This window comes from Rickettsiales bacterium, assembly GCA_025210695.1.
Lineage (GTDB): Bacteria > Pseudomonadota > Alphaproteobacteria > Rickettsiales > CANDYO01 > CANDYO01.
Map to the genome: position 1 here is coordinate 57,672 of JAOARE010000020.1, position 57,671 is coordinate 115,342.

General features: G+C 31.0%; 21 protein-coding genes (2 of these 21 cut by a window edge). 10 read left to right on the plus strand and 11 right to left on the minus strand.

What is annotated here, in order from left to right; genetic code table 11:
- Together N4A31_03515 and N4A31_03520 are read left to right on the plus strand one after the other, a co-directional pair.
- Positions 1-924, plus strand: partial view of an ATP-binding protein gene (locus N4A31_03515; protein MCT4635302.1) — the 3' portion only. 285 nt of this gene lie to the left of the window's left edge; only the last 924 of its 1,209 coding nucleotides appear in the window; its start codon lies beyond the left edge, outside the window; the stop codon is at positions 922-924.
- Between the two features lie 715 nt (positions 925-1,639).
- Positions 1,640-10,573 carry a tetratricopeptide repeat protein gene (locus N4A31_03520; GenBank protein ID MCT4635303.1) on the plus strand — a complete coding sequence of 2,978 codons (8,934 nt, stop codon included), beginning with the start codon at positions 1,640-1,642 and terminating at the stop codon, positions 10,571-10,573.
- A gap of 202 nt (positions 10,574-10,775) precedes the next feature.
- On the opposite strand, the gene N4A31_03525 is transcribed toward N4A31_03520, so the two are convergent.
- Positions 10,776-11,771: an ankyrin repeat domain-containing protein gene (locus tag N4A31_03525; GenBank protein ID MCT4635304.1), complete on the minus strand. Its 996-nt coding sequence runs from the start codon at positions 11,769-11,771 to the stop codon at positions 10,776-10,778.
- 172 nt (positions 11,772-11,943) lie between these two features.
- Between N4A31_03525 and N4A31_03530 the strand changes: the two genes are divergently transcribed.
- Positions 11,944-13,263 carry a nucleic acid/nucleotide deaminase domain-containing protein gene (locus tag N4A31_03530; GenBank protein MCT4635305.1) on the plus strand — a complete coding sequence of 440 codons (1,320 nt, stop codon included), beginning with the start codon at positions 11,944-11,946 and terminating at the stop codon, positions 13,261-13,263.
- A gap of 48 nt (positions 13,264-13,311) precedes the next feature.
- Here N4A31_03530 and N4A31_03535 read toward each other — a convergent pair whose 3' ends face one another.
- Both N4A31_03535 and N4A31_03540 read right to left on the minus strand, forming a co-directional pair.
- Positions 13,312-13,533 (minus strand): hypothetical protein, encoded by a 222-nt coding sequence (locus N4A31_03535; protein MCT4635306.1) that lies wholly within the window; start codon positions 13,531-13,533, stop codon positions 13,312-13,314.
- Between the two features lie 755 nt (positions 13,534-14,288).
- On the minus strand, positions 14,289-15,344 hold the full coding sequence (locus N4A31_03540) for a hypothetical protein (protein ID MCT4635307.1): 1,056 nt from the start codon (positions 15,342-15,344) through the stop codon (positions 14,289-14,291).
- A gap of 195 nt (positions 15,345-15,539) precedes the next feature.
- Between N4A31_03540 and N4A31_03545 the strand changes: the two genes are divergently transcribed.
- A complete protein-coding gene (locus N4A31_03545) occupies positions 15,540-17,813 on the plus strand; it encodes a hypothetical protein (protein MCT4635308.1) in 2,274 nt (757 codons plus the stop codon).
- Between the two features lie 137 nt (positions 17,814-17,950).
- Here the strand turns inward: N4A31_03545 and N4A31_03550 are convergent, their stop codons facing one another.
- The gene (locus tag N4A31_03550) at positions 17,951-18,331 is read right to left on the minus strand and encodes a hypothetical protein (protein ID MCT4635309.1); all 381 of its coding nucleotides are present in this window, start codon (positions 18,329-18,331) and stop codon (positions 17,951-17,953) included.
- Between the two features lie 109 nt (positions 18,332-18,440).
- Complete coding sequence (locus tag N4A31_03555; protein MCT4635310.1) at positions 18,441-18,683, minus strand: hypothetical protein; 243 nt, start codon at positions 18,681-18,683, stop codon at positions 18,441-18,443.
- Positions 18,684-19,461: 778 nt separating this feature from the next.
- On the opposite strand from N4A31_03555, the gene N4A31_03560 reads away from it, so the two are divergent.
- The 4 genes from N4A31_03560 to N4A31_03575 all read left to right on the plus strand — a co-directional run bounded on the left by N4A31_03560 (position 19,462) and on the right by N4A31_03575 (position 41,589).
- Positions 19,462-33,111 carry a tetratricopeptide repeat protein gene (locus tag N4A31_03560; protein MCT4635311.1) on the plus strand — a complete coding sequence of 4,550 codons (13,650 nt, stop codon included), beginning with the start codon at positions 19,462-19,464 and terminating at the stop codon, positions 33,109-33,111.
- 53 nt (positions 33,112-33,164) lie between these two features.
- Positions 33,165-37,340, plus strand: coding sequence for a tetratricopeptide repeat protein (locus tag N4A31_03565; GenBank protein ID MCT4635312.1), 4,176 nt, complete (start codon positions 33,165-33,167; stop codon positions 37,338-37,340).
- Positions 37,341-37,369: 29 nt separating this feature from the next.
- A complete protein-coding gene (locus N4A31_03570) occupies positions 37,370-40,327 on the plus strand; it encodes an AAA family ATPase (GenBank protein ID MCT4635313.1) in 2,958 nt (985 codons plus the stop codon).
- Between the two features lie 917 nt (positions 40,328-41,244).
- The gene (locus tag N4A31_03575) at positions 41,245-41,589 is read left to right on the plus strand and encodes a hypothetical protein (GenBank protein ID MCT4635314.1); all 345 of its coding nucleotides are present in this window, start codon (positions 41,245-41,247) and stop codon (positions 41,587-41,589) included.
- Between the two features lie 443 nt (positions 41,590-42,032).
- On the opposite strand, the gene N4A31_03580 is transcribed toward N4A31_03575, so the two are convergent.
- Entirely contained in the window at positions 42,033-47,369 is a 5,337-nt protein-coding gene (locus tag N4A31_03580; GenBank protein ID MCT4635315.1) for an ATP-binding protein, read from the minus strand.
- 711 nt (positions 47,370-48,080) lie between these two features.
- Here N4A31_03580 and N4A31_03585 point away from each other — a divergent pair.
- Complete coding sequence (locus tag N4A31_03585) at positions 48,081-48,494, plus strand: hypothetical protein (GenBank protein MCT4635316.1); 414 nt, start codon at positions 48,081-48,083, stop codon at positions 48,492-48,494.
- On the plus strand, positions 48,458-48,796 hold the full coding sequence (locus tag N4A31_03590; protein MCT4635317.1) for an IS1 family transposase: 339 nt from the start codon (positions 48,458-48,460) through the stop codon (positions 48,794-48,796). Before N4A31_03585 ends, N4A31_03590 begins: the two co-directional genes overlap by 37 nt.
- Here N4A31_03590 and N4A31_03595 read toward each other — a convergent pair.
- From N4A31_03595 to N4A31_03615, 5 genes are all read right to left on the minus strand, one after another.
- Positions 48,779-48,943 (minus strand): hypothetical protein, encoded by a 165-nt coding sequence (locus N4A31_03595; GenBank protein MCT4635318.1) that lies wholly within the window; start codon positions 48,941-48,943, stop codon positions 48,779-48,781. The two genes, N4A31_03590 and N4A31_03595, sit on opposite strands and share 18 nt — an antisense overlap.
- Positions 48,944-48,995: 52 nt before the next feature.
- Positions 48,996-52,520 (minus strand): integrin alpha, encoded by a 3,525-nt coding sequence (locus N4A31_03600; protein MCT4635319.1) that lies wholly within the window; start codon positions 52,518-52,520, stop codon positions 48,996-48,998.
- A 156-nt stretch (positions 52,521-52,676) separates the two neighbouring features.
- On the minus strand, positions 52,677-53,168 hold the full coding sequence (secB, locus tag N4A31_03605; GenBank protein ID MCT4635320.1) for a protein-export chaperone SecB: 492 nt from the start codon (positions 53,166-53,168) through the stop codon (positions 52,677-52,679).
- A gap of 785 nt (positions 53,169-53,953) precedes the next feature.
- Positions 53,954-55,165, minus strand: a complete 1,212-nt coding sequence (locus tag N4A31_03610; protein ID MCT4635321.1) for an AAA family ATPase — start codon at positions 55,163-55,165, stop codon at positions 53,954-53,956.
- A 142-nt stretch (positions 55,166-55,307) separates the two neighbouring features.
- Positions 55,308-57,671, minus strand: the 3' end of a protein-coding gene (locus N4A31_03615) for a MobA/MobL family protein (GenBank protein ID MCT4635322.1). 3,444 nt of this gene lie beyond the right edge of the window; 2,364 of the gene's 5,808 nt are visible here — the last part of the coding sequence; the start codon falls outside the window, past its right edge; its stop codon occupies positions 55,308-55,310.

The following is a 57,671-nucleotide window of genomic DNA, read 5'->3' on the forward strand; positions in this document are numbered from 1 at the left end:
CTAAAAGGATTTGTGGATGAGTATAAATTAACTTCACATATTATTGTAACGGGGAGCGCCAAACTTGACGTATATAGGAAGGGAGGAGATAGCTTGATGGGAAGATATTTTCTATATAGAGTTTGTCCTTTATCTGTTGCGGAGATTGTAAGAGGATATTATGCAGAAGATGTTATTTCATCACCTTCTGAAGTTGAGAATGACTTAATATCTAGTTTACTAGAATTTGGCGGGTTTCCTGAAAGTTTTCTTAAACAAGATAAAAGATTTCATAATAGATGGCAAAATATGAGATTTCAGCAGTTGATGAGAGAAGATATAATGGATTTAGCTAAAATCCAGGAACTTGCTCAACTAGAAGTGTTGGCAGACTTACTGAAATATCAAACTGGTCAAATGATATCTTATACAAACCTATCTAATAAAGTAAGAGTGAATGATACCACTATTAGAAGGTGGATAAGCACTTTAGAGTCTTTTTATTATTGCTTTCGCTTAAGGCCTTGGAGTAGTAATGTTTCCAGAAGTTTACTGAAAGAGCCAAAGTTGTACCTCATGGATTGGTCCGTTATTGAAGATAAAGGAGCAAGAATAGAAAACTTTGTTGCCTGTCATTTATATAAGGCAGTGAATTTTTGGAATGATGCGGGTTTCGGAAAATATGACTTGTTCTTTTTAAGAGATAAAGAAAAGCGTGAAGTAGACTTTTTAATCACAGCTAACAATAAACCTTGGATAATGATTGAGGTTAAAAGCTCTAATAATTGCTCACTTAATAAAAACTTATTACATTTTCAAAAGCAGATTAATGCTGAACATGTATTGCAACTCAGTAGAGACTTACCTTATATAGAGCAAGATTTTAGAGAATCAAAATCTCCTCAAATATTTCCTATGAGTACGTTTTTATCTCAAATGGTATAACTAAAAGAAACTAATAATAAAACTTATTTATATGCAAAAGTTATCGGAAACAAACTGTGGTATTTTTTTTTGAAATAAACTTTATATGATTAAGTTAATAAAAACTATGAAGGCTTAGAAAATATAGAATTCTATAATTGGTTATTGAGTGTCCAAAATAGTGGAGGAGAAGGGTAACTTCCTGAAAGATATCTACCGGATGCACACTAAAAAATAATACTATCTTTTCAAAAAAAAACTTGCATAATGGTTAAGGTTATTTAATACTAAAATCTTAGCATATTTTAATGGATATTAAATTATGACAAGTAAAGGTGACATAATAAGCTATAGTAATGAATGTAGTCTCCTCCGGACAAAACAGATTCTGCTGCTATGGAGGCTGGGAGAGCTAGAATAATGTCTTCTGAGAATGTTCCTTCCTCAAAAAACTGCTACATATTTCAAAAATTAAAATTTAATCTACTATATTCCTCAAATACATTCAATTTTCTAAGCTATCTAACTATAAATCAATATCTAAAACATCCTAATTATAAATTTCAGAAAAATTATTTAATACTTAATATTTTAGGTAGTAGGCAAAAAAAACAACTCACTCAAGCCTACTTATATTATTCTAGATTGCCTTTCTTCGTAAAATTCACTTCTTTTATTGCTTTTTTAAAATATCCATTTTTTAACATTTGTTTAAAGTTACAGGAGATTTAATATCATGAATCCAGAACATTCTTTTAATCAATTAGCTGATGATCAACCAACAACTGAAGCAATTCAAGAAAAGAAAGCATTATTTGCCGAGTATTTTCAAAGCTTTATGAAAGATAAGATAAAGAAATACACTGCATTATTAACTAGTAAAACTAGCAATATTGATGTTTTAGATGCAGGGTTAGGAATTGGAGAAATCCATATTGGTAAAAAGTGCCAGAGGGCTATAGCTACAATTGATTGGCTAGCCGATTTACCTGGCTTAGATCAAGTGCCTGGTAATAGGTTTTTTGGTAATACTTTAAAAGCAGGAATTAGATTAGGTTATGTGAATCGTCGCCAAAAGCAACTCAATACTTATGAGGGTAAATTAGAGGTTGAGGACAATTTAATTAACGCTGTACTTAAGGAAGTAAGTTTAGAAGTAGTAAGAATATTTGAGTTTCAAATTGCAGCGTTAAAAAAAGATGACCTAGAAAAGGTTGCCAAACATGCAATGAAACGAATAATGAAGGGTTTAGGACAAGAAGGTATATCGTTTGATCGTAACGATATGTTAGGAGCTTTAGTTTCAGTTAGTAAAATAAGCCAAAGTGAGGAGGTTGATACTATTTTAATGGATGATCAAGGAGATCCAATAAAATGGAATATTGATAGTATATTTAGAAAACCTGGTCTTAGATATGAAGTAGTAAGAGATAACGACCAACAACCAACATATGAATTTTATAAATTGCAAGAATCAGAGGATATAAAGCCAGATAAATACGGTTATCGTAATCGAATAATGTCTTACTCAGAAGATATTAAAGAATTTATAGAGCATCGAGTTGATGAGGCTTTAAAAGGAGCTCTAAATAGTCAAAAAGTAACAGGTAATTTTTGTTATTATCAACCAATGACAAGAATTATTGGTTTTAGTGAAATACAGGAATATCTGATTATATCAGATGATCAACAAAAATCTTTAAACCAAATTATTACTGAAAAATATACTTTTGACAATAGAGCTCCAGTACAAACTGTATATCGTGATATTCCTATAGGAACAGCATTAATAAATATTGGTATAGAAAGAATAGAGAGTTCTAATTTTATTGGAGTAGATTTCGTTCGTGCAGATTTTACAGGTATTAAGTATATCAATGCGGATTTTACTCAGAGCTTATTACTGTTTGCTAATTTTAGGTTAGCTAATTTAGGTCGTAGTGTAATTATTGGTGCTGATTTGACTTTTGCTAATTTACAAAGGGTAAATCTAGAGGAGGTAGCTATGAAAGGAGCTAATTTAGATTTTAGTGATCTTAGTTCGGCGACAATAGGAGATAATGAAGATTTCTTAAATGCTCAAACAGATAATGCTGTTATAGGAGAAATAGGTGATGATAAAACAATTATTAATCCTATTTTAGTGGCTAATACTTTTAAAGCGTTACAGAGTCAGATTTTAAATGGTAACTTGCAAATAGAAGAGTTAAGAGTTAAGTATGATCAGCTTGAAATAATGTATAAAGCATTAGCTCAGATAGAGCGTAGATGTAACTTTGATCAACCTGATAGACTTTATCAGCGAGGTTTTGGTTTAGTGGAACTAGTCTTAAATAAGCTTGAGTTAGGGAAGGTGGCCTTAACTGGTATATTTGGTTCTGGTAAATCATATTTGGCGCAAAGTAGTTTACGTAGTTATTTAGATAACAATCCTGATAGTTTGGTTTGGAAGTTAGATGCGTCTTCAGAAATGACTATAGAAGAGGGTTATAGAGAATTAGCTCATAATATCGGTATGGAATGGAAAAGAAATACTAAATTCAATGGTTTAATAAATGAAATAGCAACAAAGTTAGCTAGTAATAATCAGATACAAAAAGTGATATTATTTTATGATAATGCTATAAATAATAAATTCTTAGCTAGTTATACTCTTGGTGGTTTAGATAAAACTAGAATTATTGTTACCTCTCAACAAAGAGAATTTTTTGCTGAAGAAGAGTACAACATAAGGGAAGAGCAGATTAAATTCACTCCACAAGAGGCAATAGGATTTCTAACTAATAATAAGGCAATAGAAGAAATAAGTTTAGAAGATCAAACAAAATATCAAGATTTAGCTGAAAGCTTTAATTATTTGCCAATAGGCCTGGCAATAGCTAGAGACTATATGCACGATACAAGAACTACAATTTTAGATTATTGTAATCTAATTAGTGATCAAGATGTTGAGCAATATATTGCTTTATCTCCTGAATTTAAGCCTTTATATATTCCTTTATATAATGCTTTACGCTTATCATTGGCTCGTTTAACTCCAAAGAGTAAAGCTGTACTTTATCAAACAGCATTTTTAAGTGGGCAAGCTATACCTTTGTTGTTATTGCCTGATACACAGGGAGTTCATAGGAACATTGATGCTGGAGCATTTGCCTCTAACATTCAAGACTCATCTTTAGCGCAGATTGATGGAGAAGATAATAGCAGAACAGTTTTTATACATGAGTTTGTACAAAAGAACATAAAAATACTAATGACTTCTGAAGAAAAACTGAGAACCTCTGAACTCTTGCTCAATAAATTAACTAAATACTTTGTAAAAGATACAAGGTTTAGATGCGAAGAAGCAGAATTATTTACTAAAAGTTTTGCTAATCAACAGTCCATCTTGTCTAGCTTTGATTTAAACCAATTATTACTACCTCACGTAGAAAATTTACTACAAATTATTGATAAAGAAAACCTTGAGCTATCGTTGGTTGGTCAGTTAAATCAGATAAAATTATTTAATGTTTTAGGTTATTTTTATACTCAGATTGGAGGGGGACGTGCCCAAGAGTCTGAATACTGGTTAATGCAAGCAAAGGATAAATTTGAGCAAGTTACGGGCTTAAAAAAAGATATAATAGAGCAAGATCTTCCTGTATTGAGTGAACAAATTTATAATCATTTACAAAACTTCGCTTTAACTAATAGAGATGAATTAGAAAGCTTCTACCCAAATTTAGGAGTTGAAGGGAAAGAGTGGGTAGGATTGAAAACTCTGCAGAGTTATTATTTTACAGAGCTCTATGTATCAATTCTTTATTCTTTAGGTAGAACTTATTTTTATGATAAAAAAACTTATATATCACGTATAGAAATATTTAAGGGTCATCTACAATTAGCAAATGAATTAAGCCATATAATAGAGAAGAAAACAGATATAAAAATAATTCATCAATATCTTACAGAAACAAACGGATTATTGTATTTTGATTTAGAAGATAAAAGTAATAAAGATATAATATCAAATGTTGTAAGTAGATATAATAGTTTAGCAGAAGATAAGAACTACTATTATGAAGAAGGTAAGTTAAAGAAGCAGCCTGAGGATATAAATGCAATATATAGTAAAATAACATGTTATAAACAAATCGTGTTAGCTTGCGATCTTTTAAAGAAGTCAAACGAAGCTAGGCAGTATTTAGATAAACTAGAGTTGCAGTTTCAAGCTTTAGAGCAAAAAGGGCGTAAATCTGAAAGAATAGCCGGTTTCTATAACCTCAGAGGCAATAACTTTTTAGAAGATATAAGTAGTGGAAATTTAAAATTAGCAAGAGAATCTTTCTTAAGGGCATATAATGAAGAGAAATCAAAAACACAAAATATAGGAAAAACAGACTACCCCTTGTTTGACGCATGTATAGGTTTAGGAAGAGTAGAGTTAAAACGTAATAATCATGAGAGTGCCCAATTATATTTTAATGAAGCAAAAGCTATTGCAGATATATTATACCCAAATGGTAATACAAAATTAGAAGAATTAAGACTTGAAAAAGATAACCATTTGCAAATAAATTCTTTAGGAAACGTGTTTGTTGTTTTTGATCATGATAGTTATAGACAAGCACGCTCTATTAATGATGTGTCAACTCAACTTAGACTAATGCAAGAATTAGCTTTAGCATATAGAACGAAAGCAATTGAAAATAGTGATGAATTGGCCTATGCAAAAGCTGGTGGTCTAATTAACTACTGTATTAATTTATGCAAAGATAAAGATGGATTGATAAATGAGGAGTTTAGAACAGATGTAATATTATTTGATAAGCAATTAATAGAAATAGAACAAGAATATCTACTAACGATCTCGAAACAAAAAAAGGAATATAATGCAGTTAATGATGCAACTTTAAGATATAAGGCTAAATTAAAAGAAATTAGAGATATTGCTAAAGCAGAGTTACATAGGATTGGTCAAGAGTATAAAGTGCATTATGTAGAATCTGGAGAACTTAGTGAAAGTGATAAAGTTGTAGAATATGAAAAAAGTGAACAAATAAAATCTCTATTTGGTGATATTACAGAAAAAATGAAATCTTTGATAGAGAGTATGATAATTGATTGCCAAGTAGTTTTAGGAGATGCTCCTTGTGAATATGCAATTATAGCATTTGGTTCAATGGCAAGAAAAGAAATGACTCCATTTTCTGATTTTGAGTGGGGTATTTTATTAGAAGATACAATAAATGCAGTGGATGATGCCTCTAGGAGAGCAAAAAGAGAAGAGGTAGAAAAGTACTTCACTGATTTAAGTAAGTATCTGCTAATTAAAATAATAAATCTAGGTGAAACAATATTGCCTTCTTTGGCTATTGCGGAACTTAATGACTATGATAATAGTAAAATAGATGGCTCTAGATTCTATGATGATAATACCCCTAGAGGATTTAGTATGGACGGATTAATGCCTAGCGCAAGCAAATGGCCATTAGGTAATGTGCATGTGAATAGTATTGGACCTGAACAAAGATTCAAATTAATTGGGACAGCTTCAGAATTGGCGAAACTGCATGATAAAGAACACTATTCAATAGACAAACACTTTACAACGGTACTTAGCACAGTGTCGTTAGTACATGGTAGCATTAATGCTGAAGAATTAGTTGATGTATTTAGAGCAGCTACAATGGAAGAATTAAACAAACCAAGTGATCAACCTGATAAAACAATACAGGAAAAAAGAGCTCTACAGCTTCTTACTGAAGCTTTAGAGCAACATGGCTATAATGGTGGAAAATTTGGTGAAGAGGGTCATTATTTTGATGTTAAGCAATTATATCGTATTCCTAATCTATTTATTGAACATTTAAGTTTATATTTTGCAATTGAAGGTAATAGTGTATGGGAAAAGTTAGAATCGTTACAGCTTAAAGTTATAAACAGAGATTCTGATCAAACTATATTTAGTCCAGTTGGAGCAAATAATTTAAAAATTGCTTCTTCTATGGTGCTCTCTTGGAGACTAGATGCATATTTAGAACGAGGAGAGCAGAAAGATGACATAATATCCTTAGATGAGGGTGGATTAGCAGAAGGAAGATTAAATGAAGTTTTAAGAATAAACAGGGCAGAATTATTTAGAATATACTATAGTTTTACTTTGTTTACTGATCATTTAAGGAACTTCGTAAATAATGGAGGGCGGAAAATTATCGTAAAAGAAGATTATTATGATAATAGTGATTTTGCAAGAGGCGGTATATACAATAATTTTCTAGAATTAGATAAAGCATTGGAGTGCTATAAAAAAGACGAAGAAATAGTTCTAGCTGAATATGGAGAAGCTTCTCTTGAATTTGCTAATAATCTTATAAACAGGGGAGCTGTATATATAAACAAAGGAGAATATGGCACTGCGCAAAACTGTTTTGAAAATGCGCTAGCAATAAAGCGAATTAAAGAAAATGTTCCTGCGGAAATGGCCATACTTTATGGTAGTTTAGGAAGTGTATGTAATAGTCAAGGTAAGTCTGACGCAGCATTAGAATATTATACTCTAGCCTTAGAGAAGGCACGCAACATAAGCCCATCTAACCCTTTGGTAGCAAAAGTTTTATTAATGATAGGTAATATATATTATAGCCGAAATAACGATAATGAAGCATTGGTATATTTTAGAGATGCGCTAACAATTCAGCGAGAAATAAATCATCCTGATGTTTCAGTAACTCTTGATAATATTGGTTCTATACTTAGAGAAAGAAAAGAATATATAGAGGCAATGAGATGTTTTAGTGAGTCATTATCCGTGCAGGAACGTAAATTAGGAAAAGATCATCCAAATATTGCAATTACTCTTAACAATATTGGAGTCTGGCACAGGGTACAAAATAACTATATTGCTGCTGCAAAATTTTATGAAAATGCATTAAAAATTCAAAAACATAGATTGCCCCTTGATCATCCAGATATTGCTAATACGTATAATAATATAGGAAATCTACATGCTTGCCAAAAACAGCATCAAAAAGCGTTATCATTCTTCGATGATGCTCTGTCCATTAGAATTAAGCAGGGAGAAAATCATCAATCAATTGCTACAATACAGCTAAACAAAGCAAAAGCATATCGCCAACTGGAATTATATGAAAAGGCCATACAGCCTTTCAAGGAAGTTTTAAGAATTTGGAATAATCAACCAGGTCAACATAGTCTAGAGAGAATGTGTGAAATTGCTGATGTGTTGTCTAGTTTAGGTTCAGTGCAGTTTGCTCTTGCACGAGAAGAAGAGAAACAAGTTGAATCTTCAATTACTATGACAAAATATGAAGAGGCTGTAAGTAATTATAGAAATGCTCTGAGGATTTGGAAAGAGTTGCAAGAGCAAGATACTTTATTCAGCGTGGAAAGATTATGTGAAGTTGCAGATACTTCAGCTGAATTAGGGCTTGTACAATTCTTGTTAGCACGTATGTCAGCAGAATTAGATAGTACTAATGAACATGTAGAAGAAAAACTAGCTGAGGCAATGGCTATGGTGCGTACTGCAAAAGAAATTTATGAACATAATAAGCCAAATCACGTCAACTATGCAAAAACACTTAGATGTTTAGGGGATATTTATGATGCTTATGGTGATAATTTATCCTCTATTAAATGCTATAAGCAGTCTGCTAATTTATTATACATTGAAGAAGGTGAATCTGAAAAATTTAGTAATTATTGTCTAAATTATGCAAATTCTATAGCTTCAATCGAAGATGTAAAAGAGCAAAGAGATCTTTTGGTAGAAATAATCGTAACATATAGAATCAATACTCTAGCACCTCAACATCCACTTCAGCAGATAGTTCCAGTATTCGTACAAATTTCAAAATATTGTGCACAAGTAAGCTTTGATGGAGGTGAGATTGATGAAGCAATAATGATATTAGAAGTAGTTGATAATCTTTATCCTAATATGTTTGATATTTATCAGGAGTTAGAACAATACCGCCACATAAAAGTAACTAGGACTGAAGAAATTACTAACCCAGAATTAACCAGTGCTATATTATCTAATAGACAAGGTAATTTAGTGCAAGAAGATGGAATAGAAGAAAAATCAGAAATTATAACAACAGAAGGTACAACAAACTCTCAATTAGTTGAACAGCCTGAGAAAATTGAAAATAGCAAATCAAGCAATGATGTTGAAATCAGACATATGGTGCAAGTATCTGATAACCCTCTATTAAATCATCCACAAATACATCTAATATTTCAGGTTGCTTATAAAGCTGGAAAAATAGAGGCAGTTAATAAAATAATTGATTTAGGCATGGAGCAAAAAGCTTATCAAAGTTTAATTGAGGATATAGAATTTGAAGGAGTAGATGTAGCAGTTTCTAAAGCTGTATTACCTATAATCCCTCAAAATGATTTAATACTACTTACTTGCGATACTACGTTTGTAAGTTCTACAGAAGAAATGTTAGATTCAAACCAAGAGTACTATAGTTTTGATATATTGAATCAATTTATAGGATGGACTTCAAATAAATTAGATTTAGATGTGGCTTGGCAACTTAGAAAAATCTTATACCAAAAAGAACTAAAACAATTCAATCACATACTACATAATAATAATATTGGTAAACCTATAGACATTTTAAGAACTCCTAGTGACTTTAGGAAAACTGTTTTACTAAAACTTCACCCAGATAAAGGTGGTAATCCGCAAGACTTTATTTTTGTTAAAGGTTTGCAAGAAAAGCTATCTCAAGAGATAGATATAAATCAAAAACTAGCTGACAAGGCTCAAGCTGTTCAGCCTATGCTTTATAAAGCAGGAATTGTTTTTAAGGGACTGGATACAGCAGTAGATACGGCTAGATTAATATATGAGCCTACAATTGAGAACGTTAAGAAACTAGCTTTTGATACTAGTTATCTTTATGGTATGTATCACGGGGTGAATGGTTATTCTAGCATAGTAAGTGCAACAGATATTTTATATAAAGCTTACCAAGGTGAATATACACAAGCTCTTAAACAACTAACAACTACAGCTAGTTATATGGCGTTACCTATCATCATTGAATCGACAGGTCCTTATCTTAGCTTCACCTATGGAGCTGGTATAACTTTATACAGTGGGTATATTGCTATTACCAATCTATATTCCTTTTACCAAGAATATGGTAGTGTGAAATTTGAACTAAAATCAACCACGGCATATAAAGATATTACTAAAGTCGTATCAAGTTCCCCGCTACAGCAAATATATGATTTTGCTGTAACTTCTAAGCAATATCAAATTAAAATAAATAATATTAATTTAGATTTAGAAAAAACAGCCATAAAAACTCAACTAGAAGCAAAAGGAGATTTTGGTAAAAAGCTGTATGAGTATGTTTATTCTCCAATTTTAGATGTGAAATATGATTTATTAAACAAAATTATACTAGGTGAATTAACTGAAGAACAATTTGAATCTCTAAGGGCAAAACATATTAAGATAACTATAGATAATCAAGCCTATGATCACTGTATAGAGATAAACAGCATAAAAGAGTTTAGTTATGCTGGTAATAGCGCTACTAATAGAGAAAGCTATTATTGTTATAACGAAGAACAACAGATATTAGATCACATATTGGTTGGTAAGAATTTAGAATATGTTGAGATAATTGAAAGAATATAGATGTAGTCATACACTGACATTTTTGTACAGAAGTGATGGATATAACGATAGACGTAGAACAAAATAAGCTTTTAAGAAGTAATGCGGTTATGAGGAAGCAAAAATGTCGAAAGCAAAATTAGAAGACAGTGTGAACCCTGAAATATTTGAGATAAATAGAGTAGGTGTTGCTACGAAATTAAGTAAGAAAGTTTCTGAAATTTCAATTAGCATAGAGCAATTCACTCAAATAGGAATCATCGAAGATACTAGTTGATTCTATCATTGTTGGAAAAATAAAAGCATTTACATGTTTTAACGAGCCGGGATACACTAAGCTTGTGTCAACTAATTCAGTGGAAGAAAAATCTAATATATTTACGCTGTTGTTTGCGCTTTCTTCAACAGAATCCACCACATTGCCAGATTCGAAGAAAGTAAACATCTTTTCAATAAAATCTTGTTCTATAGATTTCATATCATATATTGCTGCTGTCTGTTTTGCATGTTTAATTAAATCTTTAATAGGAGTAGAGTTAATTATTAATTTTTGCATCCACTCTGGAAGCTGATTCATCCATGAATAAAGGTTTTTTAAAAGAAAACTAGACAATGAAGATTCTTCAGTTACCTCAATAGAAGAGTTAATATGTCTATCTTGAATGTTCTCTTCGTCATCAATAGTTGGTATAAAACTTCTTTGACTTCCATAACTACCATCTTCTGTAATACCATCTTCTTTGTCTATGTTTTGTTGCTCGGAGATATTTTCTCCAGATAGAGTTGAATCTTGATTATTATCCTGATTATCATTGTTTTCTATTACACCTTCTATGAAAGTAATAACTTCTTTTAATGCAGTAATATCATCTTCACCTGTGAAGGTTTCATGTAATTCTTCTATTCCGTTTAAGTTAGCTCCGTTGCATAATAATAATTTGACTACTTCTTTATTATTGGATAATGCTAGTTCTTCACTAAGCATATAATAAATAGTTTCTACTAAAGGAGTATATCCATTACTATTTTCTGCATTTACATTAGCTGTAGCATTTATTAACTTTCTAACTAAAACATCGTTACCATTTCTTGCAGCATAATGTAGTGCTGTGTAACCATCTTTGTCTGTGCTATTAACATTAACCGAAGGAAGAAGCCTACTAAATGCTTTGTAATCTGCTCTATCTACTGCATCAATGAATTCTTTTTCTTTAGTCATGTTATTCGCACGTTTTTAACAAAATTCTTAATGTATATTAACTTGATTTCAGTAAATAATCAAGCTGTATTTCTATGCTTTAATAACAACTATTGAATAAATTTCTTAATCTGGCTAAACTAGAATTTGTCTTAGAAGTTAGCAAGTAATCTCAGAAATATGCACTCATTATATGAAAGGTAATTCAAGTAGCTCTAGCTATCATAGCCTATTAGGAGTAGAGATATATCCATTAATATCTCCATCAGCAGGGGCTGGTATGGCTAGTGCGTGTGCTACTCAAGCAAATAATTCCACTACTAAACTTTCTACATTAAAAAACCAAGCAAGTAGAAGAAACCCAACACATCCCCCAGAACCTATTCCTGAATGGAGAGAATATCAAGAAGAACCCATGGAAGTAGAATTAGATAGTAGAAGATTAGATTCTATTGCACGCTTAATAACAGGAGGAACTACATGTGCTGCTGTAGCATATGATGGAGAAAGACTATTAATTGCAAATAATAATAATGAACCTAATGAAGTTGCAAAATCTTTTTTTAATTTTATAGCTGAAGTAGCTCAAAACAAGAAAACTTTATCTGAAATGAAGAAAGATCAGGGATTCCACGACCAAATGGCTAAATTCATAGAAGAAGCGACTAATGAATATATAAGCCGTGGTAATCGTCGTGAAAAAGATATAGGAGAATTCAAACAACGTATTACCAGAGATATGTTGAAAGTTGTGAGCTCTGTAGCTACAGATTCAACTCGCCCATTTCCTGAAGAAATTACAAATGCTTTGATTACTAAACAAATTGGCTTCATTACTAATAGTAAGCAATATGTTCATGCAGAAATGACTATGCTTGATGCGTTAGTAGAATCTCCTACTAAATTCAATGTTAGAGATGAAAAAGTTAATAAAGGTAATAAACCTTTATATATTGGAATTACAAAATTATGTTGTAGAGATTGTCATGATGCCATAGCAGCATTTAATAAAACTAATAAAGAAATAAGACAAGATAGTCAATCAGAAATAACAAGAGAAGATGCGATAATTTCTTTAACTGAACGAGTTGAGCAAGTTGATGACACAAGAGCGCAAACTGAACAAGTTGACGCAAGGGGAACGCATATGACTAAAGCTCGAAAATGGGAAACCCCTAATTTTTTTGATAGATGCGATATTATAGGACTGAAAAAGACTTCTAAATTTAGTGTATACGAAAGATATAGTGTAAAAGATAAATATAACGAACTAAAAAATAACTTAAGAACAAAAGGATTGCAAAGAAGACAGGAAGCAGATTATTCTGACTCCTCACCAGAGTTATCACCAGATGGGTCTCCAAGTGATACAGTAGCAGCAATAAGAAAGAGATTAACTTCTAGTACAGCAAATTCGTGCAATGACAAATTATCTGGAGGTATAGGGCCACCAAATCATACACCTCCAACTTTAAAAAAAGACTTAAGTAATAAGAAATATCATGGAAAATAACTTTAAAATATCTGTATATTAGTATTTTTTGAAATAATTGTGCAGCAACTACAGATTCTGTTTATTTTCTTCTGAAAGTTGTTCTTGTATACAAAGTTTTATACGATTACGTTCCGTTATAAGAGCAAAACTTATAGCATCCTGCAGAGTTGTATATCCTGGGCGCACAATCCTTTTATCCTCTAAAAAATTTAATAAGCTTAGAGCAAGATAATTCGAATTGGTATCTCTCTTGATAACGGTTGAAGAATATTCATATAATTCTAACAAAAATCATTTTTCCAACGCTTGTATCCAAATAGATCACAGATTTAATCACATTGTTAATAATATTCATATTTAGTGATGTTGAAATCATCAAACCTGCTATTACTAAAGTAACGAGCAAGAATATAATGTACATCTGCTTGCGCAGCTGTTTTAATTTAAAACTGTTTTACAATTTTTATCTATTCTATGAATTTGCATGATTCTTTTTACTAAATCTATTCCAATTGTGTTAATATCCATTCTAGACCTCCCTATTGTTGTGTTATAAGAGCTCAATTGCTCTTAGCTCTAGAAAGATAAAGTTTTCTATCTATTCTGTATATAGGGTAGGTCCATACCATTAGACCCATTCAGTATCTCAGCACCAATTCAAATCAATAGGCGATGGGGTAGAACTGCTACGATGATTTTACCTAAGAATATTCCCAAAGATGAAGAAAAGCCTTACTATGATCAAGTGCTAATCAGAGCTTTTGCTACGGCCTATAAATGGTAGAAAGCCTTGAAGAATGATCAACCTATGACTTATGGTAAAATAGCAGCAAGAGAAAAGGTTACTACTGGCTATATGAGTCGTATCTTGCGTCTAAATCAAGTAGCTCCGAGTATCGTTAATGCAATCATGGAAGGTAGACAACCAAGAGAACTCAAAATACAGGATTTTATGAATAAGACAATTCCTGATTTGTGGTGAAAGCAGAGACAAGCCCTTGGAGTTATAGAAAAGCATTTAGGTTAAAATACTTTAAGTCCATTTAATCCATTAAAATAGCAAGAGTGCCAAACTCATTTTCACCAAGTATATTGCCTGAGTTGATGTCTACCATTGGCAGGATTAGTCCAGTGACTTGAGTATCTTCTAGAATCATAGTTGTATTAACTAAATCGCGATAAGCGGAATCTAAGAATGTAACTTTATCTTCTTGTTCAACAACAACATCATAATCACAGTTGGTTACCTTCTCAGTAGTAAACATATTATTCAAATGATTGAGTACATACTTACTACTATCATAAATGGCTGCTAAAGTTTCAGTTTCTTCAATTATTGTTTTTATTGGAGTAGAATTAAGAATCTGCTCTTGCATCCACTCTGGGAGTTCGTAAATCCATGCATAAAGTTGTTCTAGATATAATAAAAAAGGCTTCATTTCTACTGCTTTGCTTTCTGTAATTTGTATTCTTTTTATTATAATATCAATATCATCTTTTTGATTGGTATTTATTTCTTTACTTAGATATTCAGATTCTTGCGATAGATTGTCATTATGAAAAATCAATCGCTTATGCCCACCCTCGACTGCAGCTCCCTTATCTGTGCCAATGTTTTTGTCGCTTATTGTATTACTTGATGACGAATTATCAGGTATTTCTTCAGCAGAACTATCTGTTAAAGCAGTGTCATAGTCTTCAAATACTTGAGGTGTAATATTAGTATGTTTTTTTGCAATTAAATGAATTCTAAAACCTGTAAATATTTCACTTAAATCGTCATGAACTTGGCTATATTTAAAGATTATATCTCTGAAAGCGGAGCTGTCATATCGTTCCATAGTTTGAGAGGATTCATTAGCAATTTCTAAAATGATCATTAATCCATTTTTACTTAAAAATCTCTCAGAAGTCTCTTTGTCTTGTTGGATAATTTGATCTATTTTGGTTAAACCAAGAGATTTGAGTTCTTTTCTTAAATTGGTTTTTGAGGAGGTAGAGCTAGGAATGTTATGCACAACAACAGGGCCCCACTTCACATGCTTGCCACATTCCTTATCATCATTTACTTTCTGACGTTTATTATAAGATTTTTTCATATACTACGCTCCATTATTAATGAAGATTTGTTTACTTTTTCATTTTGGAATGGTAACATGTTTTTATCGCAATGGCAACAGTTCCAGATAACTCTTAGAACTGATAGTATGCTTTAAGTATATTTGTCTGTAGGTAAGATTATAGGTTTTGTTAGTTGAAAGAATGAATATAAAAAGTATGGTTGATTAAGCGCAATGGGCAAGAAAAAAAAACAAGAAAATTGGAATGACAAAAACAGAAAAAAGATTAAAACTAATTATTCTGACGAACTAACCTCACAGATAAAAACAGCCCTAGAAAAATTATTTAATAATAAAGCGCTAGCTAATGAAATGCCCTTCTTGTTTTCTGCACTTCAAATAGGTTCCCAAAGTCAATTGAAGTATTTTTTTGAAAATCATACAGATCAAATATGGGATGAATTGAAAAACTTGTTGATTGAGGAAAAAATAATTCGTTATATTGCTGAAGAAAAACTGCAGGCACTTAAAGAAGTTGTTGCTTCTTTTCTTACTATGCCATTAGATGACGACTCTTCCTCTGAATACAAACGATCTTCAGATGGAGAATGGCAGTCTTCTGATTCATTATCTGGTGATACTGGTTCAGAATCATCTTATGTGATTGCAAGCAATAGAGAAACAAGACTTAGTTCTGGAAACAAACCTACTCCAGAACATTTTATTAGGGGAAACATAGAAACTTATCGTAATGAAATGATGGGTGGTTTTATAAATATAACCATTAGCAATGACGAAGGTACTGATCTATTTGTAAGTGAAGAAGCAGTAATAAAAAGACCTACAGACGTTACTGGTAATATAGGTAGGATTGCAGGAGATCACGTAATATCCTTCTCATTTTTTCTTAAGCATATTGAATCATTATTAAAAGGAAAAGAAGTATACGAAGCTTTAATAAGTCTCAGAGATTGGGTTGCAAAATTAATAATAACAGAAGATGACGATCCCTACAAATCAATTATTGATGAAGCTAGTCAATATATACAAGATACAAGTAGAGGGTTTTTATGCAAACATCAAGCATTCAAATTTTTAAGAGATAAATTCATACCATATATAACAGCTACTTGGAACCAGAAAATTGGTGCAGCCTTCAGAAGCGCTAAAACAAATTCAGAAAGGGGTGCAGAAGGAGCTATTACAAAAACCGCTTTAAAAAACATTTTTGAAGTTCACGATGCTAAATATCAAGATAAGTCAATTGACGAATTTCTGAAGGTAATTGATTATAAACCTATTGCTACAAGTCATCAGATATCATCAAGTGATAATATAAAAGATTTATTGGCTGCTGGATGCCGTACCAATTATTTTCACGACCTTACCAAGATTTTAAGTGATATTATTGAAACTTTTTTCTTTATGTATGAACACGATATTGAATATCAACAAAGACAAAACGTAGCAAAGATGTTAGTATCAAATTTTTTAAATTTAAATGGTTGGGTGGATTACTATCAAACCAATCCTCAAGATTTTGGAGAAAATTATAGTTTAGAAGGGCTAAGCTTAGAGTCTCTAACAGACCTGGTTTTATCTTGTGTTAAACCCAAAAAGCCAATTCTTTTTGATGCTTTAGATTATTTTAGTGTCAGCGCTGCAAATTCAGGCAGTGATGACATTGACAGCATTCAGTCAAGAGAGAATTTACAAGTAAAGTGTTCATATGGATACACTATTGATGAAGATTATGGTGCAGATCAAGTAGAAATAGCAAAAAAAATCTCAAAAAAAGAAGCTAAAGAACGTGGAGATGTAGGTCCAAGGGAGATTCAAGGGTTTGATTTATTGGACAATGACGGTTTAGGAAATTGTTTTTATGAAGCTGTTGCAGACCAATTACGATTACACAATCATAATTTTATCCAAAGAGTTCCTGATGGAACAAATCCACATAATAGTTTGAGGTTAGCAATTCAAGGAGTAAATTTTCAAGATAGACAGTGGGCTGATCATACTATTATTGATAGATTTACTGCAACTTTTTCTGATGTTATTTTAGCTATTATCGATACTCGTAATCCTAGCGCAGGATTCATCAGTTATTATATGGATATTGACGGAACGGTAACTACTAATGTAGACAATACTAATTTACCAGAAGACAGGCTTATTATTAGGATTGCTGCTACGGGCAACCATTTTATGTCAGTTAGAAGTCATTCAGCATTGGAGAATGGCACAATAAGGTATGAATGGAATGCCGTGTTGCCTAATCAAGAACAAACTTCACAAACAGAGACCGGAGAATATACAGAATGTGTGAGCACTTTAGCTAGTTCCAACAATCAAAGTCCTAGTAGAGAATCAGCAAGAGATTCTACAGATACAGGATTAACAAACAATACAAATCACCCTACACACTATAATAACCATGCCGTTGCAGAAAGTGTAGAAATATCTCTAGATTTGACGGGATTAAATAGTGATCAGAATAGTGAGTAATTATAATAAAAGCTTGAGTTGCATAGGTATATGACATTAATTTTTATATAAAAATTTGCAATAAAACCTGCCGGTACTCCAACTCTACTACTTTGCGAACTCTTCTACAAACCTGTATTTATTGATGCTTGCCGATTTCAAAAAGCTAAACATGAAACGGAGATTGGAGATAAAATATGAGAGATTGAGTTTGAGCCAGCTGAAATTGGCGGAGTGAATGTTTCAAAAAATAAATTTCCTCTAATTCTGGAACTAAGGATTCTTGCTGTGTACAGAGGGGTAGACGAGTTTGCACTTCTAACGAACTGTTGGTGAACCTCAGCAATTGCCTCTGCCCTATATTTTATAACTTCTCTACATTTATCAGAAAAAATTACTTTATCTATTTCATTCAATAAATCGCTATCTAAAAATTCCACCAGCCTAGAAATTATTTTATTTATATTTTGTGGTATTATCAGTCCACGTTCTCCTAGTAACCCTCTAATTTCATTAGCTAAAGAGGTGCGAGATTTCACTAATCTTTCTCTTACTCTGTGAATTCGTAAACACTTTGCTGTTCTATTGTTTTAATTGATACAAAACGCATATTTGGTCTGGATACTGCTTCACAAATTGCTTCAGCATCTACTTGATCATTTTTATTAGATTTAAATATGGCTTAACAAATTGCGGTAATAGTAATTTCGCCTCATGACCAAGTTTGCTAATTTCTCTAGCACAATGATTTGAGCTGCTACATGTTTTTATTCTAATTAAACATTTCGGTATATTAGCCATAAAAGTTAAAAATTCATCTCTTTGAATCTTTTTCTTTAAAACTATTTTACCATTTTTGTCTATTCTGTATATAGGATAGGTCCATACCATTAGACCCATGCATATCAATTAATTCAGCTGCTGTTCTGGCTGGAATTCCAACTACAAAATTTTCTAGTAGTTTTTTTGCTCTCTTTTTGTGAGTTTACAATACTTTAAGTACATTTATACGTCCTAATTTATTAAAAGGCAGGTGTCCAGACCCAAATTCTTTATCCTAGGGGGTGTTAGAAACTATAGTTGAAAGAAATTCTGATTTTTTATTTCAACTATTTCATAATTTAAATGGTGGAAATATAGATTTTCTTGAGGAAACTATTATGGCTCTCCGTCGGTATCACAGGTGATCATATGCTTAAACTGTATATTTAGATTAGTTCTCTTTCTTTTATAACAATCACTGATGTTTTTTAGGTTTCGCTACTTTAGTTTGTTTTGGAAGGGTTCTCGGCTGGCGAGTATTAACTATTGAGAATATATGTTGTGCAGGTTGTAAATATTAATTGATTTAGTAACACATACATGTTAGATTCAAAATATTAATATATTTAATATCTTATTTGCAAGTTAGTTATAAACTAGTGATTAATTGGGATGTAAGTAGTAAAAATGTATAAGGTTAGTTGGTTAGATAGAGGCAATGTATTCAAGATCCCATGGAAAAACTCTATCTACATACCCTCATATAATTTACAACAAAATATATTCTTTAATCATTTTACTTTTCTAATTATCTACTTTCTTTATTACAAACTGAATTTTCCTTAAGTTTGCACCTAGATAAGTTTTTTAAAACTTTTGATGTTAATCTTAATGATGGGTTTGTGTTATGCCAGAGGAACTAGACTACAATGAGAAACTTAGAATATTTCATGATACTTTTGTAAAATATACATGGAATTATCTGGAGTATCAAAAAGCAATAGTATACAAACAAGAAGTTCCGCCAATGACTACTCCTTTTCGTGAGAATGTTGCAATGCTTAGGTGTATTCCTATAGTTAAAGATGGAGTAGATATAGTTTCCTGTGTGAGTGAGTTATGGAATGGTCGTCTTTATGAAGTTACTGCATCCATAAGTATTAATAAGATATTTCCTTCCTCAGGCATTCTAACAGTACAGCTGTTATCCAAAGTAATACAGAAAGTTGCTATTTATATTGAAGATAAATTAAACCAATTTCAAAGTCAGCAGGAAATAGGAGCATTTGCTACAGCCGCTACAGTAAAGCTCATTTCTTCATTAAAAAAAATACCTTCAAGTGAAGTTTCAGAACTTACGTCAGAGCACCTGATTGATACTATAATTAAACAAGATGGTTGGTTTAGAAGCGATGCATTCTCTATTTTGCAACCACAAGAAAGTAAAAATTATCATTTTATATCGGTTGCAGAACTAAAAGAATATATAGAAGAAAGAAATATTGATAATGCTGAGAGGATATTTGCAGAAATTGAATCTAGTGCAATATTGGCAAATAAAATTGAATCATTATCTACTGCAGTCGTTACTGATTTCTGTGAATATATTAGAACTACATATAACTTACCAGATAGTCAACAAATAATTCTTCTTATAGATGAGTCTTCCTTACCTCCAAGATATTTAATTTTAGAAGCAACAGCATTCAATACAGATATAAGTAGTCTTAGAATGGATAGACTTGAAGCAAAGAACGATGCACAGCAGAACCCAAGTCCACATGTTAATGGAGAAAGCCAAGAAATAAACTTTGATAATGTAAGAGGAGGAATCAATAGTTTTGTTGGTAGAGACAACATTCTCAATAATATACATAAATATTTTGCAGCATACGAAGGGGCTATTCAAATAATAGGTGGTTTAGTAGGTGTTGGAAAAACTCAAACAGCTCTTCGTTATGCTAATGAACATAAAGAAGAGTATGATTATAGAGTTAGATTGATTACAGCAGAAAGCGAATCTACTTTAGAAAGGTCATTTAGAGAATTCGCGGAAGATTTATCAATTAATATAAGACATTCTAACTCTAAAAGAGTAATAAAGTTAGTTTTAGATAAGCTTGAAAAACAACTACCAAAAAGCCTTATAATATTTGATAATGCTATGGATAAGCGGAGTTTAAATAAATATCTTCCCAGTTTAAAAGCGTTAAAGAAACATCATATCATTATCACCACAACAAATATGAAAGATTGGGAAGATAGCTCACCATCAAAAGAGTTTAATGCACTTAAATTATCTCCATTTTCCGAACAAGAATCTATCGAATATATAACGCATACTTTGAAAGATTATTCTACAGAAAATGTAAGGGAGTTGGCTCAGTTATTCAGTTACATCCCTTTAGGTTTTACTCAAAGTGTAGCTTTTATTCGATCTTCTGAAATAAGTATAGACGATTATCTAACGGAATATAAGCAAAAGAGTGCCTCTCAGCTACATATAAATATGCATGATTTATCTTTAGAAGATGACAGTGAATTTGCACATGTTTCCAATATATATACTAGTCTTGCAATGGTGTTAGAGCGCATCATAGTATCTACCCCAAATGCATATAAAGTCATAAAGCTATGTTCATATTTAAGAGCGGAATCTATTCCCCTCAATTTATTTGACAGGCTATTTTTATACAAAAGTGAAATAAATAGAGTTGTGTCTGTATTAAAAGGATACTCAATCTTATCAATTAGAACTAAGAAAAATCATCAATTTATAGACATGCATAGAATATTTCAAGAGGTAACTATGATGCAAGTAAGCATTGAAGAAAAGATTAATGATATTAAAGGTATGGCACTAGATATAGTACAGCAAAAATTATTTACTAGAGATAATACAACAAAGCAAAAACACGAAAGTAATAAAGAATATATTGCTCATGTGGAAAGTATTATAGAAAAAGCTAAAGAATTTAATATCGAACCAAATGCAGAATTAGTTTATTTAGAATTATCTGTAGCAGTTTATTATGATTTTTACAAAGATCACCAGAAAGCAAATGAACAATTACTTTCTTTAAAACAATCCTTAGAAAATTTAGTTAGAATTACTGATGATATGTCTTCAGAAATGGTAACTTCATTATTGGCAGAAAAATTTAATACTCTTCCTACGATATATGCTCAGATTTGTTATCACTTAGGGAAAACTTATTTAAGTTTATGGCAAGAGTCAATTGAGTCCAATGATTTGGAACAAGCTGATGTCTTGAATAAAAATGCCTTAAAAGAGTTTGAAACGGCAATCGCTATTAGGCATATAATAGATGACTCTCCAGGATTATATGATGATAGCTTTAATGAAGGTGAACCTAGGCCTATGGATAGCGTAATATTCCAAAGACAGGGAATATTATTATGGTATCAATTACAAAAAAATATAGCAAGTTTAGAAAGAGCTTTGGGTGGATATAAAGAATTAATAGAACAGGAATTACTCTATTCAAAAGATCAAAGGGATAAGTTTAACCTAGAGACCTGCAGAAGGCTTTCTATAGAATGTATGAGTGAAATATTAGATGCCACCAATTCTAAAGATATAGAACTAGAGTTAAATATATTGGATAATATAAGAAGAACATTTCGCATACCATTTCAAGGAAGTTTCACTACTATTGACAAAAGAATCCTATTAGCAGAAGAGCTTTATAAAGCTTTAGAATTAAAAACAGAAGAATTTGTTAGAATAGGTAGAGAGTATAACTTAATTGGAAAAATCTTTTTAAGGATTTATATTACTACTAATGCTTCTCAAGATCTTGAGTTATCTAAACAGTTTATCTTAAGAGCTAAAGAATTAGAAGAATTAGGAGATAGGAAGAGTTTTATTCTTGAGGATGCCAATAAACTTCTGGATAGAATTCATAACCTAGAGAATTTGTTAAAGTTAGAATATAGGTCAGATAATATTGTTGGTTCTCTAATTGAAGGTGATCAAATTGCCACTATTTTACAAGCTACTAAAGAAAAATATGGTACTGAACATAGAGTTGAGTTCACTCCCACCTTAACAGAAGAAAATATAACTCCTTTTCTAGAACGAATTACATCTCCCCTTGCAATTAAAAAAGTTCAGTTTGCGGCCATCAATATTTGTTTAGAGAGTGGTGAAGATAAGAGAAGCGATGAGCATTGGGTGTCATATGTTCAGATTCCCAATATAGAAGATGCTGATGGCAATGTTGTTAGCGTGAGATCAATCATTATTAACTCAGCAAGTGATATCTATTCTCAATCTCTTGATAGGCTCAAGGATAAAATAGAAAATATTTTTTTAGATAAACGAATCCAAATAACTTTACCAGTACAAAATTTAGATTATCAAAAAAGGGACCTAGAATTATACCAGGATTGGAACACATGTGGAATTTGGGTATGTCATTTTTTTGAGGAAATTTTTAAAATAATATCTAATGTTGAAAACATTTCTGATATTAAGTTTAATGAAATATTAGATCACATTAATATTTCTCAAAAAAGACAGAAATACGCTGATTTACTTCAGTCCATAAGTAATTCCATTAACGACCAAAATACCAAAACTACAAATTTAAGCTCTGAAGAAACTCAATTTAGTTTAGACAGCATTCTTAGCAGAATTGATGCATCCATTCGCCCCTCGCCCAATGACAAAGTATTATCAGTAGAAAATAAAGCTTTGATAGATGTAATAAAAGCAAATTTATATCCACCTAGTTTAGAAAATGAACTACCTGAAAATGAAATAAAACGTTTAGGAACGCTAGTTTCTAGTTTCACTCAACTTGGAGAAACATTGATTCATGAAGCAAAAAAGAAATTAATCCCCAAAGAACTTAGAGCAAAACATCTATTACAAGCTACTAAGTTTTTTAATTATGCAATTAGTATATCTAGTGGAAAAGATATAGACTCTAGAATTGCAGTAGAAATGATTGAATATATCAATAGTGAATTGATAAACTTTGCTGAAGGCGCTACTGCTTTTGCTCAGTCTGCACTTACTAATGCTATCAATGATAAATCAGAGTTATTCACTTTAAGAGAAAATGCAAGAGAAATAATTCAAGAAATAGAAACTTTATCTGATATAGACAAAGTTACTAGAACTAGAAGCTTATTTGAGACTATTGCTGATAGAATGCAAGAATTTTTAGCAAGGCTATTTCAAGAAAGCGAGAAAATGTTGGGAATTCCTCCTTGTAAATATTCAGTAATAGGTTTGGGATCTATTGCCCTTAAAACAATAACTCCATATTCAGACTTAGAGTTTGCAATAATTATTGAAAAAGAATCTATAGAAATAAAAGAATATTTTAAGAAGCTAACTCAGTTAGTTCATTTTAGAATTATTAATTTAGGAGAAACAGTGATCCCTTCAAGTGCTCTTGATGACTGTGATACAGATCACTTAGTTAAAAAAGGCGTAAGCTTTGACCTAGGTGGTAAAACTCCCCTTGGAAGAGAAGATAAAAATTATGATTTGGTTCAAACTATAGATGGAATGCTACGTTATTTAAAAAATGAAGAAGATAAAATTGAGCATATTGATAAAAATTTACCCTATATTTTAGAAATTTCTAGTTCTGTATATGGTGATTTAAGTTTATATCAAGATTACGTTGAGCAAGTGCAAAGTTTCTTATTTGACGAAACAAATTTTGATGGGATTCCATATTATGAAATACGAGCAATAAAAAGACTAAAAGAGGGAGTGGTTGAATATTATAAAACAGAGCAAGGAGAATTACCAAGACATAGTTTAGGAGACCTAGAAACTTTTAAACCAGATAGGCTTTCTCAAGAGCAAATAGGAAAATTTTTTGATGCAAAACAAGAAATTTATAGGTTGCCTGACAGGTTAATATATGGACTTGCTCTTTTATATAAAATATATCCCAGTAACCCTTGGGATGCTATTAATCAACTAAAAGAAAAATCTATAATTGGTGTAGGTGGCAATGAAGAAGAGGTTCAGTTTAACCTACAATATCTAATTAGTTTTGCAGTATGCTTAAGATTAAAAGTGTATATATATAACAATAGTCAGAAAGATGAAGTACATTTATTTGATGTAGATGGATTACAGCAACTAAAAACTCATGATCTTGATTCATTACTTAGTAGAGGAAATGTAGCTTTTCTTAATAGGGGGTTCACTTTTAATACTGAAGATTTATCTGAAGATGGGGAGCTTTTTAAGTTTTATTATATCTCTATTCCTTTTCATAAAACTCTAACAAAGTTAATTAGTAAGTATCATGATTTAAGCATTGAAGAAAGAAATATTTTTCTTGCGGAAGGAATTCTATCCGCTAATGATAACACTATAAAAGGAGTAGTATACTATAGGCTTGGAAAACTTTTGGATTCGATAACATATTTGAAAGAAGCAGTTTCAGAAATTTCACAAACTTTCAATCAAGCTCTACAAACTTTTGATACAAGTAAATTATCTTTAGAATTTATAGAAAAATGTTGTTTTGTTTTATCAGTTTTATCCAATGCATATAGTAGATCTGGAGAGTATTCGAAATCAGTTGAAGTTCAAAAGAGATTTATAGAATTATTGCAATATTTATATCCAGATGGTAATGAATTTGTTGCAGATGCATTAGAAATGCTAGCTACTTCTTATTCTCAAACCGAAGATTTTAAGAATTCTTTGGAGTGTCATTTAAAAAGTTTAAAAATTAAACAAGCTCTATATGAAGATACAAATATTGCTATAGCCCAGTCAATGAGTAATGTAGCTAGTTTATATCGTATGATGGGTGCTTATGATACGGCTCTTAATTACCTTGCAAAAAGCTTACAGATATATGATTTTAAAGAAAGTAAACCTAGTGCTCTTCAAATTAATTGTTTACAAAATATGGCAAATGTTTACCTAGACCTAGGTAAATATGATAAAGCTCTTGACTTCTATATGAAAGCTTTTGAAATTGCTGAGTTTATCTACAAAAATTCTATTCATCCTGTTATATCATCTCTTCTGGGTAATTTAGGCGTGCTATACCATAAAAAAGGGCTTATAGATAAAGCTATTAGTTTCTTTGTTCAAAGTTACCAAATGAACAAGATTATATATGGCACTGAAACTCATCCATCGGTAATACGTGCTTTGAACAATTTAGCTACAGTTAATTTAGAGCGTGGCAATTTTGATTTAGCTGAAGTTTATATATTACAAGTTCTTGAAATGCATATCTCTTTTCAAAGAGGGGATCATAGTGGAATTGCTTCATGTTATTATCAGCTTGCAAAATTATACTATCAAAAGGGAGTTTTAGATAAGGCTTTAAAATATATTTCAAATGGAATGGAAATATTAGAATCTATTAAAATTACAGGAACAGAATTTCATCCCGACATATGTGATTACTTAAATTTTTTAGGAGTTATTTATGATGATAAAGGAGATTTTATTAAAGCTCTTGAACATACGCTGCGGGGACTGGAAATTAACAAGTTAATGTATAAAGATGATTCTCATCCAAATACAGTACAAAGTCTATGTAATATTGCCATGGTTTATTCTGGTATGGGTGAGTTTGATCAGGCTATATCATATTATGAGCAAGCCTTAAAAATGCAAGAAGACTTATATAGAAGTTTAAGACATCCTAATATTGCTAAAAATCTAAATAGTTTAGCAAATGTTTACGTTAAGAAAGGAGAGATCAATAAGGCTATCGAATTATACAACCAGGCTTTAGGAATACAAGATAGTATTTATGATATTATTACCCCAATTACTCTATCAATTTCGGATAATTTAGCCGTAGCTTATATTGAGGTAGCTAGATATGAGGAAGCATATTTTATTCTGTCTAATAATCTAGTGAAATTAAAAGAAATGCATGGAGGTGAAGTTCACCCGAGTATTGCAAGTTTATACGGTAATTTAGGAGGACTTTATTTCAAAAAACAAGAATTAAATAAGGCTGTCGAGGCATTCGAGTATGCGCTTAAAATACAAAAAGAGATCCATGTTAGTGTTATGCATCCTAATATTGCTAGTATCTTGGGAAATTTGGGAGAGGTGCATTTAGCTAAAGGAAATTTTGAAATAGCAATAGATTATTATTCACAGAGTTTGGAAATAAAAAGAGAAGTTTATAATAATAGCCCCAGCCATGATATAGCTAAAAGATTAAATAATCTTGGTATTGCTTATTTGAAATTAGGAAGAATTGAACAAGCTATTGAGAGTTTCGAAGAAAGTTTACAAATAAAAAATAAAATTTATACAGATGGCATTAATAAAGAAATTTCTTCATCTTTGATGAACTTAGCCCAAAGCTTTATGAAAATAAAGAATTTTAATAAAGCTATAAAATATTATACCGAAGCTCTAAAAATAGAAAGAAAATTAAATGAAGAAGAGAGTAGTTCAGATACAGCAGATATTCTTAATAATTTAGGGGAGGCCTATAGAGAAAGTGGAGAATACGAAAAAGCAATAGAATGTGGCTTAGAGTGTTTAGAGCTTAAAAAAGCAATTTATCAGAACGGAATTCATGAAGAGATAGCATCTTCTTTAAATAATATAGGCAATGCATACTCCGGTGTAGACACAGAGTTAGCTCTAGATTTTTACATTAGAAGTCTTGAAATAAAGCAAGCAATTTGCCAAACGCCCAATGAAGAAAAAGTTCAGACATTAATGAATATAGCAAAAATATATTTGCTAAATAAAGATTATGACAATGCCCTTCAATATTTCTTGCAATGCATTGAAAGTCTAGATGTGATATATGACGAAGGTATACATCAATATACTGTGTGGTGTTTAGTTTCTATTGCAAGTATTTATAATATTTGGAAAAATTTTGAAACTTCTTTGAAGTATATAATACAAGCACATGAAATTAATAACAAACTTTATACTGCACCTCATAAGGAGATAGCCACATCTTTAAATTACTTGGGTGAGGCATATATTGAAATGAAAATATTTGATAAGGGATTTAAGTGTTTTACAGATTGTTTAGAAATGAGGAAAGATTTATATAGAACAATGCATGATCCTGACATACGTCTTGCATTTAATAATTTAGGGGTTGCCTATAGAAAGTTTATAGAACATTATAATTTTTCTCCTTTTGCTACTGTTGAAGCAGGAATGGCTCATCTTTTTGGTAAATATGATTTTACAGATTATAGACCACACTATGATAAGGCAATATCTTTATATCAGGACGGACGAATAAATAGTTCTATTGATGAGTTCAGGATTGCGCTTATTTTTATTCCAAAAGAGTTAAAAGATTTCTATAGCTTGATATCTCACCAGCTGGGAATAGCATATCTAAGAGAGTTATCTATAAAATCTGATAATGACGAGATAAATTATAATGAGTATTATAGCAAAATTGATTTTGCATATAAAGAGGCCATAGAACATAGTAGTTTACAAGTTGATAAGAGTGTTAGAGTTGATTATGCGCATTTCCTAATTATTTCTAAGGATTATTCAAGGGCTGCAGAACAGCTTTTGAAAGTTATAAATAGTAATGAAAGTTCCGACGATAAAAGAGAGAGCATTCTTGATGTTCCAAGCATCATAGATGATGATATTGTTAGAGAGCAATATGCTTATAATTTAATTCTAATGAATTACGAAAAATTAAATGAAATTGTAGAACTGGAAAAACTTGATGATTATTTAAATGCTTTCAGAGATAACCTTAGATTAAAAGCAAATGTTCGAGGTTTTTTTCTTCTTGAGGAAGTATTGCGCAAATTAGGGCATTTTGAAGAATGTTCAGTATTAATAGCTAGAGCAGCTGACCTAGAAATTAAAGAATCTCAGAGAAATGGACAACAATCTGAACTAAGAGTAGAAACAATTGTTGATATTTCTGAACTTCTAGCAAAATCAGAAGTAATAGAATTAGTAAATATAATAAAAGATAATATTTATCCTCCTATTTTAGATCAGGAAACACCAGAAGGAGAGAAAACAAGATATGAAAAATTAGTTTCAAGTTTTACTCAAATTGGCGAAGTTTTCATTCGTGAATCTGATGATGAATTAGCAACCAAGGAAAGTAAAATACAAGCTCTGATAGAAGCAAGTAAATTTTTTAATTACGCAACTAGTATAGCTGCTGGTAAAGATATTGACTCAAGTGTTTCTAGTGCCATGATTGAGTATATTAGTAATGAGTTACTTTCTATATCTGAATCTACAAATATTCTTACTAGTACCATACTTGAAATTGCTGAACAAGATAAATCAGGTCTCACATCTATAAGAAATGAAGCAAGAGAGAGAATTGAAGAAATTGGTGCATTGCCTGAAATAGAAAGAATTGCAAAAACAAAAGATTTATTTGAAAAGATCTCAGATAGAATGCAAGAATTCTTGGCAAGATTATTTCAAGAGAGTGAAGCAATATTAGGCGACGCTCCCTGTGGATATACAGTTGTTAGTTTAGGGTCCATGGCACTTAAAACAATAACCCCATATTCTGATCTTGAGTTTGCAATAATTATTGAAAAAGACCCTTCAGAAATAAAAGATTATTTCAAGAAACTTACTCAACTAGTTCATTTTAGAATTATTAACTTAGGTGAAACAGTAATTCCATCTAGTTACCTATGGGGCTGTAATACTGATCACCTCATTACTAAAGGATTAAGTTTTGATTTAGGTAAAAAAACTCCATTAGGAAACGAAGACAAGCATTATGATCTAATTCAAACTATAAATGGTATGATGCATTATCTAAGAAATGAAAATGATGAAATTGAACGTATAGATAAGAATTTACCTTATATATTAGAAATCTCTGATTATATATATGGCGATTTAAGTTTACATCAAGCTTACCTTGCTCAAGTGCATGATTTCTTATTTGAAGAAACAAATTCTGAAGGACATCCTCATCATGAAGTAAGAGCAATAAATAGATTAAAAGGAGGAGAGTTGACTACACATAGCTTATTAGGTGATTTAGAAAAGTTTAAGCCCGATATTTTATCTCAAGGAAAAGAGGGAAAAACTTTTGATATGAAGCGGGAAATATATAGATTACCAGATAGGCTGATTTATAATATTGCATTATTTTATGGTATAAAATTAACAAATTTATGGAGCATTGTAGATTTACTTTCAGAAAAAGAGATAATACCCACCGCAGATGCATTCCAAAAACTACAAAAAGTTATTAGTGATGCTAATTTTTTACGCTTAGCCAATTATTTAAAGTTTAACTCACAACAAACCCATATCCCCCAAGAAGACCATCTATTAGCTGATGATGAATTGTTTGAGTTTTATTATACGATACTTCCTCTTTATCAAAAAATTGATAATTTTTGTTCTTGCTATCAAGAGTTAAACTTGCAACAAAAGAGAAACTTTTTTCAACCAGAGGATTTTTATGATAATAACAATGCAAATAGGGGGTTTGTGTACTATAGATTAGCAAAATATAATGAAGCAATTGAATGTTTAGAGAAAGCTGATCTTGAATTTCCTGAACAATACTCAACTCAAATATTAAACGTCCTATCCACTATTTATTTAAGGTTAGGAGCTTATGATCAAGCTCTACAATATAGTCAGAGATCTCTAGAAAAGCAAAAGATTCTCCATAACGATAAACCACATGAAGACATTGCTGGATATCTATATAACATTGCTACAATTTATAGAGCAAAAGGAGAATATGAACTTGCTGAGCAATATCATCAAGATAGCTTAAAGATGAGAAGAGAGCTTTACGGAAAAGAAGGTAATTTAGAAGTTGTAGATTCTTTGAATGGTTTGGGAATACTGTGCAGTAATAAGGGAGAGTTAGATAGAGCTATAGGGTTTTTTGAAGAGAGTATAGAGATCATAAGAGAACTATCAGGTAATACGCCTTCTCATTCTGTAATAGTAGCTATTTCTGGGTTAGGTAATATCCATTATACCAAAGGTGATTTTAAAATGGCTTTAAAATATCATATGGAAACATTAGAAATCAAAAGAACTCTTTATCAAAATACAATCCATGTTGAAATAGCGTCTTCTTTAAACAACATTGCCAATATTTATTCTAGGCTCGGTGATTCTAAGAAAGCAATTAAGCTTTATAAAGAAAGCCTAAATATTAAAAATACCATTTATAAAGATTCTACTACTTCTGATATTGCAGATACATATAATAACTTGGGTGAACTACACAGAGATGTTGGTGATTTTACTACAGCAGTTTCTCATCTAACAAAAAGTTTAGAAATCAAAACAGAAATTTATCAGAACGATAGGCATCCTTCTATAGCTGCCACTTATAATGGTTTAGGCAATGTATATTTTACATTACAAGATTTTGATCAAGCAATCGAATATTACAGTAAAAGCTTAAAGATGAAAGAAGATTTCTACAAAGGGTTCCATCATGAGATGATTCCTAGTCTTATAGGTTTAGGAAATGCATATGGAGGTTTAAGAAAGTATGACGAAGCAATTAAATATTTTGAAGAGGTTCTAAAAAAAGGCAAAGGCATTTATGGTGTTTCTGATAATCCAGATTTTGATTACTATGTGCATTTAGACACAGTAATGGCTTTAAATAATATGGGTAATATTATTTATAGAAAAGGTGATTTTGAAAGGGCTTTAGAACACTATAGTCAAAGTTTAAGAATGCAAAGATTTATTTATAAAGAAGCTATAAATAGTAATTTGGCTCATACTATAAATAATATAGGGGCCTGCTATCAAGAATTAGGAGATTCGGATAAGGCAATAGAATACTATACACAAAGTCTAGAGATGAGAAGGATTGTTTATCAAGATATTGTTAAATATCATTCTGAGATTGCTGATTCTTTGGCTAATCTTGGAAAAATATATAGACAAATTGGCGAAATAGCAAAATCCAATGAATGTTATCAAGAATGCCATCAAATTAGAAAACACATCGAGGGCTTCCCTAGCAAAGAGGTTGCAATAGCTTTAGCTAATATTGCAATAAACTTTAAGGAAAGTAAAGATATACTTAAGGCTATGATTCATATTCATAAAGCATGGAGAGAAATTTTACAAATAAAAAATAACGAAGGTAAAAAGTTTGTTTTAGTGTCTTTAGAAGAAATAGCAAAAGAATTTTCAATGCATTTCAAGTTAGATCCTGAAATAATTACAAAAATGGTTATTACTTTTGGATTTCAAAATAAAGATATAGAGAATTCTGAGTTACATTTTTTAAAAGCTATCTCTAGTTATGAAAGCAATAATATAATGGAGGCTATCAATTCCTATGAATTAAGCTTAATTTTTATTACCGAAGAAAATGCACATGCCAAAATAACAATATACCATAACTTAGCATGCATGTATCAGGCTGTTTCTCTAACTGAAAGAGAAAAGCAAAATGTTGATTTGGCGAATGAATATTATGTTCGAGCAATATTTTGTTTTGAAAAAGCTATAGAGATTAGTGGAGCAAACATAAAACAAGGATTAAGCGTTGAATATGCTAATTTTCTTATTGGCAACAAGAGATCTTCAGAAGCTGTTGATTATTTACTAAATGCGATTTCTGGAGAAAATGATGGTTCAGGCCTGTGTTATGGCTTATTAGAAAAAGAATCTGTTGCTGAAATTCTTAAAAACAAAATAGAGTTAACTGGTAAAAGCATTTATATTGTACCCAAAGAATATGCATATTACTTACTTATGCACTATTACAAAGAATTATCTAGTGTTGCTGAGCTAAAGCCTCAAGCAGAATATTTGCAGGAGTTTAAGTCCATTATTAATAGCACATTAGGATATTATTTATATGGTCAGATTATTCAAGAAAAAGGATTAGAAAACGATGTTTTCCTGAGTACTGGTGATGGACTGAAGTTTTTATCTATAGCTGAAAAAGAATTAAGTGAAGAAGGTTTTAAAAAACTCTTTGAATTTTGTAGTAGCAAACATATTGAAGATTCAGTTCTATCAGAAAGTGATATACAAGAAATTGGGGCGTTATTTAATTTATTTCTCGATTCTCAAGAAGATCTAAATTATGACTCTAAGGTTTCAGCAAGTCAAGGTAACGAACTTTTAAAAACAATAGATAAAATAAAAGATTTTGTTGGTGAAAAAGAATTAAGCAATCTACCAGGATTTTACCAATATATTTTTAATGCATTATCTAATAATCATTTTTCAAAATCAGCTACTCAAGTACTAGATATAGCTAGAAACTTAATATCTTCATTAGAAAAATTAATAGATATAAGTCTATATATTCAAGATGAAGAAATAGAAGAAAACGGAGATATTGGAACAAGTTTATGGACTCAATTAGAAGGCTTACTTGAGTTTACTGGAAGTGGTCAGAGATTTATAGGATCCCCAAAACCACCATATTTTGATCCAGGGGATGATGATCATGGTGGTGGAAGTTCATCATTTAGCAGCAGTGCTGGAAGAGGCAGTGAAAATGAAAACATTACTGAGTCTATAGTAATTTCTCTAAATGGGACTGTTTTAAGTAATAATACATTTGAAAATGATATTTAGAATAAATAAACAAGGAGTTTTATAATAAAGTTTGAATTCTTGAGGAGATTTTTATGAAGGAGTGGAGACAAGAAGCATCAACTGATATTGTAAATGATACATTGTTAGCTGAGGAAGAATTTATATCAATAATAAAGAATAACTTACATCCTCCAGATCTGGAAAAAGCTTCCCATGCAGCAGAGGTTCAACGGTTTAACGCTTTAGTTCAGGCATTCACTAATTTGGGTGAATTATATATTAAGAAAATTGAGAGAGCTGAATACACAGTTCAAGAAAAGTTAAAATGCCTTATAGAAGCAAGCAAGTTTCTAAATTATGCAATCAATATTTCTCAAGAAAGAAATATAGATGGCAGTTCTGCACATGCAATGCTGGAGCATATAAACAATATATTAGTTATGATAGCAGGTGGACACAAGACTTCAAATATATTAGAAAATACTTCAAGAGATAAAGCAGAGTTATTATCTTTAAGAGAATTTTCAAGGTCTGAGATTAGCCAAATAGATTCGCTACCAGAAGAAGAAAAGTATTCTAGAACCAGAGCTTTATTTGAGAATATTGCTGAAAGGATGAAAGGATTTTTAGCAAGTATTTTTCAAGATAGTGAAGAAATTCTAGGAGAGGTTCCTTGTAAATATTCGGTTATGAGTTTGGGATCTATGGCTCTTAAATCAATGACTCCATATTCAGATCTTGAGTTTGCAATATTAATTGAAAAATACTCTCCAGAAATTAAGGAATATTTTAGGAGTTTAACTCAGCTAGTGCATTTTAGAGTTATTAATCTTGGAGAAACAACAATTCCCTCAAGTTATCTTGATAATTGTAATGCTGATCACTTAATCAAAAAAGGATTTAGTTTTGATTTAGGAGGTAAAACTCCATTGGGGAGAGAGGACAAACATTATGACCTAATTCAAACTATTGATGGAATGATGGTTTGTTTGAGAAATATCGAAAATAAAATAGAGCATATTGATAAAAATTTACCATATATTTTGGAAATTTCGGATTATGTGTTTGGTGACTTAAATTTGTACCAAATATATGTGGAACAAGTTAAGAATTTTTTATTCGAAGAAACAAATTCTAATGGAGTTCCTAATCATAAAGCTCGTGCTATAAAAAGACTAAAGGAAGGGGTGGTTGAACTTGATTACTTACAAGGAGGAGCTGGAGTTACAACTGAAGAAGGAGATATTGATAAATATAGACCAGAGTTAGCAAATCAAGAAGATGAAGATAGGGCATTTGATATCAAGAAGGAAATATATAGAATACCAGATAGGATGCTATACAGCATGCTTATATACTATGGAAAGTCTTTTGTCAGTATATGGGAAGCTGTAGACAACTTGAATTCAGATACAACTTTGGGGAAAAAGATAACAAATGGCTTCTTATATGCATTAAGTTTTGCAAATTGGTTAAGACTTAAAACATATATTCATTATGGTGGTCAAAAAGAGTTTATGGATTATATATCAATTATAAAACATATACAGAATAGAGATTCATCTATAGAAGATGAATTTTTTAAATTTTATGAGATATGTATTTTTTTACATATAGGAGTGAAAAAATTAGCTAATAACGATATCGATATTTTTATAAATGATGAAGTTTTTCTCTACGAAAACGAAGCTATAAAGGGATGGGTATATAAAAGATTAGGTGAATATGATAAAGCGCTTCATTGGCTAGAAATAGCTGATAAGAGGCTAATTGATAATATAGATATAAAAAGAGCGATATCTCAAATTTTAATTACCAGAGTTGCTACAGCAGAAGCTAATTTGAAAGCAGTGGAATATAGCAAGAGATGTGTTGAACTATCTTCACAAGAAAATGCTCAGATATATAGGGCCGACCTTATAATGGCCTATAGAGCTTGTAAGGATTTAGAAAAAGCTAAAATTGAAATTTTAGAATTGTTAAAAATTGAGCAAGAAGATATTAATAAAGCTATAGACTTCATGAACCTAGCTTTGATCGAAAGAGATCTTAATGAATATGTTGATTCAGAAAAGCATTTTATAAAATCATTGGAAATATTACATGCATTACCAGAAAACTTAGACAATATGTTGGCAATAAGCAATGTAAAAATTAATCAAGGTGATTTATACATGCTTATACATAAATTTTTAGAAGCAGAAGAAGCGCTTAAGGAAAGTTTAAGAATTAGACAAAAATATAAAGGAGAAAATTCTATTGCAGCCATAGAAGTATGTGTTAATTTAGCTAACCTTTATTTAGAGAAAGGTGATTCTAACAATGCAAAAAATATATATTTAAACACACTAAATCAGCTTAAAACAAAAAACTTATATGCCACAAATAATATAATGGTTCTAAATATCAGGAATAATTTGGCTATTGTACTTGAAAAAGAAGGCAATAATGAAGAAGCTCTGACAATACATTTAGAGAATCTTGAAATTAGAAAAAAATTGTTAGGAACTGAATCACCTGAAGTAGCTCAATCATATGATAATATAGCAAGCGTTTATTTTAATTTAGGTAAGAAATTGCTATCTTTAGAATTTCTGCAGGAAGCAATTAAAATACATACTACTACTAATAATTTACTTAAGCTTCAAAAAACTTTAACAGGCCTAGCAGTAGTGAAATCAGAACTAGGAGACTATATTTCTGCAACAGAACTGTTTAAACATACAATTATTATAGTTAAACAAATAGATGGCTTATCTCCTTTAGTATTAGCAGAAGTATACATGAAATTAGGATTACATGAGCTTAGGTTTGACAATGATCTAAAGGCCAAAGAATTATTTCTCTTAGCTGAGAATATATATCAGCAATATAATGTTCATAACGAAAATTTATATCAATTCCTAAATTTATTAGAAATGGATAATTTACAAATTATTGATAATGAACAGCATCAAATGTTATACAATGCAGCACTTTCCATAGGCTCTCCTTTATTTGCTGCTAAGCATTTAGAGAGATTACTACATTCTTTTGATGAAACTCAATATTTACAAAAAGCTGCTATTCTGTGTTCTCTAGGAAGTTTGTATAATATAAGTGCAAAAAGATTGAAAAATATTGGTCAGAAACATCAAGCAGAAATTAGTATATCAAAAGCTGAATTTTATTTTAAACAAGCTGTTCAGTTTGAGTTTAGTATATCTGTATATACTGAGTATATAAATTTTCTTGTAAGCATAAGAAATTTTGAAAAAGCATTTAATTTTATAAAGATTACTTTAATCAAACTTCAAGAGGATTCTGAGCAATATAAAGAAGAGATTTTAATTTACTCCATTTTGGAAATAATGGTAATACCTAATTCCTTATTTGAAGCGGTGGAAGAATATGGTGGCTCTATTAAAATTAATGCAATAGAGTTTTTCTATTATCTATTTTTGTATAACTATGAAGAGTTCGCAAAAATTGCTGAGCTAAAGCCTCAAGCAGAATATTTGCAGGAGTTCAAATCCATTCTTAATAGCCAATCAGGATATTATTTATATGGTCGGCTTGTTCAAGAAAAAGAGTTAGAAGATAACATTTTCTTAAGCACGAGTGATGGACTAAAGTTTTTGTCTATAGTTGAAAAGGTTTTAAGTGAAGATAATTTTAAGATATTTCTTGCATTTTGTAATAACAAATATATTGAAGAGCAAATTCTTTCTGAATCTGATGCTCAAGAATTTGAAATATTATTTAATTTATTACTCGAAGCTCAAGAAGATCTAAATACCGATTCTAAAGTTTTAGCCAATCAAGGTGAAGAATTTCTAGAAACGATAGATAAAATTAAAAATTTTGTTGGTGAAAAAGAATTAAGCAATCTACCTGGATTTTACCAATATATTTTTAATGCATTATCTAATAATCATTTTTCAAAATCAGCTATTCAAGTACTAGATATAGCTAGAAACTTAATATCTTCATTAGAAAAATTGATAGATATAAGTCTATATATTCAAGATGCAGAAATAGAAGAGAACGGAGATATTGGAACAAGTTTATTGACTCAATTAGAAGGCTTACTTGAGTTTACTGGAAGTGGACAGAGATTTATTGGAATGCCACCAAGCAATCCCAACTTTGATCCCGATCCTTATTGGCTCCCTAGTGGAGGAGATGATGGTGAAGAAGAAGGCTTTAGAGATAATCGTGATGGGATAATAAATCCCTTAGAAATGTGTTTCGGCAAAAACACGACCATGGATGGAGCAGAAATGTAGCAAATAAACAGGTATTTGGGGGAGTTATTATGTTGAGTCAATATGCAGAAAAACAGAAAAAATTCCACGATAATTTCATAAATTATTGTTTAGAGGAAATCAAGAAACAGAGAGATATAGCTTCAGGAAGGTTAATACAACATGATCCAAGTGATCTAGAGAAGAAATTACGTTCTCTTAGTAAAGTTCCGATTTTAAAAGATACTGTCGATATTGTTTTGTTATTAGAAAGTTTTTGGCAAGCAATGCATAAACCTGATGCAACAGCAATTATTAATAATCTGTTTGATTTTGATTCTGAGTATGAAATCAAACTCATCTTATCAAATGCTATTTTAAAAGTTTCCGCGGAATTTGAGGAGATAATAGATCAATGCACTGATTATAAAGAGATAATAAAATATTCTGCATTTGCTACGTATAAATTATTTGATTTTCTAAGGCGAGGTCATTTAGGGGAGAAAAAATTAAAAGAGAGAGTTATAGTTGATATTATTTTTAGACAAGATAGTTGGTTTGAAGGGGATATTTTTTCAAAACGTGCAAGGGGGTGTAAATACTATAGACCCATTTCTGAAAATGAGCTGAAAGGTTATATAGAGCTAAAAAATAGAGAATCTGGTGATATTACTATTTCTTTAAGTGAATATCTTAGGCATACATGCAGTATTGAACCAAATTTGCAAATAGTTTTACTTGAAGAAGTTTCCGTTGAAGTTCAAGCAGAATTAGATTTATCGTATGAGAATCTTAATGGTCATGAACTCTACTCTGATGTTTTTGCTATAGAGTCAATTCAAAAACAAATAAACAAGTTACGAGAAATTTTTGATGAACCTCATACACCGTCCAGATGCGATTTTAATAATGTTCCTAGCCCAGTTCAAGATTTTGTAGGTAGAACTAAGGAGTTGATTCAACTACATGAGAATATTTTTTACCAAACCGGAAAAATTCAGGTAATTGGTGGAATTAGGGGAGTTGGTAAAACTGAGTTTATTTTAGAGTTTATTCAAAAGTATAGAGTTAATGATAAACAGGTTAGATACTTTACAGCAAAAGACGAAATTACCTTAAAAACTGCATTTGAAGATTTTGCGGAAGAAGTTCAATTAACGAAAAAAGTAAATAATATTATTGGTTCAATAAAAAACTGGCTTAAAGGTCTATCTACCCCAAGTTTATTAGTCTTTGATAATATAGATAGCTCTCTTTTGATTGAAGAGTTTTTGCGAGATGGAAAACGCTATAAGTACAACATTATTATAACCACTCAAAGTATTTTAGAGTGGGAAGTTATAGCGCCTCGTTATGGAATAGATATTATTGAGTTAAAACCTTTTGATGATTCTGAGGTATTTCAATATGTAAGAAAAACAATCCAAGATATAGACAACAGAAATGCGCTATTCCTAGGGAAGTTATTTGATAATATACCTTTAGGAATTTCTCAGAGTCTTTTTTTTATGAAGAGAAATGGCATAGATATTATACAATATTTAAATGAATATGATAGCTTTACGAATAACTTGCCTTTTGAATTGCCTGAAACCCTTGTGAATATAGAACATGGAAATGATAAACTAGGTATTTATCAGGTTTTGTTGAATACCATAACTAAATTATTTTCTAGAAGTGATGTGTTAGATTTTTTAAAAATTTGTAGCTATTTAAACTATATAGCTATTCCTGATTATTTATTTAGTTCTATGTTTAATAATATAGAGATAAATAAAATATTAGTAACTTTAAAAGGACATTCATTAATATTATTAGAGAAACATGGACCAACGAAAATAATATGTTTATATAAGATTGTTCAAAGAGTAATTAGATTCAGTCTTGGCGATGAAAGATTAAAGTACCTGCGTGAAAGCGCAAAATTAGTAGAAAGTAAGATGGAAAATAGTTGGAATAAGCAAGAAATTGTAAGTAAAAATAAACCAATTATAAAACATGCAATATCCATTATTAATCATTATAAAGATATAAAATTTGAGGAGAGTTTTCCTTCTAGTCTAATAAGAGAATTAGATTTAATTATAGCAAAACTATCTTATGATTGTGCTAAATTCTATAAGACTATAAGTGAGTTTCACAAAGCATTGGAATTCTACGAAGAAGCCCTTAGGACTTATGAGGCTTATTATCAGGAGAACAATCAACCTGTGATAGCAGTTCTTTTACATGAAATTGGTACTGTATATGCTCGTTTAGGGCATAATGAAATTGGATTAAAATACATAGAAGATTCGCTTCAAACCTATAGCAATCTATTTGGTAAAAACAGCGATTATACTAAAGCTGCAATGAGTAGTTTAGCAAAGTTACTTCAAACAGAAGGCGTTTATAATCAGAATACCGGAAATTATAATGAAGCTCTAGTTTGCTATAAAAAACTGTTAGCAATACAAAGTGAATTATACAATGAAAATAATTTTGAAATTATTTATAGTGCAAATTTAATAGTTTATATAGAACTCTCCATTACTTTAAATACCTACTCATTGTCAGATGAAAAATATGATGTTCCATATTTAATAGAAATGATAAAATATTTTGTTGGTGAAGAAAAAATGTCTACATCACCAGGACTAGTTGGATATATGTTCAATAGTCTATCAAATAATCAATTTTTTAAGCCAGCTGAACAATTAATTAAATCTATATACAGCTTTATTAACCTTATTGAAAGGCTAGTTTACATGAGTGAGTCTTATAAAGAATTAGGTTTAGACGATATAGATAAAAAAGTTAGTCACTTTTGGGAACAATTAGAAGAACTTTTTTATTTTCTTGAAGAAAGTAGATATGATTTTATAAGAACCCCAAGACCACCATCCTTTGATCCAGAAGATGATGATTATGGAGATGGAAGTTTATCTGGAGGAGGTACAGGAGGAGGAAATGAAAACATTGCTGAGCCTATGGTAATTTCTCTAAATGAAACTGTTTTAAATAATAATATATTTGAGAGTGATTTTTAGAATAAAGAAGAAATTTGATAGGTTCCTGAATTATCAGATGTTTCTGCTGCACTGGACTTATTATGATCGATATCTTCTTCAAACTCATTGCCAGAATAGCTATTACCATCTTCTCATGTAGCTAAGCATCACCATATTCTGCTGACTCAGCTGAACTCATAATCCTACCAGTAGCTTGCAATTCATGTAAAAACTTCCTTACACACTCTCGAGTTAGCTCAGCAACAACTTGACATATTGCCTGAGTTATTCTTCCTAGATAAAATATAGATAATAGTAAATTTTTATTAAAAAGAAACAATTCATAGCTAACAGCAAATTAAAAAAGCAAAAGCGGAGTTTGGTAATTTATTTATTGACCTAGGCAATCAAACGGCGATTGAAACAAAGACTCTTGGTTTTAATTCAAACGAAGATGATCTATAATTTAAGGTATATGATAAAGAGTGGATAGTTTAATATATAATAACCATAATAGCGTGATAAATAGCATAATCACCCTATTTAAAATCTCGTTTTGAGTTACTCTGCTTTATATAATCAACAATACAGTAGTTTTAAATACATTATAGTTCAGGTATAATATAATATTATCGTTGATATATAATTAGGATTCAATGGTATAAATTATGACCCGAAAAACAAAAGCAATTGACAATCAACTTCTAAACTTGTGCTCTGTTGTCGAGATATACAATATCAGCAAAGAAACTCTAATGCGTTGGATGAGAAACAGCTGCGCAACTCAGCTCTAAAAAATTACAAAATTATATAGAAGAAAAATATGCTATATTTATTTCAAAGTCTACCTTCCGCAGACTTTTACAAAGTTTAGGATTTTCTTATATTACGCTAAAGCCAACTCACTACAAAAAAGATCCTATAAAGCACGAAGAATTCAAAAAAATCTAAAAACATTGGTATCTCTAAATCAAACTTATGAAGTACTTTTCTTCGGTGAGTCAAGGTTTGGAACTCATTCTAGAGTAAGTCATGGTTGCTTTAAAACTGGTTCAAGAGCCAACATTCAGAAGAAATTAGGCTATCAGAACTTTTATGTGCATGGCGCAGTATCTCCTAAAACTGGTGATAATTTCTCATTAACTATGCCTCATGTTGACGTTGATTGGATGAATAAAATCCTAGAAGAATTTTCTTTAAATTTAAAATCCAGAACAATACTAGTGGTGGATCAAGCTGGATGGCATAAATCCCTGGATCTTGTGTTTTCTAATAACATTAAAATATTTATCTCCTTATAGCCCCGCACTTAATCCCGCCGAAAAGCTTTGGCAATTTATTAAGGATAATATTCTAAAAAACACAATTTACGACTCCTTGGGTGCGCTTGAAGAAAAAGTTTGCGCTTTTATTAATTCTATAACCACAAAACAAATCTTATCTGTTTGTGACGTTAGCTATATATCCTATTATTTATGAAGTTAGGTATAACAAGCATATTTCGTTTTTTTTGAAGCGCAAAACTAGGCAGATACTGGGTTGTAGCGCATGGAGAACGAAACAACAAAATATTAGTGGAGAGTGTGTTCAACTCAGCGGAGAATGGTGGAGTGGATGGTACCAAAAACGAACTTTTCTCCATGCAAAAAAGTGAGGTTTTCTACGCCATACATAACGGTGGACGAGTTTGCACTTCTACCTAACGGTAGGTGAATTTCACCATTTGCAAACTCTGCATTATATTTTATAACTTCTCTATATTAAGAACGATTCCATCTTCCCCTATAATAACATGATCCAATATTTCCAGTTCCTCACTATAGCAGTTATAATGATCATCATTACTGTCTACTGAGGCAATAGAGATGCAATGTTCATAATACTGTTCTCCAATAGTTAGAGCAATATGATTAATTTCTAAATTACTATATTTAGCTTCTAATATGTGAGCATAGATATTTTCATATAACTTCTCACCAAATTCACCTTTTGCCTCTAAATGTTTCTTAATTTGAGCTTTTTCTATTTCTAGCTTAATGGTATTAGCTTCAATCTCATACCACTTAGCGTTTGAAGCAAAATCATAAGTATGTTGCAGTGGAGAATTAGCGAAAACCTCATATAGACCTTTATAGGCCACAGCTGACTTGAGTTGCCACTCAACAGTGCCATATTCTGAATATAAAGAATAAGCATTGGTTATAACATAATATCCAGTATATCCAGCCATTAAGCCTCCATAAGCAAAGCCTAAATACGGTATACCTGTATATGTTAACATCGTTGGTATCGCCACATAGCTAATTGTTGTAATCGCTTGTATCCCAGCCTCTTGGACATTACCTTTAGAAAGTTGATTTGTTATGTCTATAAAACTTAAAGTCATAGAGTACATATTATTCCCTACAAAAATACTTTGTAGATGAATAACATTGCGCAAGGTTTTTTGAGCATTCTCAACGCTTGGTTCATTAATAAACCTAAATGTATCAACCATAAAATCTAGACTTTTAAACGATATTGTGGCTTTATAAAGCAGGTCATTAAAGTTGACAGAAATTTTTTCATTTGACTGAGGTTTGATATGAGATTTATCTTCTATCATTAATGGAGCTGGATGATTATCTGAATTATCATTTTTAACATAAATATTATCCATAATATAATAAACACTAGAAATAATATTATGACTCACTTCAGTTCCAATAGATTGAAGATTAACACCCAGTTTTTCAAAAGGTTTATGGTAATTAGGATCATGTATGCTTGCATCAATGCATAAAGGTGGACTTGAGCCGTTAGAATCTCTCTCTCCATTTTGGTTGTTTTGATTATTAGAACTAATACTTGTATCTCTTACGGTAGAAGATAGAATGCTTTTTTCATCTTCTGATCGCTTACATTCTCGATTTGATAATTCATCATCTATGTGTAAATTCTGTATATTCGATATAATAGCATTATCTTCTATGCTATGAAGAAAATCTTTATCATGGCTTGCTGAATTTGCATCCTCACTATTTTTTTTTGTTTTGATGATAGAATTCATCTGCAACCTTAATTTTGCATTTAACTCAAAAAATGTTTCTGCTAAATCGTAAGGAATGTATAAATTATCAACTTCTTGAATTTGTTCTAATAAATATTCTTTGAATTTTTTTTCATCGGACATATCTAAATTAAACATAATAAAATTTTCAATAGTGTGGCCTCGCATATATAGTACAATTCTAGGATAAGCTACTTCTACTAATAAATCTTTACCTAAAATTATTTTTATAGGAACAGTATCTTTTAATAAATCAGATTGGTCAGTACTGATAATAGGTTCATTATTAGGTATATTAATATTAGTACTGTATAAAAAATTTATTATTTTTATAGATTCTTCTTTAATTTCTTGGCAGGCATCCTCTAGCTCATTGTTAATTTTTCCTTCAAGGAAACCAAATTTTTTTTTATTACTTAATTCTATTCTTACAATTTTAAAGAGGTCTTTAAGATAAATATTTGACTTTTTCTCTTTCAATTCGTTATGTAATATTTCAATGACTTTATCTAAATATAAATGCAAATACGCCACTTTCATTATATTTGGACGTTTATCTCTTGGTACTAATTCTGAAATATATTCGACTAACTTGATAAAATAATTCTGTACAAAATTATTTATAGAATTTGATCTGGTATCCAATTCAGCTTTTAAGTTTAATAATATTTTTTGTAAACTTGTTAATCTATCATAAGCGTGATGCAAATTATCGCTTATTCCAATTTTTTTAATATCTTCTACATTCAGTGCAGAACAAATAATAAATGGGTCCAATAAATAGCTCTCAATACTATGTCTTTGTAAAATTAACACCTTATCTTTTAGCTCTAGTTTAAAATCTGTTTTCTCTTTGTGTTTTGTAAAGTCTCTATCTATAATCCCAAAAGGGGAATCTAGTCTTGAATCACTAAAGGTTTTTACTTTTTTATCAAGTGGATCACCTTGTTGTTCATGTTTTTTCTTTGAAGATAGAATTCCTCTCAATGTCATAGTGGCTACTCCAGCTTTACCGCCTCCACCACCGTTATCTTGCGAATGAGTAGAGTGGAAAGATGGCTGACAACGGCGAGATATGATTTGTTGCTTCCAACTAGATTTATCTGTATACTCTTGTGTCCAAGCTATGAATTTGTCATTAACTGCAAATCTTTGTTGATCCGAATATGATTTCAATGAAGAATATATCCCTTCATAAAATCTCATATCATCTGGTGCCTCTGTATAAACTTTAAAATGTATATTTGTAAATTCTCTTAAGTTCCCTGTTAACCTAAACATTGCTAATAATGGATGTGTTTTAGAAATTTGTGCAATTCCACTATTATCTTGCTCTATTGTGAAAATGGATCCTTCTGGGGCTAACGCTATTGTATCAACACGATGAGTTGTCATAATAATTTGAGATTTCCCATTCTCATGCATAAATTCGTTTCTTAGTATGTCCATCAAGGCTTTGCTTAGCTTAGGATCAAAATGTTTATCGATTTCATCTAAAAGAAGTAATTTTATTTTGTTAGGCCATAAACATTTAAGCAATAAATTTTTTTGTATTGATGATAATGAAGCTGTCTCTATAAGATAGTTTTGAGCTGATGCGCCAGGATTTTTAGATTCTACGTAACTGTCAACAGGAAGCCCAATAAAATCTAGAGGTAATGTATATTTAGCTTCTATAATTTTGTTACTAGAGGTTTCATAGTTAATTCTAGGATTACCTCCATTTATTCCATTTACATATAACTTTGCTAAATCAAGCATATCTATAGTAAGTTGGTTCTGATGATCTTCAAAATTTAGTCCTCTTGAAACATATGACCAAAGTAGAATTTTAATAGCCACTAACTCCCCTGAAGATAGATTTTGAGGGTGAATGTCTTCTTCATTATCTCCAATTTTACGAATAATAAATTCGTAGTGACCAGGAGTATGAGACAAACCTATAAAATCGTATATTTCTTTTTTCTGTTTTTCATTTAAGCTAGTTTTTGGATCAGCATTACATAAAAAATTGTACAATTCATCAGAAATTCGTTTAGTCTCACTGTCTTTATATATTTCGCCACTTTTTTTATCTTTATTTACTTTATAGGAAGGCGACTTACCATCATTTAATGATATCACTATTTCAGATTCCCTAGGTAACTCAGCTTCATTTCTAGTGAACTTAAATCTAGCATAAGGAATATATTTATATTCTGCTATAAAATTGGGGAGATAATTTGTTAGTAAGCTGTTAATTATTTTTATAGGGGGGATAATTCCATGTTGCTTCATGCAATGTTCACTGGCTTTTTCATCAAATTCTGGATCATTTTCTTTTTTTGTTATCATTTCTTCTGCGCTGTATTTATTAATGACAATTTGAAGGTGCTGATAGCAAAGATGTTTGGCAAAAGCCATTGGTTCTACAATAGAATTTTGTATAAAAACCAAATGTTCTGCAACTTTTAGAATATGTTCTTCATTAATTATACTTTTTAGCTCTTTTTCCTGCTCTGATTTTGTTTTTTTACTCAAGCTTTCCAGTATCTCGTTCCATTTTTTGTTTTCACCTGGACTTATCATTTTGCAAAGAATTTTATCAGCTAATACTAAAGCTATCTTACAGTTAATATCTTTTTTAGCTCTTTTTGTTACATTCTCTCTTTCTACATAATCATCAGTATCTAGATAAAAAATTAGTTTCTCATACACATATTCATACTTAAAATCATATCCTTTTCTACCAAAAACATTTCTTAATATATTTGATTCAGAATCAGCATATAAATGATAATGGTCTTTAAGTGATATTTCTTGATCATTGCTTTTTACCGCTTTTTCCATTTTTGCTTTTTTTTCTTCGTGAATAGAGTCTAGTATTTTTGTTTTACCTATACCATTAACTCCTGTAATCACAGAAAAATCTTTAATGTTATCCCACACTGCTAAATTTTGTTTTGAATCACTTGGTGCAATACCAGTAATATGATTGCTTTCCTCTTCTGTCACCGTTATATCAAATACATTTAAGCTATGTGAATCTATTTTTCTGTTAGGCTGTATTTCAGCTTTTCCAATAAACCTTCTTAAACCATTATGGCTTGCTTCATTATTCTTTTGAATTTCACCATAAAGATCACTATTGCTTTTGAGTTTTAATTTATATTTTTCTCGTCTCCAACCAGCACCAGCATAAGAATGTAAATTAGCCAGAGCATAGTACAACTGATTGCTTACTTCATTGCTGTAGTTATAACGCAACAATATTTCTTCACAAATAGCAATGGCTGTGTGTCTTGCAGATCCAAAGTATTCAGAGTGAATTAAAAAAATTGATGCTAACTCTTTAATGATTGGTTTGATGTTGTTGTCATAATAAGTTAAGTTAATTTGCTGATTTGATAATATGCTTGTTAAATTTACATTGATTAAATACTTAAATAAAGCATTCATAATTCTTGTATGCTCCTTTGTCTTAACCGATTCTGGATCTTTCAGTTTTTCATCAATTAATTCTCCTATAATGGGGAAAGCTTTATTATATGTTACTGAATAATTGTTTTTATAGTGTATGCTTGTCTTTTTTATTACTTTTGCAATAACATCAACTTCATGCATAGTAAGGCCGTGGCCGCCATTTTTAATTTTAGCCACAACTTTATTAAATTCTACTACAGGATGAGTAATGGGCATTTTTGATTTGTTATCAATCAAGTACAACTTATTTTTTTTATATTTATCCTCTTCTACTCCGATGTATAACCAGTCTTTGTTTGGTTCAGTAGCTTCATCACTACGTATTTTTACATCCCATCCATATTTAATTTTAAATATTTTCTGAAATAATTTCATTTCATCGTTTGCAGGATTGTCAATAGGTTTTAAGAGTTTTTTAGATGATTGTTTTTTAGATCCTTTATTGTATCTAGGATCAGGGTTAGGTCGTTGATTTGGGTATCCCATTGCTTCCTCCACATTAACATTATTATTAATAACTAAGTCTTCATCAGATGAATGATCATCTAGAATATCATAATAATTTTTCATTTTTTTCATCCCTCAAAGTAACTGTGTTCTGTCTGTATTTTTTATTGCCAGCTCAATTCAATAACAAAAATCTCAATAAATCTTCCAATTATATAAACTTAGACTTTTGTCGTATGCTCCAGATGATAAGTTGATATAACAGTCCACATATTTTTGTAACAGAACATTGATATAATCACACTTTGTTCTCTCGTATAGAAAGTAGTAATCAATAAGCCATCTTAATAGTAGGTACAAAAAAACAAAAATAATGATCTTCTTGAAGAGATCATGTGTTTGGGTGATTTTATCCCAGGCTTGATTGCTCATAATTGCATTACCTCGGGATAAAAATTGCTGGCTAGTACATTGTTATAAATTTCTGTGGTTTGTTTTGCTTGATTGTAGAGTGTTGAAGGTAAGATAGTGTAAATATAGTTGAATAGACTAGAGATGTAAAATCTTGTCGATCGTTCGGAGACAATTCTAACAGAGTCTTGCCGCATAATCACAACCTCCATCTTTTTCTTCTAAATAGCTCAAATCATATAGTCTTGTTACCATAGCTACTTTTCACTAACACGAGTAATAAAATTCAATCCTAGCGTGTATTTTTTGATATTGCAAACAAAAATTAATAATGGTTCAGGCATGGCTATGCTAAATAAGGATATTTTTTTGTAATACAATATTATATAATAATCGTCATATAACCGTTAGCAAGAGGATAATATGATGTTAATATGCAAGCATTGCGGAGATAGCAACTATCGTAAAGCTGGATTTTCTAAAGAAAAGCAAAGATATAAGTGCAAAAATTGCGAGAGACTTTTTAGCGAAGGCGACAAAAGAGAGAGATATTCAATAGAACAAAGACTTAAAGCAATAAAGCTATATACAGAAGGCGTGGGGCTGAGGACAATCGAGCGAGCCGAAGGAATTTCTACGCCGCTATTAATTCATTGGATTAGAAAGTTAGGAAGAATGCTTAAGGCACATTTGGTCAGTTCAGAGATTCCAGAACACGCAAAAGATATCGCCATATTGGAAGTTGATGAGCTTTTTACTTTTTACCAAAAAAAGAGCAAAAAGCTTACGTATGGCTTGCTGTGGACCGAAACAGGAATAAAATTATTGATATTGTAGTTGGTCGTAATCGAGAAAAATGGGTTTATGTTAGAATGGCCCAAAGACTCAAAAAGAAAGGCTACAAAGTTCAAATACTTTGTACTGATGGTTACGAAGGTTATGGTTACTATAAATTAGCCAAACGGCACGTAGTTAGTAAAGCCGAAACATCATTAGTAGAGTCTAAAAACTCATTACTAAGCTTAAATCTTGCTAGATTCAATAGAAAGACACGCAGATTTTCAAAAGCATTCGATATGATTTTTGCTTCTTTGATTATTTTAGTTTATAAATCTGAAGCGCTAGGTATCCTTGTTTAGCATTGCCCTCTCGCCATTTACATCTCCTGCATTACTAATCCAAGAAAGTCCTGTCCACAAGTTGCTACTCTTGCTTCCATTGATGTATATGCCTTGTGAAGATTTTAGATCTGATAAATATAATGAATTATATACAGAGGAAGTCATAATTTACCTCTTAATAATTTTTAACAGACTAACCAAAGAGCTATAGCATCATTTATGCTAACTCATACGTTGGCGCAACTGTGCCTTTATTAGAATTTGAGCAACAACATTTATAAGCAGCAAATCCTGAACAACCTAATACGGTTAAAGCAACCAATCCAACTCCTGCTAAAATTCCATATTCAATTAAATTACTAGTATCAATACCGCTTCCATCTTCATTATCATCATTATTATTTTGAGCAAATATAAAATTATCTTCTGCAACGTCTGATGGATCTAGGTCTAGTAACCTTATCGTTTGATCATTTCCTAAATTTACCATTGCTGAACCAGAAGTAATGGTTAGATCATCAATTCCTTGTATATTATCAAAAAAACTTAAATCTATTCTTTCATTATCTTTATCAAAGTCTGTTATGATAGTTTGTGTATTAGAATTAGGCTTAACTGTAAATAGATCATTTCCTTTGCCTCCAGTAAGAGTAACATCGCTTAATGAGTCAATTATAAAATCTTCATTCAAACTAGTACCAATATAAACGCCTCCACCGTCTATTTCTCTAGAAATAGACGAGGCAGATCCATATATTATATATACTCTTCCCACATTATCATCAAGTCCAGTATCTACAAAAGGAGCGCTAATAATTACATCATCATAACCATCGTTATTTAAATCCCCTCCCCCACCAACGTCGTTTCCACTAACATCATTATAATTGTCTCCTGTTAATCTATAACCTTGCGCCTCTGTTAAAGACCCTAAGCTTAACTGACTATACTTCTCTGGATGACCGAAAAGCACGTAACTAACTCCTTCATGAAATGATTTAGGTGAAGCTGAATTTGCTCCTATTATAACATCACTATAACCATCATTATTTACATCTCCAGCTCCACTCAATGAAGAACCTAAATTACCGTTACTTAACGAACCTATAATCTCCATTCCAAGTTCTGCGTCAATATTTGATAAATCTATGTTAGCGTTAATTGTTTTATTTCCATATATAACGTAACTCTTTCCTTTGTTAGACAACGCAAATGGAGCTCCTATCACAACATCGTCATACCCATCATTGTTAAAATCACCTAATGAAGAAACAGTACGTCCACTTTGATCATTATAATTATCACCAATAATATAAAATCCTTGATCTATCGTAATACTCATTAAGTCGACATTAGAGTACCCAGAAGCTTTACCATATAATATATAGCTTGTTCCTTCGTTATTATATTTAGGAGAGGATGAACCAGCACCAACTATAATATCTCCATAGCCATCTCCATTAAAGTCTCCTGCACTGCTTACAGCAGAACCTATATCATTTCCTGAAATAATATACCCATCACTACTAGATAAACTACTCAGATATATGCTTGAGAATCCAGAACTCTTTCCAAAGATAACATACACTTGTTCAGAATCAGATGCCCCTATAATAATATCATCATAACCATCTCCATTTACATCCCCTGCAGGGCCCACTGAAGATCCACATCTACTATCTTGCGCCCCATATATAGTGAATCTTTCTGTACTCGATAATGCATTAACATTAACATCAGAAAAACCTGAAGCTTTACCAAAAACTACATAAGCTTTTCCATCTCCACTGCTGGAGGATGGGACTCCTATAATAATATCATCATAACCATCTCCATTCACATCTCCTGCAGCACTCAGAGTAGTCCCAAAGTAATCGTAACTACTGCCACCTGTAATTGAAAATCCTTGCGTTTCTAATATACTTCCTACATTTAAACTACTTACTTTTGCTGACCGTCCAAATATAATATAAACTTTACCAGCAAAGCTACTTTCATATATAGAGCTTAACATAATGTCATCATAACCATCTCCATTTATATCTCCTGCACTATCAACTGAAAGTCCGACATTGTCATGTGCATTTGAACCTGTAATTATATTATACACAGAGCTTAGATCTATGTTCTGTGCAACACTATCTGAGAAAGTCAAAGCTGAAGTTGGAGATAAAGTTAGCTGGGTAAACCCAGTAGGAATAGCAGTAGGCATACTATAGGTAGGACTTATAGACATCACAGATGGAGAAATACTTGGACAAAAAGTAGTAGACGCAGAGGTGGAACTCAAAGTTGGACTCACAGACGGAAAATTTGTAGCAAAGCGAGAAGTATTGTAGAGATCAAACACTAAATAATGTTCTTGAATATGGTTATAGTTATCGTCGTAAAAATTATAACTTATTACAAAATCATCATATCCATCATTATTAAAATCTCCGGCACCATTAACAGACCTAGCCTCAGCCCCAGAAGCCATTCCTATACTAAGAAATCTATCGGAACTTATGCCTAAATCTATATCGGATGTATTAGTTCCTCCAAAAATTACATAAGCCCCATCAACATCATTCGAAGAGCCAATAAGAATATCGTTAAATCCATCATTATTTACATCTAGACCGTTAGATATAACTTCACCTACTTGATCAAAACCACCTTTTCCACTAACAATAAATCCTCTATCATTTATATCTTTAACATCAAAACCTTCAAAATTAGTGCTATTACCAAAAATTACATATAATCTACCTTGATAATTAGAACCTTCATTATGGGAACCTATGAGCATATCTGGTATATTATCTCCATTTATATCACCTAGTCCTCTTACCATAGACTCTGTCTTAAAACCTGTAATATTGTACCCTATACTTGCATTAAACATGTTAAGGTCTATATCTCTATTCATACTACTTCCAAAGATAACAAATACCTTTGAGGAATCTTCAGCAAAATCTGATGCTGCAATAGCTATATCTGAAAACCCATCATCATTAATGTCACCAATCGTATCAAACATTCTCCAATACCCAAGAAAATCTTGGGCCTTTATCTTAAATCCCTCACTTGAAGTTAAACTATTCAAGTAAATATCTTGCGCATTATTCTTGCCATAAATTATACTTACTGTAGGGTGCGCTGAAGCCTCATGTATGGCTATGTCATCTACTCCATCACCGTTAAGATCTCCAATATACTGAGCTAAAACTTCTGTTTTTGTGTTTTCAGCTCCATATATAGCAAAACCTCTCGAAGAGTCTACATCTTCCAAGTATAAACTCGAAGAATTATATACTCCTCCATAAACCAAATAGTGAATTCCCTGAGTGTTGTTGTAGTAGAAAATAGAAACAAGTATATCATCATAGCCATCATTATTAAAATCCCCAGCAAAAGACAAAGTATGTCCATTTGCAAATCCATCAATATCTGAATATGGGTATGAATCATCTTCATACGTATAATTGTAAGAAGGCGTAATTAAAACTAAACCATCATTAGGTGTGAAATTATCAAAGTCTAATGCATTCTCAATATTTCCATATATAACATACCCTTTACTATCACTACCTGGAGTTGTTGAATATTGGAAAGGAGCAGATAAAACAAAGTCATCTATTCCATCACCATTAAAATCTCCAATAAAATCTGACGACTGAAAAAAGTCACTTACATTATACTTCTTTAATAAATAAGCTTGATTATTTTGAACTAAAGAATCTATGACTAAATGGGACATGGATAACCTCTATATTTATATATTAATAACATTAATATTATGAGTGTACATAACTCAAAATAGCTTTTATAATTTTAGCAATAGTTTTTACAGTTCTTGTAAGTAGTTATACAATAATTTAATAATTACCTATAACTCCACTATGCCTATTATGTTCTACTCTTTCACTAAATCCTTATGCTTTTCTTTTTGTTGTTTCCTTTCTTTATGTATTGCTGCAAAATCCATAGGCTCAAGCATTATAGGCTGGAACCCACCATCTCTTGTTACATCCGACAACACATGTCGTGCATACGGGAATAGTAAAGTTGGAATATGTATATTTAAAATAGCTTCTTTTTGTTCTTCATCTATTACATCGTTTAAGGTAACTAATCCAGCATAGGCTAATTTTACGTCAAATAAAGTTATATTATTTTCATCCTGAGATATTGCCTTAGACTTTATTACTAAGATCACCTCATAGGTATTTTCCCCTACGTTTTTATTATTAAAATTGATAGCAATTTCAATCTTTGGACTTTCTTTTTGTGGAGAAAAAGATGTGGGTGAGTTTATATTTTCAAAATGCAATTCCTTTATATATTGCCCATTTAATGATATTGACGGAGATACAGTAGTTTTATTACCTAGTTGGTCTTTTTTCATATATTTTCCTGCTTATTAAATATGAAATTATCTATTTTTTTAAAAGAGATTATCTCGATCATTAAGCTCCCCCTCATAAATGTCGATAATTTTGGATAAAACAATATATTGAATCTAAATATAGCTCTCTCTACAACTCGCTTAATTTTTAGATAAATATTAAACTTAAGTTGCTTTCTTGGTTTCTTATTTGAAGTACAAAATACTAAATAACCTTCTTGTATTTGAGATTTAAGATAATTTTGATATTTATTGATAATTAAGTAATTTGAGGAATTGAGTATATTTAGAGGAGATAGTAGATTAAATTTAAATTTTTGATTTATATAGAAGTTTTTGGAGGAAGGTACATTTTCAGAGAACATTATTCTAGCCCTCCCAGTCTCCATAGCAACAAAATCCGTTTTATCCGGAAGAGGCTACATTCATCACCATAGCTTATTATGTCACCTTTACTTGTCATAATAATATCCATTAGAATATTCTAAGATTTCAGTATTAAATAAATTTAACCATTATGCAAGTTCTTTTCTAAAAGATAATATTATTATTTAATCTATAGTAATTTAGGTTGAATTAGATATGTTGTTGTGTTTTTCTAAAATGAAAAATGACAAAAACGTATAGCAATGATTTAAGACAGAGAGCATTAAAATACTAAGAAGTTAAGAGGTGTTATGTTATGATATTGTATATCAAATAATTTTATTCTATGAAAAAGTACCATACTTTGCTTCCGATAACTTTTGAAGATAATTTGATTCTATATATTAAATACATCTACTTTATATTAATTGTGATAAAAAAGTCCTCGCAGGAACAATCATTGGTTTCTTAGTCTCAAAACAAGAGCGATCAATGTAATCTAAATTATGAACTACTTGAAATGCAAAAGGAGCTTTTGTTTTTTCTCTAAAGTAGAGCAAATTCTTTGAAATTGAATTATTGTTTGAAAGTTTAGATTCTACTAAAATCCAAGGCTGGTTATTCTTACTAATTAAAAAATCTACTTCTTTTTGTTCTTTGTTGCGTAAATAATATAAACCATACTCTCCTACACCTGTTTCGTTCCAAAAATTTATTGCCTTCAGTAAATGTAAAGCAACGAAATTCTCAAATCTTACTCCCTCATCTTCTATAACTGACCAATCCCATAAATAAATCTTAGGCTCTTTAATTATTGATCTACTAATATTTTGTGACCATGGTTTTATAGTAAAACAAAAATAGAAGTTTTCTAACAAATTAATCCAATGTTTTACTGTATTTTGACTCATTTGAATCTTATTTGCTAAATTAGAATATACTAGCATACCACCTGTTTGATATTGCAATAGACTGGCTAATAGTTCCAATTGCCCCAGATTTTTGATATCCTCAAGATCTCTAATATCTTCACGAAATAACTGTTTAAATCTTGTCTTCTGCCATATTTTATGAAATCTATCTGTTTGTTTTAAAAAGGCTTCTGGATATCCACCAAATTTAAACAAAACATCGTATGCCTCTTTAATGTCTTGAGGATAATTAATTATATCCTTGTTTAAATCAACATTTTTAATTTCAGATACACTAAGCGGGTGAATTGTATAATTGAAGTATCTACCCATCATACTATCTCCGCCTCGACGATAAATATTGAGTTTAGCACTTCCTGTTAAAATAATTTTTAAACCATTGTCTTTGTGCACATCATGAAGACCTTTTATAGAATTTTTCCAATTCTTTAACTTGTGAATCTCATCTAAAACTAAAAAAACGTTATCATGAAGGTTAGATAACAATCTTTTATTACTAAAATAAGACTCATCATTTAATATATTCATTATTTTATTGCGATGAGATAAATTATCCCAATTCAGGTATTCATGATTATAATCACTAACGCAGGCCTTTGAAATCATTGTTTTTCCAACCTGTCTGGCTCCAGATAAAAAGGCCATTTGATCATATTGACTAAGATGCTCTTGTATCAAACTAGTATATATTCTACGCATAAAAACCATCCTTTAGTTATTATGACTAATATACACCATATTACAGATTAGTCTAGACTAAAATAAAGTTAACTTAACTTTAGCTCAACAAAAGATCCTCCTTAAATGAGAACTTAATAATGGCACATTAAAGTTTCAAATGCTACATTTCTATTCCTTGATGTTGACTCATCTTTTTTTGTATTACTTGCTGATGCTGTTGATGCTGTTCAAAGTTATGCAATTCCTGCTCGATCCTCATCTTAAATGAATTCTTGATCATGTTGGTTATATTATTATGTTCAATCTCACTACGATCTTGAGGATGCATCCCATGATGTTCTTGGTGCCCTTGGTTATTAATATTCGTAGGATCAATATTGTTATACTCAATACTATTTGATTTATTATGATGATCTATAATATCAGATGCTAAAGATAAACTTAAGACAGGTAAATCCGATTTGGTAAAGTTTAGTTTAGTGTTTTGATTATGACTATGCTCAGCTATTATCTGCTGCGAACTCTCTATTGCAGTTTTGGTTACTTTCATTAACAGATCTTTTGGCACTGTCTGATATATCTTCCCTAGGTCATGTTGGACCTGACTACTAATTGTTTCTGCCATAGCATCCGGTGATAAGTTTAAGCTTTTAATGTGGTCATTTACTAATTCCTTTGCATTAATATCTATGAACGCTTTATCATAATTAGATAATACCGCATTTGACTGTAGATTCCCTTTGGTTAACTTTTCCTCAAAGTGTAGTCTACATTTATTAACTTCCTTTTCTTTAATATAGAGACTTAAGCTTGTTATTTCTTTAGTAGCAGATTGTTCTTTCAAAGATTCTTGTCGATATTCTATATAAGATTTAATAGTCTCAGTGATTCTAGTATCTTTTGTAATCCCCTCTGCCGCATATAAAGCTCCGATAACCTGATATTGCTTTACCTTATCAGGTATATTATCTGCTAAATCCCATTTTTCTGGTAAAAACTCTATTTTACTTAAGTCAACAACAGATGCTTTGGTGATGCCTTTGCTCTCTAATAAGGATTTAATATTATGTGCTGCATTAATTCCTGGTTTATCATTATCTGGCCAGATTGTAACTTGCTTACCTTGTAATACATTCCAATTAGTTTTATTAAATCCGTTCACTCCCCCACTCCAAGTAACTACATCAAACTCTGGGTAAAGAGATTGTGCAATATCTGCTGTTTTCTCCCCCTCTACAATCAATACTGGTTTATTACTATTAGATAACCGTTGCTCATTGTATAGACAGCGCTCCTCACCTAAACCTTTTGATCTCCAACTTCTAATGCCCTTTGTGTTTTCAGTATATACAGCTGGTAAGGTAACTTTACTACCAGACTCAAGATCCTTAATTCTCACTACATAGCCACAGAGTTCATTTTTAATGTTCTTATAAGCATAAACTCCTTCTATTTGTTTGTTTTCTCCTGCTTTGTTTTTCAAGTGGTATGCAAACACTGATTTAGGATTAAAGATAACTGCATTTTTAGGCACTGGAGCTAATACTTTAAAAGCCGGAACTTTTTTAAACTCGGTAAGTTGCTCCCCTTCTGACATCGTGGTATCTACTTTAATTTGAGCATTAGACTTAATGTCTCTATCTAATCCAAGATAGGATTTACCCCACTCAATTGCTTCTTTTTTATTAGCTAATCCTTGTGATAGTTTGATTAAATCAAATAAATCTCCTTTTTCGGAACCATTACTAAATCTATACCATAATCCTCGTTTATTACCTTCTCTTTCTATCTGTATACTTCCACAGATAATTTTATGCTTTTGAATTTCTATTTCCTTATTGCTTATGTTAGGCAATAATTGTTTTGCTAGACTCACCATATCTCCTGACAACCTATCGTGAAGCTCCTCATATGAATATTTGTTGTAGTATTTGTCTTGATTAAATATTGATCTTGTTGTCATAGTTTTCTCGATTTTTAATTCAGAAGCCTCTTGAGACTTTATAGCATATGAATTCTGGTCATGCCCCTTAAGATATCCGCTCAAATCTTCACGATGTGTTTGTAACTCATATAAATGTTTTTCTTGTGCCGGACCCAGTAATTTAATAGAACTCGCTTCCTTATATTGAGTTTTTAAAGGAATAAGCTCAGAAGTTTCCAAATTAGTTATTTCTTTGCTTAATTTATGTTCTTGTACTATCGAATGCTCATAACCTACAAATCTATTAGTGAGGGTTTTTAAATTAAATACTGCAATTGCTCTTTTTTCACTCACTGCTAATTTAGTACCCCAGCCTGTACCAACTAAACTACCTAAAACTTCAGGTTCAGACTTCACCCTTAATAATGCCTTTTCTAATCCCAAACTTTTATGAAGTTCATCCCATTTAGATAATACCTGCTTAGCTCCATCTTTATATGTCTTATTAAGGTAATGCTTCATATCCTCACGATAATAGACATGTGATTTAAGCTCTGATTCTAAGGCCCATTTCTTATTCTCTGCTTTAGAAATCTGGCT

Coding starts and splice junctions, on each gene's coding strand:
- secB (MCT4635320.1), bottom strand. CDS start 53,168: ATGAAAAAAGACCAACTAGGTAATAAAACTACTGTATCTCCGTCAATA.
- N4A31_03570 (MCT4635313.1), top strand. CDS start 37,370: ATGTTGAGTCAATATGCAGAAAAACAGAAAAAATTCCACGATAATTTC.
- N4A31_03595 (MCT4635318.1), bottom strand. CDS start 48,943: ATGACTTCCTCTGTATATAATTCATTATATTTATCAGATCTAAAATCT.
- N4A31_03610 (MCT4635321.1), bottom strand. CDS start 55,165: ATGCGTAGAATATATACTAGTTTGATACAAGAGCATCTTAGTCAATAT.
- N4A31_03560 (MCT4635311.1), top strand. CDS start 19,462: ATGCCAGAGGAACTAGACTACAATGAGAAACTTAGAATATTTCATGAT.
- N4A31_03545 (MCT4635308.1), top strand. CDS start 15,540: ATGGGCAAGAAAAAAAAACAAGAAAATTGGAATGACAAAAACAGAAAA.
- N4A31_03585 (MCT4635316.1), top strand. CDS start 48,081: ATGATGTTAATATGCAAGCATTGCGGAGATAGCAACTATCGTAAAGCT.
- N4A31_03555 (MCT4635310.1), bottom strand. CDS start 18,683: ATGGTATGGACCTATCCTATATACAGAATAGACAAAAATGGTAAAATA.
- N4A31_03580 (MCT4635315.1), bottom strand. CDS start 47,369: ATGAAAAATTATTATGATATTCTAGATGATCATTCATCTGATGAAGAC.
- N4A31_03525 (MCT4635304.1), bottom strand. CDS start 11,771: ATGACTAAAGAAAAAGAATTCATTGATGCAGTAGATAGAGCAGATTAC.
- N4A31_03520 (MCT4635303.1), top strand. CDS start 1,640: ATGAATCCAGAACATTCTTTTAATCAATTAGCTGATGATCAACCAACA.
- N4A31_03600 (MCT4635319.1), bottom strand. CDS start 52,520: ATGTCCCATTTAGTCATAGATTCTTTAGTTCAAAATAATCAAGCTTAT.
- N4A31_03530 (MCT4635305.1), top strand. CDS start 11,944: ATGAAAGGTAATTCAAGTAGCTCTAGCTATCATAGCCTATTAGGAGTA.
- N4A31_03540 (MCT4635307.1), bottom strand. CDS start 15,344: ATGAAAAAATCTTATAATAAACGTCAGAAAGTAAATGATGATAAGGAA.
- N4A31_03565 (MCT4635312.1), top strand. CDS start 33,165: ATGAAGGAGTGGAGACAAGAAGCATCAACTGATATTGTAAATGATACA.